The 57,671-nt window shown below is 39.1% G+C and carries 51 protein-coding genes (2 of these 51 running past the window's edge); 31 read left to right on the forward strand and 20 right to left on the reverse strand.

Features of this window, described 5'->3' with window-relative positions:
• A protein-coding gene (locus ACTBZY_RS11240) for a hypothetical protein (RefSeq protein WP_463046437.1) crosses the window boundary here: on the reverse strand, positions 1-545 show its 5' portion. It extends 349 nt beyond the left edge of the window; the window shows 545 of its 894 coding nt (coding positions 1-545); it begins with the start codon at positions 543-545; its stop codon lies beyond the left edge, outside the window.
• A 113-nt stretch (positions 546-658) separates the two neighbouring features.
• Positions 659-1,771 carry a Gfo/Idh/MocA family protein gene (locus ACTBZY_RS11245; protein WP_463046438.1) on the reverse strand — a complete coding sequence of 371 codons (1,113 nt, stop codon included), beginning with the start codon at positions 1,769-1,771 and terminating at the stop codon, positions 659-661.
• Positions 1,772-1,865: 94 nt separating this feature from the next.
• Here ACTBZY_RS11245 and ACTBZY_RS11250 point away from each other — a divergent pair, with 94 nt between their 5' ends.
• Positions 1,866-2,447 (forward strand): LOG family protein, encoded by a 582-nt coding sequence (locus ACTBZY_RS11250; RefSeq protein WP_463046439.1) that lies wholly within the window; start codon positions 1,866-1,868, stop codon positions 2,445-2,447.
• Here ACTBZY_RS11250 and ACTBZY_RS11255 read toward each other — a convergent pair.
• The 3 genes from ACTBZY_RS11255 to nadC form a co-directional block, all read right to left on the reverse strand.
• Positions 2,444-2,719: a hypothetical protein gene (locus tag ACTBZY_RS11255; RefSeq protein ID WP_463046440.1), complete on the reverse strand. Its 276-nt coding sequence runs from the start codon at positions 2,717-2,719 to the stop codon at positions 2,444-2,446. The two genes, ACTBZY_RS11250 and ACTBZY_RS11255, sit on opposite strands and share 4 nt — an antisense overlap.
• 13 nt (positions 2,720-2,732) lie before the next feature.
• Entirely contained in the window at positions 2,733-3,008 is a 276-nt protein-coding gene (locus tag ACTBZY_RS11260) for a hypothetical protein (RefSeq protein ID WP_463046441.1), read from the reverse strand.
• A 70-nt stretch (positions 3,009-3,078) separates the two neighbouring features.
• Positions 3,079-3,930: a carboxylating nicotinate-nucleotide diphosphorylase gene (gene nadC / locus ACTBZY_RS11265; RefSeq protein WP_463046442.1), complete on the reverse strand. Its 852-nt coding sequence runs from the start codon at positions 3,928-3,930 to the stop codon at positions 3,079-3,081.
• Positions 3,931-4,054: 124 nt separating this feature from the next.
• Between nadC and ACTBZY_RS11270 the strand changes: the two genes are divergently transcribed.
• The 9 genes from ACTBZY_RS11270 to trpD all read left to right on the forward strand — a co-directional run bounded on the left by ACTBZY_RS11270 (position 4,055) and on the right by trpD (position 10,632).
• Positions 4,055-4,513, forward strand: a complete 459-nt coding sequence (locus tag ACTBZY_RS11270; protein ID WP_463046443.1) for a nucleoside deaminase — start codon at positions 4,055-4,057, stop codon at positions 4,511-4,513.
• Positions 4,514-4,576: 63 nt separating this feature from the next.
• A complete protein-coding gene (locus ACTBZY_RS11275) occupies positions 4,577-5,191 on the forward strand; it encodes a superoxide dismutase (RefSeq protein WP_463046444.1) in 615 nt (204 codons plus the stop codon).
• A gap of 121 nt (positions 5,192-5,312) precedes the next feature.
• Positions 5,313-5,564, forward strand: coding sequence for a hypothetical protein (locus ACTBZY_RS11280; protein ID WP_463046445.1), 252 nt, complete (start codon positions 5,313-5,315; stop codon positions 5,562-5,564).
• A complete protein-coding gene (locus ACTBZY_RS11285; RefSeq protein WP_463046446.1) occupies positions 5,561-5,827 on the forward strand; it encodes a type II toxin-antitoxin system RelE family toxin in 267 nt (88 codons plus the stop codon). The genes ACTBZY_RS11280 and ACTBZY_RS11285 overlap by 4 nt, the downstream gene beginning before the upstream one ends.
• 222 nt (positions 5,828-6,049) lie before the next feature.
• A complete protein-coding gene (locus ACTBZY_RS11290; RefSeq protein WP_463046447.1) occupies positions 6,050-7,468 on the forward strand; it encodes an anthranilate synthase component I family protein in 1,419 nt (472 codons plus the stop codon).
• A 72-nt stretch (positions 7,469-7,540) separates the two neighbouring features.
• Positions 7,541-7,996, forward strand: a complete 456-nt coding sequence (locus ACTBZY_RS11295; RefSeq protein WP_463046448.1) for a hypothetical protein — start codon at positions 7,541-7,543, stop codon at positions 7,994-7,996.
• The gene (locus ACTBZY_RS11300) at positions 7,993-8,559 is read left to right on the forward strand and encodes an anthranilate synthase component II (RefSeq protein WP_463046449.1); all 567 of its coding nucleotides are present in this window, start codon (positions 7,993-7,995) and stop codon (positions 8,557-8,559) included. The genes ACTBZY_RS11295 and ACTBZY_RS11300 overlap by 4 nt, the downstream gene beginning before the upstream one ends.
• 1 nt (position 8,560) lies before the next feature.
• Positions 8,561-9,640, forward strand: coding sequence for an AbiH family protein (locus ACTBZY_RS11305; RefSeq protein WP_463046450.1), 1,080 nt, complete (start codon positions 8,561-8,563; stop codon positions 9,638-9,640).
• The gene (gene trpD, locus ACTBZY_RS11310) at positions 9,637-10,632 is read left to right on the forward strand and encodes an anthranilate phosphoribosyltransferase (protein WP_463046451.1); all 996 of its coding nucleotides are present in this window, start codon (positions 9,637-9,639) and stop codon (positions 10,630-10,632) included. The genes ACTBZY_RS11305 and trpD overlap by 4 nt, the downstream gene beginning before the upstream one ends.
• Here trpD and ACTBZY_RS11315 read toward each other — a convergent pair.
• Both ACTBZY_RS11315 and murB read right to left on the reverse strand, forming a co-directional pair.
• A complete protein-coding gene (locus tag ACTBZY_RS11315) occupies positions 10,629-11,237 on the reverse strand; it encodes a hypothetical protein (protein WP_463046452.1) in 609 nt (202 codons plus the stop codon). The two genes, trpD and ACTBZY_RS11315, sit on opposite strands and share 4 nt — an antisense overlap.
• Before the next feature lie 33 nt (positions 11,238-11,270).
• The gene (murB, locus tag ACTBZY_RS11320; protein WP_463046453.1) at positions 11,271-12,290 is read right to left on the reverse strand and encodes a UDP-N-acetylmuramate dehydrogenase; all 1,020 of its coding nucleotides are present in this window, start codon (positions 12,288-12,290) and stop codon (positions 11,271-11,273) included.
• Between the two features lie 49 nt (positions 12,291-12,339).
• On the opposite strand from murB, the gene ACTBZY_RS11325 reads away from it, so the two are divergent.
• On the forward strand, positions 12,340-13,278 hold the full coding sequence (locus ACTBZY_RS11325; RefSeq protein ID WP_463046454.1) for a D-2-hydroxyacid dehydrogenase: 939 nt from the start codon (positions 12,340-12,342) through the stop codon (positions 13,276-13,278).
• A gap of 49 nt (positions 13,279-13,327) precedes the next feature.
• Here ACTBZY_RS11325 and corA read toward each other — a convergent pair whose 3' ends face one another.
• The 4 genes from corA to ACTBZY_RS11345 form a co-directional block, all read right to left on the reverse strand.
• On the reverse strand, positions 13,328-14,374 hold the full coding sequence (gene corA / locus ACTBZY_RS11330; RefSeq protein ID WP_463046455.1) for a magnesium/cobalt transporter CorA: 1,047 nt from the start codon (positions 14,372-14,374) through the stop codon (positions 13,328-13,330).
• A 116-nt stretch (positions 14,375-14,490) separates the two neighbouring features.
• On the reverse strand, positions 14,491-14,979 hold the full coding sequence (locus ACTBZY_RS11335; protein ID WP_463046456.1) for a DUF2911 domain-containing protein: 489 nt from the start codon (positions 14,977-14,979) through the stop codon (positions 14,491-14,493).
• Positions 14,980-15,130: 151 nt separating this feature from the next.
• Positions 15,131-15,865, reverse strand: coding sequence for an ABC transporter ATP-binding protein (locus ACTBZY_RS11340; RefSeq protein WP_463046457.1), 735 nt, complete (start codon positions 15,863-15,865; stop codon positions 15,131-15,133).
• Between the two features lie 144 nt (positions 15,866-16,009).
• A complete protein-coding gene (locus tag ACTBZY_RS11345) occupies positions 16,010-18,562 on the reverse strand; it encodes a tetratricopeptide repeat protein (RefSeq protein WP_463046458.1) in 2,553 nt (850 codons plus the stop codon).
• Between the two features lie 107 nt (positions 18,563-18,669).
• Here ACTBZY_RS11345 and ACTBZY_RS11350 point away from each other — a divergent pair, with 107 nt between their 5' ends.
• Positions 18,670-19,329, forward strand: a complete 660-nt coding sequence (locus tag ACTBZY_RS11350; protein WP_463046459.1) for a phosphatidylserine decarboxylase family protein — start codon at positions 18,670-18,672, stop codon at positions 19,327-19,329.
• A 312-nt stretch (positions 19,330-19,641) separates the two neighbouring features.
• Here ACTBZY_RS11350 and ACTBZY_RS11355 read toward each other — a convergent pair whose 3' ends face one another.
• Positions 19,642-20,652, reverse strand: coding sequence for a family 43 glycosylhydrolase (locus tag ACTBZY_RS11355; protein WP_463046460.1), 1,011 nt, complete (start codon positions 20,650-20,652; stop codon positions 19,642-19,644).
• Positions 20,649-21,839 carry a DUF6786 family protein gene (locus ACTBZY_RS11360; protein ID WP_463046461.1) on the reverse strand — a complete coding sequence of 397 codons (1,191 nt, stop codon included), beginning with the start codon at positions 21,837-21,839 and terminating at the stop codon, positions 20,649-20,651. The genes ACTBZY_RS11355 and ACTBZY_RS11360 overlap by 4 nt, the downstream gene beginning before the upstream one ends.
• Positions 21,840-22,237: 398 nt before the next feature.
• Here ACTBZY_RS11360 and ACTBZY_RS11365 point away from each other — a divergent pair, with 398 nt between their 5' ends.
• From ACTBZY_RS11365 to ACTBZY_RS11390, 6 genes are all read left to right on the forward strand, one after another.
• On the forward strand, positions 22,238-22,741 hold the full coding sequence (locus ACTBZY_RS11365; RefSeq protein WP_463046462.1) for a hypothetical protein: 504 nt from the start codon (positions 22,238-22,240) through the stop codon (positions 22,739-22,741).
• A 181-nt stretch (positions 22,742-22,922) separates the two neighbouring features.
• Positions 22,923-25,319 carry a carboxypeptidase-like regulatory domain-containing protein gene (locus ACTBZY_RS11370; protein ID WP_463046463.1) on the forward strand — a complete coding sequence of 799 codons (2,397 nt, stop codon included), beginning with the start codon at positions 22,923-22,925 and terminating at the stop codon, positions 25,317-25,319.
• A 10-nt stretch (positions 25,320-25,329) separates the two neighbouring features.
• Positions 25,330-26,622: a hypothetical protein gene (locus ACTBZY_RS11375; protein ID WP_463046464.1), complete on the forward strand. Its 1,293-nt coding sequence runs from the start codon at positions 25,330-25,332 to the stop codon at positions 26,620-26,622.
• A 69-nt stretch (positions 26,623-26,691) separates the two neighbouring features.
• Positions 26,692-28,185: an ankyrin repeat domain-containing protein gene (locus ACTBZY_RS11380; RefSeq protein ID WP_463046465.1), complete on the forward strand. Its 1,494-nt coding sequence runs from the start codon at positions 26,692-26,694 to the stop codon at positions 28,183-28,185.
• Positions 28,186-28,196: 11 nt separating this feature from the next.
• A complete protein-coding gene (locus tag ACTBZY_RS11385; protein ID WP_463046466.1) occupies positions 28,197-28,685 on the forward strand; it encodes a DUF2271 domain-containing protein in 489 nt (162 codons plus the stop codon).
• Position 28,686: 1 nt separating this feature from the next.
• On the forward strand, positions 28,687-30,852 hold the full coding sequence (locus ACTBZY_RS11390) for a PepSY domain-containing protein (protein ID WP_463046467.1): 2,166 nt from the start codon (positions 28,687-28,689) through the stop codon (positions 30,850-30,852).
• Positions 30,853-31,131: 279 nt separating this feature from the next.
• On the opposite strand, the gene ACTBZY_RS11395 is transcribed toward ACTBZY_RS11390, so the two are convergent.
• From ACTBZY_RS11395 to cobA, 5 genes are all read right to left on the reverse strand, one after another.
• Entirely contained in the window at positions 31,132-32,466 is a 1,335-nt protein-coding gene (locus tag ACTBZY_RS11395; protein ID WP_463046468.1) for an MFS transporter, read from the reverse strand.
• Positions 32,467-32,504: 38 nt separating this feature from the next.
• Positions 32,505-33,785, reverse strand: coding sequence for an alginate export family protein (locus tag ACTBZY_RS11400; RefSeq protein ID WP_463046469.1), 1,281 nt, complete (start codon positions 33,783-33,785; stop codon positions 32,505-32,507).
• Positions 33,786-34,132: 347 nt separating this feature from the next.
• Positions 34,133-35,557 (reverse strand): rubredoxin, encoded by a 1,425-nt coding sequence (locus ACTBZY_RS11405; protein WP_463046470.1) that lies wholly within the window; start codon positions 35,555-35,557, stop codon positions 34,133-34,135.
• Between the two features lie 54 nt (positions 35,558-35,611).
• A complete protein-coding gene (locus ACTBZY_RS11410) occupies positions 35,612-39,130 on the reverse strand; it encodes a molybdopterin-dependent oxidoreductase (protein WP_463046471.1) in 3,519 nt (1,172 codons plus the stop codon).
• Between the two features lie 4 nt (positions 39,131-39,134).
• The gene (cobA, locus tag ACTBZY_RS11415) at positions 39,135-39,890 is read right to left on the reverse strand and encodes a uroporphyrinogen-III C-methyltransferase (RefSeq protein ID WP_463046472.1); all 756 of its coding nucleotides are present in this window, start codon (positions 39,888-39,890) and stop codon (positions 39,135-39,137) included.
• A 239-nt stretch (positions 39,891-40,129) separates the two neighbouring features.
• Here cobA and nirB point away from each other — a divergent pair, with 239 nt between their 5' ends.
• From nirB to ACTBZY_RS11455, 8 genes are all read left to right on the forward strand, one after another.
• The gene (gene nirB, locus ACTBZY_RS11420; RefSeq protein WP_463046473.1) at positions 40,130-42,658 is read left to right on the forward strand and encodes a nitrite reductase large subunit NirB; all 2,529 of its coding nucleotides are present in this window, start codon (positions 40,130-40,132) and stop codon (positions 42,656-42,658) included.
• Between the two features lie 21 nt (positions 42,659-42,679).
• A complete protein-coding gene (nirD, locus tag ACTBZY_RS11425) occupies positions 42,680-43,024 on the forward strand; it encodes a nitrite reductase small subunit NirD (RefSeq protein WP_463046474.1) in 345 nt (114 codons plus the stop codon).
• Between the two features lie 48 nt (positions 43,025-43,072).
• On the forward strand, positions 43,073-44,506 hold the full coding sequence (locus ACTBZY_RS11430) for an ATP-binding protein (protein ID WP_463046475.1): 1,434 nt from the start codon (positions 43,073-43,075) through the stop codon (positions 44,504-44,506).
• Positions 44,507-44,508: 2 nt separating this feature from the next.
• Positions 44,509-45,162 carry a response regulator transcription factor gene (locus ACTBZY_RS11435; protein WP_463046476.1) on the forward strand — a complete coding sequence of 218 codons (654 nt, stop codon included), beginning with the start codon at positions 44,509-44,511 and terminating at the stop codon, positions 45,160-45,162.
• 9 nt (positions 45,163-45,171) lie between these two features.
• Positions 45,172-46,287 (forward strand): cysteine desulfurase family protein, encoded by a 1,116-nt coding sequence (locus tag ACTBZY_RS11440; RefSeq protein WP_463046477.1) that lies wholly within the window; start codon positions 45,172-45,174, stop codon positions 46,285-46,287.
• The gene (moaA, locus tag ACTBZY_RS11445; protein ID WP_463046478.1) at positions 46,274-47,254 is read left to right on the forward strand and encodes a GTP 3',8-cyclase MoaA; all 981 of its coding nucleotides are present in this window, start codon (positions 46,274-46,276) and stop codon (positions 47,252-47,254) included. The genes ACTBZY_RS11440 and moaA overlap by 14 nt, the downstream gene beginning before the upstream one ends.
• Before the next feature lie 11 nt (positions 47,255-47,265).
• A complete protein-coding gene (araA, locus tag ACTBZY_RS11450) occupies positions 47,266-48,696 on the forward strand; it encodes an L-arabinose isomerase (RefSeq protein ID WP_463046479.1) in 1,431 nt (476 codons plus the stop codon).
• Between the two features lie 122 nt (positions 48,697-48,818).
• Positions 48,819-49,556 carry an L-ribulose-5-phosphate 4-epimerase gene (locus ACTBZY_RS11455; RefSeq protein ID WP_463046480.1) on the forward strand — a complete coding sequence of 246 codons (738 nt, stop codon included), beginning with the start codon at positions 48,819-48,821 and terminating at the stop codon, positions 49,554-49,556.
• On the opposite strand, the gene ACTBZY_RS11460 is transcribed toward ACTBZY_RS11455, so the two are convergent.
• Together ACTBZY_RS11460 and ACTBZY_RS11465 are read right to left on the reverse strand one after the other, a co-directional pair.
• A complete protein-coding gene (locus ACTBZY_RS11460) occupies positions 49,553-50,743 on the reverse strand; it encodes an MFS transporter (protein ID WP_463046481.1) in 1,191 nt (396 codons plus the stop codon). The genes ACTBZY_RS11455 and ACTBZY_RS11460 overlap by 4 nt on opposite strands.
• An 83-nt stretch (positions 50,744-50,826) precedes the next feature.
• Positions 50,827-52,047, reverse strand: coding sequence for a peroxiredoxin family protein (locus tag ACTBZY_RS11465; RefSeq protein ID WP_463046482.1), 1,221 nt, complete (start codon positions 52,045-52,047; stop codon positions 50,827-50,829).
• Positions 52,048-52,157: 110 nt separating this feature from the next.
• Between ACTBZY_RS11465 and rsmH the strand changes: the two genes are divergently transcribed.
• The 5 genes from rsmH to ACTBZY_RS11490 form a co-directional block, all read left to right on the forward strand.
• Positions 52,158-53,075, forward strand: a complete 918-nt coding sequence (gene rsmH, locus ACTBZY_RS11470; RefSeq protein WP_463046483.1) for a 16S rRNA (cytosine(1402)-N(4))-methyltransferase RsmH — start codon at positions 52,158-52,160, stop codon at positions 53,073-53,075.
• 128 nt (positions 53,076-53,203) lie between these two features.
• Complete coding sequence (locus ACTBZY_RS11475) at positions 53,204-53,572, forward strand: FtsL-like putative cell division protein (protein WP_463046484.1); 369 nt, start codon at positions 53,204-53,206, stop codon at positions 53,570-53,572.
• Between the two features lie 14 nt (positions 53,573-53,586).
• Positions 53,587-55,680: a penicillin-binding transpeptidase domain-containing protein gene (locus ACTBZY_RS11480; protein WP_463046485.1), complete on the forward strand. Its 2,094-nt coding sequence runs from the start codon at positions 53,587-53,589 to the stop codon at positions 55,678-55,680.
• Between the two features lie 3 nt (positions 55,681-55,683).
• Entirely contained in the window at positions 55,684-56,916 is a 1,233-nt protein-coding gene (locus ACTBZY_RS11485) for a M14 family zinc carboxypeptidase (RefSeq protein WP_463046486.1), read from the forward strand.
• Positions 56,906-57,671, forward strand: partial view of a carboxypeptidase-like regulatory domain-containing protein gene (locus tag ACTBZY_RS11490; protein ID WP_463046487.1) — the 5' portion only. The gene runs 2 nt beyond the window's last position; only the first 766 of its 768 coding nucleotides appear in the window; its start codon is at positions 56,906-56,908; its stop codon straddles the right edge of the window (only 1 of its three bases is visible, at position 57,671). Before ACTBZY_RS11485 ends, ACTBZY_RS11490 begins: the two co-directional genes overlap by 11 nt.

A 57,671-nucleotide genomic window follows, 5' to 3' on the forward strand; every position in this document is an offset into this window, starting at 1 on the left:
CTAGTCGTCTTAATGCCAACTCGGCCTTGACCAGTTGCGGTCATAACATTCCCATATCCACTATGAAAAAAGTTTAATTTATCGTCTTTCACTTCGTCGGCATTTCCAAAACCAGCTATATCCCAGTATCTTCCTTTTGGAGTAAGCGATGTGGTAAGGTCTCCTTTTGGGCCAATTGTCGTGACAATTTTTGACTGCCTAAACCGAAGGCGAGCATAATCATCAGAATCGTTTTCATCTAATAAAAGCTGAGGACCTTGACCCACCCCATCATTACTGGAGTTAGAGTTGGTTCTAATATGTACTTTGGCGTGTGTTGGGAACCGCAAGGTGTTACCTGTATAAAAATTCGTGCTTACTCCAATATTGCCAAAATCTGGGCTAATAGTGATGACTGGTTGTTTATTTACTCCGAGTACCGTTGGTACCTCATTAGTACTTCCAAAGAACGATTGATTTCCGCCGTCTTTAGGTTCAATAACAATTTGAGCGTGAATAGGATTTACTAAAAGTATAAAGGTAAGAATACGGAGACTTGACTTCATATCTAATTTTTTTAGTCAAGTTATGTAGGAGCCTTATTATCAAATCAATCCGAAGGTTTTTATATTACGGTAAAGGCCATATTGACCTCTACCGTAAGTTTTTTGAAAGCGTTTTAAAGCATGATTTTCTTCCCGCCAGCTTTGGCAGACTCGTAGATGGCCATCATGATTTTGATGTCTTTTAAGCCTTCTACACCAGAGCAATGGTCTGGAACAGGGTCGGGGCTTAAAAACATAGCACCCATTCCGTTCATTTGGTAGGTTTGGTGATAGACCACTTCCATGTCCATTTTACCTTTGGATGTGTTTCCTACAATGGGCCCATAACTAAAAGCAGGCCCCATTTCTACCCAGCCTTTGTCTCCGTAAGCCTGAAATTTCTCTACATTGGTATTGTAAGAAGTAAAGCCAGTAAAAACGGTGTTGTCAGGGAATTCCATATGCCAAGAAACGGATTCTTCTACTTCACTAAATCTGGTTTTGTCTGTAACGGGTCCAAAGTTTGCGATAACCGAACGTGGCTCCATTCCTTTGGTGTATCTAGCGGCATTGATGCTATAAATACCCACATCCATTAGAGGGCCTCCGCCTCCTAGTTTTTTATTTAAACGCCACATTTTTGGGTCGCTAGCAGTCCAGCCAAACATGCTTTGAATGTAGTTTATCTTACCAAATGTGTTTTCTCTGCCATAACGCATAAGCTCTAGATTAAAAGGCTCAAAGTGGCATCTGTAGCCCACGGCTAGTTTCACTTTGTTTTTTTCGCAGGCCTTCATCATGTCTTCACATTCTTTCACGGTATTGGCCATTGGCTTTTCAGTGATGACGTGCTTTCCTGCATTGGCAGCCTTAATGGAATATTCGGCATGTAAGCCATTTGGAAGACATACATATACTACGTCAATATCAGGACAATTTGCCAGATTAGCGTAGTTGTCATAATTCAATATGTTCTCATCCTTGAGCTTGTATTTTTCTTTCAGTTTTGGGATTTTTGATGGCGTACCTGTAACGATACCAGTCAGTTCCCAATAAGGAGACTCATCAATGGCGGGTAGTATTTTTTGAACCGCGTAATACCCAAGACCTACGAGTGCGATACCTAGTTTTTTGCCTTCATAGGCTTGTTCTGGTTTTGGAAGTCCTTTTTTTGAGATGAAGGGAAGTGCTATGGCACTACCACCCATTTTTTTAATAAACGAACGTCTGTTTTCTTCAATACTCATTTCGAAAGGGTTTGTTTTGGTTAAATTCTGTCCCAAATTAGTGAAAATAATCCCCTATTTTTGGGCAAGTGATGATTAAATAAAAGAACATTTCATGAAATCGGTCTTGGTGTATTGTGGAGCAAACTCTGGTGTAAATCCAGTTTATAAAGAAACGGCGGTAGCCTTAGGTAAGGAATTGGTAAAAAGAGGCATTCGTTTGATTTATGGCGGAGGTAGCTTAGGCTTAATGGGCACCATAGCAGACACCGTTATGGATAACGGTGGGCAAGTGGTAGGTATCATTCCTTCATTTTTAGATAAAATGGAGGTTGGTCATCCCGCTTTAACAGAAATTCATGTGGTAGAAAGCATGCATGAACGTAAGGCTTTGATGGAAAAAATGTGTGATGCTATTATCACACTTCCTGGTGGTTTTGGGAGTATGGACGAGCTTTTTGAAATCCTTTCTTGGTCTCAATTGGGACTCCACAAAAAGCCGGTTGCTCTTTTGAATGTCAATGGTTTTTATAAGCCATTGATAGCTCAGATGGATCTAATGGTGAGAGAAGGCTTTTTGAAACAATCGAACCGAGAGATTGTTCAGATCTCTGATTCGATTGAAGGGGTTTTTCAGCTAATGGAATCTTACGTGCCACATAACAGCCATAAATGGCTAGAAAGAGCGGATATCTAGAACTGAGAACAATCTAAATCCTTGTAGGCATCGGCGTTTGCGTAAAGGCCAATAGCACAGCTTTTTACAGCTGCCTGTAGCGTTGATTTTACAGAGAGGCAGTTAGCATTGGTCTGTTGGTTAGCAAAAACAGAAATAGCATTACTGTATTTCTCTGCATCGCTTTCACACTTTTGAGAAGACCCTAATGGGTTTAATACTGAGGCTTTTTTGCAGCCTACCGAAAAAAGCAAAAGTGAAAAAATGAGTAGGTGTAAATAGTTGATTTTCATAGCAAGATTGGTCTTAGTTATAATCGTTACAATCAAAGTCATTCTGAAACTCCTCGTAGGCTTCTCTGTCTGCAACAGCCAGGGCGGTACAGCTTTTATATAGCTTATCTATAGACTTCTTCACGGCTTCACAGTTTCCTTTGGTCTGATTGCCAATAAATGCACTAATATCTTCAGAATATCTTACAGAATCTGCCGCACAGGATAATGGACCTCCTTTCTTTTTACATCCAGATATACTGATGGTTAAAGCAGAAAAGATAAGGAGTGAGATTAGTTTCGCTTTCATTTCGTTTGACTTAATTTGAAGTCAAATGTATTGTGAAATGTTGACCTTCTCCAAGAAAATTAAAAGGGTTTTATTTTACGGCTTTTAGGCTTAGGTCCAAGCTTTTAATGCTGTGGGTAAGGTATCCCATGGAGGCAAAATCTATCCCACATTCAGCATAAGAGCGAATGGTTTCGGGCGTAATTCCGCCAGAAGATTCTACAGGGAATCGCCCATCTATAATGGCAATGGCTTTTCTGGTGTCTTCGTAGTTAAAGTTGTCAAGCATGATTCTTACCACACCACCTATTTCTAAAACTTCGTTTAGTTCTTCAAAGTCTCTCACTTCAACTTCTATAGGTAGGTGTCTTCCTGTTTCTTGTAGATATTTTTGAGCAGAAAGCATGGCGTTTTTGATGCCACCGGCATAATCCACATGATTGTCTTTGATCAGAATCATGTCGTAAAGCCCCGTTCTATGATTTACGCCCCCACCTATTTTTACCGCCCATTTTTCGGGCAAACGGAAGTTTGGTGTTGTTTTTCTGGTGTCTAGCACTTTACACTTAGTGCCTTCTAGTTTCTTGACAATGGCTCTGGTTGTGGTGGCAATGCCACTCATACGCTGCATGCAGTTAAGTACCAATCGCTCTGCAGTAAGAATGGATTGGTCTTTTCCAGAGACATAGAATGCAATGTCTCCGTATTTGATTTCATCACCGTCATGAAGTAAAATTTCTATTTCTAATTCAGGGTCTACCTCATTAAAGATAGCTTTAGCCAGTTCTATGCCTGCTAGAATGCCATCGTCTTTTACCAATAATTTGGCTTTGCCCTGTGCACTTGCGGGAACGGTAGAAAGTGACGTGTGGTCGCCATCACCTACGTCTTCTCTTAATGCTGCCTGAATAAATGCTCTTACTTCTTCTGGTTTGATTTCCATTGTGTATTTCTTATTGCTCCGCAAATTGAAAAAAAAATGCTAAAGAACCATTTCTGTCAATTACAGATTTGTGAAAAAGACATAAAGCCTTTGTCTGTTAAAGGACTTAAAATACTTTTGAGCCATGAAACAATCCTATCCTCTTTTTTCGCACGAGTATTTTATGTCAAAAGCTATGGACTTAGCCCATCAGGCTTTTGAAGAGGGTGAGATTCCCGTAGGGGCAATTGTGGTAACCGACCAAAATCAGATTATTGGTAAAGGGTACAATCAAACTGAGCGGCTCAAAGACGTCACTGCTCATGCAGAGGTGATTGCCATTACGGCGGCGGCAAATAATTTGGACGCTAAGTATTTAAGAGAATGTAGGCTTTATGTAACGCTGGAGCCCTGTGTAATGTGTGCAGGTGCTTTGGCTTGGAGTCAAGTCGATCACGTTATTTATGGGGCTCATGATGTGAAAAGGGGCTATACCAAATATTCTAAGGATATTATTCATGCCAGAAAGGAAATCACCTCTGGGGTGCTAGCTACGGAGTCAGAGCAGCTGATAAAGCAATTTTTTGAACAATTGCGAACATAATCAGCATTGAATCCGTTACCATATCAAGACAATAAATTTGAAAACTTATTAAACAATAATATTATGGCTTTTGAACTTCCAGCATTACCATTTGCGAACGACGCATTAGAACCTCATTTTGATGCAATGACTATGGAAATACACCACGACCGTCATCATAACGGATACGTGACTAATCTTAATAACGCCATTGCAGGTACAGATTTAGAAGGGAAGACTATCGAAGAAATCTTGGCTGTAGCTGGTGCTAGTGGAGCTGCGGTTAGAAACAACGGTGGAGGTCATTATAACCACTCTTTATTCTGGTCAATTTTAGCTCCTCAAGGAGTTGGTGGAAACCTTTCTGGTCCATTAAAAGAGGCTATCATTGCTCAGTTTGGTTCTGTGGACGAATTCAAAGCTAAATTTAAAGCAGCTGCTGGAACACGTTTTGGTTCTGGATGGGCTTGGTTAGGTGTTAAAGCGGACGGGTCTCTTTGTGTATGTTCATCTCCAAACCAAGATAATCCTTTAATGGATGTAGCGGAGTGCCCATGTACTCCTGTTTTGGGTCTTGATGTTTGGGAGCATGCATACTACTTAAAGTATCAAAACAAGCGTCCTGATTACATTGACGCTTTCTGGTCAGTAGTAAACTGGAACGCAGTAGAAGCTCGTTACGCAGCTGCAAAAGGATAAGAAATTAACTTATGATATATGAAAAGCTCGGCCTTCGGTCGGGCTTTTTTTGTTTCAAACCCATTCAGTACATTGTGTATATTATATACATTTTGTAAATTAGGGCTTAAGTACAGATGCTATGAGGAAAAATATTGATATAGATAATACTACATTGACTAAGCTCAAAATATTGTCAGCCTTTGAAAACATGAGCGTTAAGGCTCTCATGGAGCATGCTGTTCGTTTTTTTGTGGAATCTAAGGAAAAGGAAAGGCTTGATTCTCTTACAGATGAAGAGAAGGAGGATTTGGGATTACTATTATTAATGCAGCAGGTTGACAGAACAGACGTAGTTTCTGAAGAAGAAGTTATGGCAGCCCTTCGCTCATGAATGTAATCTATTTAAGGCCATTTCTGAAAGATGTAAGAAGCTTAAAGGACAGGGAATTAAAAGAGAATCTTGAAAAGGTGATTTCTTCAATAAAGTCTTGTGAGAGTTTGAACGACATCCTTGGCTTAGTTAAATTGAAAAACTATGACAATGTCTACCGCCTTAGAATTGGTACTTATCGCTTAGGGCTTTTTATTGAAGGGGATTCTGTTGAAATGGCTAGATTTCTTAAAAGAAACGATATCTACAAGTTATTCCCATAGCTTTTTTTTAAAGTAACATTGCATTATAAAAAATCCTTTCTAGTTTTACGGCATGAACAATCAAAGCAGAACAAATTCTTGGTGGTGGCTTTCTTCTCGAACGAGTTGAACAGAGTTTGCTATGCTTAAAAAATATATACGCGGCTTTCTGTTTGACAGGAGGCCGCTTTTTTTGTGTCAAAGCGTAGCCATTGACCAATTTAAAACATTAGAAAAATTACGATGAATAAGATTTTTAACATTACCACCCGTTCTAAAAAACAACTGGCAGATACATTGACCCCAGTTGGTATTTTTATGCGTCTTCGTGACCAGTACAAGTACTCTGTCATGCTAGAAAGTGCAGATTACCATGCCATGCAAAACAGTTTCAGCTACATCGGCTGCGATCCAGTGGCGAGTATCATAATAGATAACGACGAGGTGAAGCAGGTTTTTCCTGATGGAACTAGAGAAGACTTTAAACTAGAAAACAGAAAAGATGCGGTAGGCGTTTTGAAAAATTTCGCAGCAAGATTTGAAGCTCCAGAAGGCAAGAGAGGCTCCATAAGTAATGGTCTTTTTGGGCACATGGCTTATGATGCCGTCCAGTATTTTGAAGACATAGAAATTCAAGAAAAAAACGAAGAGAATAAAGTACCTTCTTTGATTTATAGAGTTTACAGGTACGTGATAGCCATAAATCATTTTAAAAATGAGTTGAACATTTTTGAACATACTTATGGTGGGGAAGCTAATCCTGTAGAAAATGGCTTGGAAACGATTGAGCTTTTTGTGAACAATCCGAAGTCTAGCAGCAAAAAATTTAAAATCACGAGTGAGGAAGAAAGCAATGTGACGGACGAGCAAATGAAAGCTACCATCAACACATGTATCAAACATTGTTTAAGAGGAGATGTATTTCAAATAGTGCCATCGAGAAGGTATTCTAAGCAGTTTGAGGGAGACGATTTCAATGTTTACAGAGCATTGCGTAGCATTAACCCTTCCCCTTATTTGTTTTATTTTGATGGAGGAGATTACAGTATTTTTGGTTCATCGCCTGAGAAGCAAATTCATATTGATGGCGAGCGAGCTGAAATTCATCCCATAGCAGGTACTTTTAAAAGAACTGGTGACGATGTAAAAGATGCTGAATTGGCGAAGCAACTGGACGCCGACCCTAAAGAATCTGCCGAGCATGTGATGTTGGTAGATTTGGCTAGAAATGATTTGAGCCGAAGCTCAGAACAGGTTAAAGTGGAGGTTTTTAAAGAGGTTCAATATTATTCGCATGTGCTTCACTTGGTTTCAAAAGTGACAGGTAAGATGATGAAAGGGACAAACCCGCTTCAGTTAGTGGCAGATACTTTTCCAGCTGGTACACTTTCGGGTTCGCCAAAACACATGGCCATGACCATAATTAACAAACTGGAAAATACCAACCGAGGTATCTACGGTGGAGCCATTGGTTTTATGGATTTCAAAGGTAATTTTAACCACGCTATTGCGATTCGTACATTTTTGAGCAAAGGCAACAGACTTTTTTATCAAGCAGGAATGGGCGTGGTAGCCAAATCTGATGTGGCTCTGGAAATGGCAGAAGTTGGAAATAAGTTAGGAGCATTAAGAGATGCCATGGAAATGGCGGAGGGGATATAGTCCTCGACTACGCTCCTCGCCTTCGGACGGGCATGCGACTGGCCAGCTTTTGATAACAGTGCAAAATTGACAATGAATTTATTACTGAAAAAACTAAATTTTAAGACGCAAGAGTCAATCTTGATTCTGAATGCTCCAGATGAGTTTCAGGAGATGATGAAGGCATTTAGTGAATTTTTAGACGTGAAAACGGATTTAGATTCGTCTGAGATTCCGTTTAGTTTAATATTTTGTACCAAGCTGGCTGAAATTGAGGCTTTAGGGCCAAAAGTGGCTGAGAACTTAACTGAAGATGCCTTATTCTGGTTTGCGTATCCTAAGAAAAGCTCAAAGAAATATAGCTGTGAGTTTAATAGAGATAACGGTTGGCAAGCTTTAGGAGATTTGGGTTTTGAACCCGTAAGAATGGTAGCGATAGACGAAGATTGGTCGTCACTGAGATTTAGGAAGGCCAAACATATAAAGACAATAACAAGAAACCCCAACTGGATTATGTCTGACGAGGGTAAAAAGAAAGCAAAGAAATGAAAATATTAGTACTAGATAATTATGATTCTTTTGTGTACAATTTGGTATACATTTTAAAAGAATTAGGTGGCGATGTAGATGTATTTCGGAACGACAAAATATCGGTAGAAGATGTTAAGAAATACGATAAAATCATGCTTTCTCCTGGCCCAGGAATTCCTGAAGAAGCGGGTATCATGATGGATTTATTGGCAGAGTATAAAACCACAAAAAGTATTTTTGGGGTTTGTTTAGGGCACCAGGCCATTGGTGAAACCTTTGGGAGTAAATTAGAAAACATGGGCGAGGTACTTCACGGTGTCACTACGCCATGTGAGGTTATTGACCAAAACGAGCTGCTTTTCAAAGGCATCCCAAACCGCTTTGACGTTTGTAGATATCACAGCTGGACAGTTTTGCCAGATTCTATGCCTAATGAATTAAAAATTACGGCAAAAGACGACAACGGCTATGTCATGGCAGAAGCACATGAGAAGTATGATGTGCGTGGCGTTCAGTTTCACCCAGAAGCTTATTTAACGCAGCATGGTGTTAAGATGGTGGAGAATTGGATGAAGGGGTGATATGGGAAGCTTTAAGAAAGAGAATACTTTAGTAATTGTTGGGAATGGTTTTGACTTGGCTCATGGCTATAGAACGAAGTATTCGGACTTTGTTGAAGATATCTTTTTTAAAAGTCATTTAAATGGATATTCTTCCCCTGTCGGCAAAAAAACGTTTGCCTTAGATAATGAGCTAATAAATATACCACAAGCAAACTTTGAGATTAAAAGAGAGGCTTCTGTTGCCGAACAATTATTAGATCAAGGAAAAGGTGACATTAAATTCAAGAATAAATTTTTGGAGAAAATAATTTATGATGAATCATATAAATGGGTTGATTTTGAAGGGATATATTTTAATGAATTATTAAAAACGGTAGAGGGAAATGTCTCAATAACAGAACTCAATAGGGAGTTTAAAACTGTTAAAACGTTTATAGTGGATTATTTGGAAAGAGAATTAAGAGGTACTTTTAATGAACTTAGTAAAGTACCTATATCAGATTCCATTAATGATTTTTTTCAAAAACTTAAGGGGAGTTACGATTATAAAAGAATGGAGTCAGGTGTTGACCCAATCCACATTCTAAATTTTAATTATTCTAATACGCCAAAGAGGTATTCAAGTTCTGAAGGTTTTTTTCATAATAATATACATGGAACACTTCTTGATAAAAGCAGGATTATTTTTGGTTATGGTGATGAAACAGTTCCTTCGTACCAGAAAATAGAAGATTTGAATGTTGATGATTATCATCAGTTCTTTAAGTCGGTTGGATATCTAATGGATGATAAATACAGTAAACTGTTAGACTTTATTGACAGAGAAGAAGGTTTTGATGTGGAAGTTTTAGGGCATTCTTGTGGGATTTCTGACAGGGTTCTACTTAAAACTATTTTCGAGCATCCAAATTGTAAAAAAATAAGAATTCATTATCATGAATGGAAGAATATTTCAGGAGAGCTAGAAAACGATTTTGAAAATAAGATGATTAATATTTCTCGTCACTTTAGCGATAAAAAAGTCTTACGTTCAAAAGTTCTTAATTTTAAAGAATCAAAACCATTAATTCCCTTTCGTCTACAAAACAAATTTCGATGAAAACCTACCTAAACCAATTAATCCAACATCAATCACTTGCAAAAGAAGAAGCTTTTCAGGCCCTTTCTAAAATAGCTACGGGCGAGGTGAATATTTCACAAACGGCGGCTTTTTTGATGGGAATTCAGCAGAAGGGCATTACTGCAGAAGAGTTGACAGGCTTTAGAGATGCCATGTTGGCGGTTGCTAATAAAATAGATTTGTCAGATTTTGACGCCATGGATGTTTGCGGAACAGGCGGCGATGGTAAAGATACTTTTAACATTTCTACCACAGCCGCTTTTGTGATTGCGGGAGCAGGACAAAAAGTAGCCAAGCACGGAAACCACGGAGTGAGTAGTGCGGTAGGTAGCAGTACCGTTTTAGAGCATTTAGGTATCAGATTTACCAACGATACAGATTATCTGAAAGAGAAATTAGAAACAGCAGGAATGTGCTATTTGCATGCTCCGCTTTTTCATCCTGCCATGCGTCATGTAGGGCCGATTAGGAAAGAATTAGGTATGAAAACCTTTTTCAATATGCTTGGACCATTGCTTAATCCGGGCGAAGTCAAAAAGCAATTGACAGGCGTTTACGACCTCTGCGTTTTTGAATTATATGAGCAAGTTTTTCGTCAAACCGATAAGCAGTTCGGTATCATTTTCGACTTGGCAGTTTATGACGAAATTTCTTTGACCGGAGACTTTATGTTTTCTTCTCATTATCCATCTGCGGACGAGGGCGAGCTTTTTAGTCCTTCGGCTTTTGGTTTGAAAAACTTCAAGGCAGAGCAGCTTTATGGCGGCGGAGGTTTAGAAGATTCCGCTAAAATGCTGGTTGATATTCTTGAAAACAAAGGCACCGAGGCTCAAACTTCTGTGGTATTGGCAAACGCCGCAATAGGTCTTGGCGTAGCCAAAAACATTACGCTAGAGCAGGGAATGGCAGAAGCCAAAGAGTCTTTGGTGAGCGGTAGGGCCAGAGATGTTTTGAAGAAAATGGTTTCTTAGGCCGGTATTTCTCTCTTTGTATTGCTTTTAGACGCTGCCATTCCAAAGCATAGAAGGCAAAGGGCTAGCAAGTAATGATAGACATCAATGCCGTTTTCTGGACTGTTCACAAAACTATCTCTAAAGGTGGCTAATGCTGCAAAAACTACTCCCGCTATTAACCAAGAACCTAGTTTTTTTCTGCGTTTGCTTATAGCCACTATCCCAGCAACAAAAACAAGGGGTATGGTTACTAAAGGAATATAGCTAGAAACCCACGTCATGTTCAGCATTTGCTCCAGAGTAAAGAGTAAGAAGCCCACTAGGATTATGCCATAGGTAAGAGCGTTAGAAGGTTTTTTGCCTAAGGCAGCAAACCAAGCGGCCACCGCAATGCCTAGAGCTCCTACGGTAGCAGCTAGTACTTGAAAATAACCAGATAGGCCGGAGGCTTCACTTATTCCCGCAAAATTTAAAGTTCCGAAAAACGCGGCTACAGCTACAGATAGAATAAAAGATTCCCAAAGTAGTGTTTCTATAAGATCGAGTTTCATTAAATACCTGAAGAAAACGAAAAGACCAACTAGGCAAAGTATGGCGTCTGATATGACATGCGAAATTTCCATGGTTTTACTTTTAGAGGTTTTGGCTAAACCAAATTATATAATATTTACTTCGGCATGAAGCGTAATGCCAAATTTTTCTAGAATAGAGTTTTGGATTTTGCCTGAAAGTTCCGCTATGTCGGCTCCTTTTCCGTGTCCATAATTTACTAAAACTAAGGCCTGATTTTTATGAACGCCTATTTCGCCAAAGGTTTTTCCTTTCCATCCAGCTTGTTCTATTAGCCATCCAGCCGGTACTTTTACCATGTCTTCATCGGCAGCGTAAGACGGAATGGTTGGATTTTGTTCCTTTAAAACACTAAAAGCCTCTTTTGTTATGATAGGGTTTTTGAAAAAACTTCCAGAATTTCCTATCAGTGCGGGGTCTGGAAGTTTAGACTGCCTTATTTTTATAACTGCCAGACTTACATCACTTATTGTTGGGCTATTAATTCCCTGTTCTTGCAGCGTTTCTTTTATAGCACCGTATTCCAGATTTAAAGCCGAGTTCTTTTGTAGTTTAAAAGTGACATGTGTAATGAAATATTGGTCTTTATAAATGTTCTTAAAAACACTTTCTCTATAGCCAAAAGCACAGGCTTTGTTGTCAAACTTTTTTATTTCCAGTGTTTTACGGTCGATGGCTTCAAGCTCAATAAAAACATCTTTAATTTCTACACCATAGGCCCCGATGTTTTGCATGGGTGCTGCACCTACAGTCCCTGGAATTAAAGATAGATTCTCGATACCTCCAAAATCTTGATCAACACAATAAGAGACAAAGGAATGCCATACCTCACCAGAACCCACCCTTATGATAACCTCGTCTTCCGTTTCCTCTATCTTTTCTACACCCTTGATGTTGTTTTTTATCACCAAGCCATCAAAATCCCTTGTTAAAAGAATATTACTGCCACCTCCTAATATTAGAATTTCATTCGATAGGTAATCATCGGATTGAAGCAAATACAATAATTCATTTGTAGAATTTATTTCCACAAAAAGCTTTGCATTGGCGTCTATTCCAAAGGTATTAAAGGGCTTTAAAGAGGTATTTTTAATTATATTTGGCATTGAGCATTGTAGTATTTCGATGCAATTTACCTAAGACAAATCATAAAGCATGAATATCGTTTTTTTAGATGCATTTACGAGTCATCCAGAAGAGTTAGACTTAAGCGAATTAGAGCAGTTGGGTTCTTTCAAAATGTATGACAGAACATCTTATGCTCAAACAATAGAACGAGCGAAAGACGCGGATGTTTTATTAACAAATAAGGCGATTTTGGATGAAAATATTATCAGTCAACTCCCAAATCTGAGATATATAGGCGTTACCGCAACGGGTTATAATGTGGTGGATTTAGAAGCTGCCGCAAAACGTGGAATACCTGTCACCAATGCTAAAAACTACAGTTCCATGTCTGTGGCTCAGCATGTTTTTGCCATGCTTTTAAGCTTTACCAATAGAATAGCCGAGCACAACAATCCAGACAAATGGATGGCTTCGCCAGATTTCTGTTATTATGATTTTACTTTGACCGAGTTGGCAGGAAAGACCCTGGGACTTGTAGGAATTGGGGATATTGGAGAAAAAGTAGCTAAAGTAGCCGAAGCCTTTGAAATGAATGTTTTGGTTAATCGTAAATCAAATAAAGCTCACGCTAAATACAAAACGGTTGAGTTGGACGAATTGCTGAGTCAATCCGATTTTGTGAGTCTTCACTGCCCATTGACAGAGGAAAATGTAGGTTTTATCAATGAGGAGAATCTAGCCAAAATGAAAAAGACCGCCATTCTGGTCAATACAGGAAGAGGCCCTTTGGTTAATGATGCAGACCTAAGAAAAGCTTTAGATTCAGGTGTAATAGCAGGTGCTGCCATTGATGTAGTCTCTCAAGAACCGCCTACAGACGGTAATCCACTTTTTGGAGCAAAGAATTTAATTGTAAGTCCGCACGTAGCATGGGCTACTTTAGAAGCTAGAAAGAAACTATTCAAAATAGTGACAGACAATATTAAGGCTTGGCAAGCAGGGGAGGCTGTTAATGTGGTTAATTGAAAACCTCTTATGTAAAGAAAATCGAAAATATTTTAAATTAGGCATATATCTATAACCACTTCTTCCTTCTAAAATACATTAACATTCCACCAGAAAGTACGGCCATTACACCTAATAAAATAAAGTAGCCATTCTTGTATTGAAGTTCTGGAATGTGCTGAAAGTTCATACCGTAGATACCCGCCAAAAAGGTGATGGGCACAAAAATGGCCGTGATAATGGTTAAAAACTGCATCACCTTATTCATTTTCATGCTCATCTCAGAAATGTGAATTTCCTGTACACCAGAAAGAATATCTCTTAGCGTGTCTAGGGTGTCAACTACAGAAATGGTGTGGTCGTACACGTCTCTCACATATATTTTGGTTTTCTCTTCTATGTCATCTGAATCAGATTTTGAAAACATATTGAGTGCCTCTCTCAGTGGAGCCACTACCTTCCTAACCCTTAGCAAGTCTTTCTTTAATGGGAAAACTTTTGAGCGTTCAAAGGCTTCAACATCCGTCATTAAGGCCTCTTCAAGCTTTTCGGTTTTAATTTCTATTTCGTCCAAAACACTGAAATAGTTGTCCACTATAAAGTCAATGATGGCGTAAGCCAGATAGTCGGCTTTTTTTGCTCTAATCCTACCCTGAGCTTTCTGAATTCTTTGTCTTAGTGGTTTGAATATATCGTCTTCATGCTCTTGAAAGGTCAATACAAATCCTTGGTCAAAATAGATGGAAATGTTCTGAATGTGAATTTCACCGTCTTGGTACTGCAAGTATTTTAGTGAGATAAAATGACCATTTAAAAACTCAGCGTATTCTGGTCTTTTATAGACATCTGCGATGTCTTCTAATGCCAGGGAATGTATTTCAAAAACATCACCAATCTGCTGAATAAAGGCTTCGTCATGCAGTCCTCTGATGTCGTACCATTGCGTTAAATTATCTTTGGCTTTATGGATAATAGCCTTACGAACTTCTTCAAAAGTCTCTGAATGAAAAGACTCTAAATTATACTCTATATAGTTTAGTGTTAGTGGCGTACCTCCTTTTTTTCCTGTATATTTTATAGTGCCTGGAGGTAGCCCTACTTTCGTTTTATGCTTCATTCTGTAGAATTTCTGATGGTCAAATTTAGCGAACAATACTTTAATGTGGTTTTCACCTACGTAAAAACAGAAAAACCCCACCAAATGGTGAGGTTTTCAAATAAGCTTTAAGAGGTTTATTTAACCGTTACCGTAGCTTTAGTATCATCCCAAGAAATAACCAATTTACCACCTTTTACCGTAATGTTCATTTGCTCTACAGGGCTAGCTGTTTTAGAGGATTTTGCCATGACATGCGGAAGATCGGCGTCTTTAATCTCATTGTATTTAAAAGAACCCCATTGTTTTAATGTTGGATTTAATATCACTGTCCAATCACCTTCTGTAGGTATGGTAAAAAGAGAGTATGTCCCTGCTTTAACTGGTTTTCCACCAATGCTGCCATCTTTTGCGAATGTTATTTCTGTGGCGTTATTTGCTCCGGTACGCCATACTTCGTTATAAGGTACTAGTCCACCAAAAATCTTACGATCATTTTTAGATGGAGCACTGTAGGTTACAGAAACGTTTCCATCAGAAGTGGTTTGCTTCGGGCTTTTTTGTGCAAAAGAATTCGAAGTGCCGACAAATAATAAGGCGGCAGCTAAAAACATTAATTTTTTCATTTTAATAAATTTGAATTGTTTAGAAAACGTTGGTTAAAATAGAGCTCGAATAAAAAACTATTCCTCAAAAGAGCCTTATATGCGTTGTCATGCTGAATAAACGTAGCAAGGCAGTTTTTGGATTTTTCCCTCTAAGATTAATAAGACACAGTTATTCTTTTACCGCTGCAAGTTTAGCGGCCATTTCACGCGGATTTGTAGGGTTTTCGTTGCGAATGTCAGTTTCAACAAGCCCATCTCTAAGGCGTATAATCCGATGTGCGTATTGAGCAATGTCCTCTTCATGCGTCACCATAATAATGGTATTTCCTTGGGTATGAATCTCCTCAAAAAGCTCCATTATTTCGTAGGAAGTCTTGGTGTCGAGGTTACCAGTAGGCTCATCGGCCAGTAATATGGAAGGATTGTTTACCAAAGCTCTTGCCACCGCGACACGCTGTCTTTGCCCTCCAGAGAGTTCGTTTGGTTTGTGGTGTGAGCGGTCTCCTAAGCCCACACTTTCCAAAACCTTTTGGGCTCTTTCTGTTCTGGCAGATTTACCGTACCCCGCATAAATTAAGGGTAAGGCCACGTTTTCTAAAGAAGACTGACGCGGAAGCAGATTGAAGGTTTGGAATACAAAACCGATTTCCTTATTTCTGATTTCAGCGAGTTCATTTTCTGTCATATCAGAAACGTCCTTTCCGTTTAAAGTATAGGTGCCGTTTGTCGGTGAATCTAGGCAACCAATGATATTCATCAGCGTAGACTTCCCAGAGCCGGAAGGCCCCATAAATGCTACGTACTCTCCTTTATTGATAGAAATAGATATCGATTTAAGGGCATCTACGATTTCCGTCCCCATGATATATCTCTTAGAAATATTTTCGGTCTCTATTATTTTCATTGCTTCACAAAAATCATTTTGAATCTATGCAAAGGTAGTTTTAAAGCGGAATCACTATGAAGTTTTTATACCAATGTTACTGCTTCAGGATAGATGGTCAGGATGGTGCCTTAGGCGGTCTTTGAGCCTAAGGCCGTGTGGCGTTTAAAACTCATTTTGTTGCTTTTGAATGCGTTCTTTTTCTTGGTTAAAACTTGTCATGAAGAGCTTGAAATCTTCAGCCGAAAGTAGTTTCTGTAATTTAAGTGTTCCATTTTCAGCATAATCTGGTACGCCATTTTGTAAAGCCAAAATGCTGTACTTTTTCCATAGTTCTGCAGAAGATTCATTAAACTCCAATGCGTTAAAAACCATGTTATAAGCTTCCGTTTCTTTTCCTTTTGAAGATAAGAAATCTGCGATATCGGTAAGGATATAAGGATTGAAAGGAGCTTTTTTATAAATGTCTTTGTAGTTCTCTTCGTTTATTTCTAACTGTAGTATTTCATCTGCCTGTTGTAACTGTTTTAAGGTTAAATGGCTTTTGAAATTATTATCGATCAATACTTGAGTAGATTGATTATCGCCTGCGGCGGTCATGAAAGCTACGGCCCTATCAAAAATGCCTTCATTCAGATACCAAAGCCCAAGTTTTCTACGATACATCAATGCCGCTTCTGAATGGTCTTGGGCTAGGTAAGTTAATTGCTTTAAGGCCAGTATTTTTTCGTCTTTTTGGTAAAGTTGAAGAGCCTTTAAATATCTCAAATCTTCAGAAACACGCTGATTTGCCATATTATTAATGTAGTCATCCCAAACGCTGTCTGGAGCCGTGAGGCTATTTTCGGGTAGGGCTATCTGGTTATAAATTCCTCCGAAGGCGGCGGTGTTAAGAGCGGTGTTTTTTGGAAGCTCTTTTAGTTGGCTTTTAACCTTTCCCGTCATTCTGCTAATAGCGAGTTGATTGGCCAGGTTTGAAGGATATTTCTCGTCGGCAAAAGAAGCGGCTACCGAATCTAACTTAGAAGCTAAGGCGTTTTCTATCCAAAAAGCTTGAAGGTTAACACGTTCTACATCGCATTTTCCACAGTTCTGCATGGCCTTATCTAAATACAAATAGACACTGTCTCGGACATTTGCTTTCTCTAAAAGATGGCTGGAGTTGGTAGCCAAAATCTTACTGTCTGGAAACTTGGCGGACCCCTCTCTCAAAGTAAAAAGAGCGTCAAAAAACAGGTCTTCACTCTCAAGGTTTTGACTTAAGCCCACGTAGGCAAACTCACTTGGGTTTTTCTGTATGGCTTGGCGGTAAAAGTAGGCTGCCGTTATCCGGTCGCCCACGTTTTTGGCCATACCGGCGAGTGCATAATTGGCTTTGTGATTAAAAAAGTCGGATTTAACCGACTCTTTATAATAGGTTTCTGCGGCTGTATTTTCTCCTTCTGCCAGATAGAAGTCTGCAATAGCATTATTTAGTCCCGCCTTTAACTGATTGTAAGCATAGATGTCTTTCTGGATTAAGAAAAAGCCCATGATAAAAACACCTAATATTTTAGCTAAAATGATGCTGTTAAACTTAGGTTTGTAAAGGACTAAATATGCATTCAAGCCATTCTGAAAAACGCCAATGAAGTTTAAAATAACGTGTGCAAAAAAGACCAAACCAAGTGCCAAATGTGCTATGGCGATATAGTCGTTGAGTAGCTCAATGAGTGGGTCGTTTGCGGTGGCATAGACAAACCCCAGTACGCTAATGGAAATAATTAGAAAACCCATATAAAGCCATGCTCCAGTTCTTTGAAAGCTAAAAACGTCAGTATCTTCACACTGTTTTTTAAAGCCCCAGATGCCTAGGATACTGGAAATGGCAAAGAGCAATACAGGACTAATCACCATAAAACTATCCTCTATCAATTTTATGTTTTCCAGATAAATGAGTAGACAGTTTAGTAAGTAAATGATGCCAATTCCTAGATAAGTTTTGAAAGAGTTTTTGCCTTTTTCGGATGAACTAATAACGGTGTAAATAAGGGCTACCACTATTTCGTGGGCTATGAAGAAAACAAAAATGGCAAAGCAAATGATGGAAAATAACAAGCCGTAATTTGTTAAAGCCACAAGAGGGAAGTTGACCTTAGAAAAGTTTAGAGATATAATAGTAAAGCCCAGGAATAGGGCTAGTATCAAAGAAAACCTTAACCAGAAGCTGGCTTTTTTCAAAAAGGAATTGAAAAAGAAGAGTAGCAACCCTAATGCAACAAAAGCCACCATAAATGGAAGATTGTTGGTGCTTTGAAAGATAATTTCTGTTCTTGAAAGCATAAGAAATGCAGCCAAGATAAGGAGTGAGCCTAAAAACCAAAAGTTGTTTTGGAAAGATAAGGCAGTGCTAATTAAACTTATACCAAGAATAAGTGATCCAAAAAGAATCCAAGATGCTTTTATATTGACAACCTCATTGGCGGGGAGATACCATTCTTTTATGTAGTAGATGAGTTCGTTATTAGTAAACCTTAAACCTTTTTCTACGAAGGCTTCTGAGGCAATAAATTTTTTATGAAGCTCAGAGGCAATATCCCAGTGTAGAACATTGTGGAGATCATTGAAAAACCAGAAGGCAGAAATACCAGCTAAAACCAAAGAAATTACAGAAAATATAGCCAGAGCTATTTTTAGAGAATTTGGCCATAAACGCCAAAACTGCACTTTTGAAATCATTAAAAATCGGATTGTGTTTGCTGTGCAAATAACGCCAAAATATTGTTGGAACGTATAAATCGAAATAGCCCTATTATATTTGTCGTATAAAAATTACCAATATAAAGATGACGCTTCATAAAGAAGGCAAGGCCACGATACTTATTTCCCTTTTCGGGACGCTATCTATTTATCTTATAATAAGATTTTTACTTCCAGAAAGTGACTGGCTGCAGCTGCTATGGTTGGCCTTTAGTTTGTTTATAATGGTGACTGTTTTGCAGTTCTTTAGAAAACCGAAAAGAACCACGATTTTGAATCCAAATCATATTATTGCACCAGCAGATGGTAAAGTAGTGGTGATAGAAGAGGTAGTAGAAACAGAATATTTTAAGGGACCTAGAAGGCAAGTTTCTATTTTTATGTCACCTATTAATGTGCATATAAATTTCTTCCCACTTTCAGGTGTGGTGAGTTATTGTAAATACCATGCAGGGAAATATTTGGTAGCATGGCACCCAAAATCAAGTACAGAAAACGAGCGTAGCACAGTAGTGGTAAAACATGAAAACGGCACAGAAGTACTTTTTAGACAAATAGCCGGAGCCATGGCAAGACGTATAGTAACGTATGCTGAAGTAGGTCATGTAGCCACACAAGGCTCTGAATTTGGCTTCATTAAATTTGGTTCAAGAGTAGATATTTTCTTACCGCTTGATGCTAAAATCCTTTGTAAACTAGACGACAAGCCTGTGGGTGGAGAGACGGTTATTGCGGAGCTAAGGTAAGCTGCTTTGACGAAGAGTTGTTAATGAGCTTTATAGTAATTCTGTCCATTAGAGTTGGATTGAAAATTATAAATATTGGCACATTACAATAGACTCGTGAATCATGTATTTTGTTTCTCTAAAGGTTATTGTGTCTTAAACTTTAACGTGGTTTTATTTTGAGACTATATTTGAGTTATAGGACGACATAGAAGGAATATGTCATTCATCTAGTTCACTTCCTTGGCCAAAAAACTACTTTAGGAATTAAAAAAAGGAGTCGATATGGAGGTGCTATTTTCTTTGAACTCAGTTTATTAAAGGTTTGGTAGTTTATTGCCAAATTAGTTTGTCAACACTTACGCCCCTATTAGGCCATTCTACACTAGAAATATACCAATCGCCATCCTCGTCCTGGAAAACTTCTGGAGCATGAGCGTTCAGTGTTGTAATATGTTTCTGAAGGTCAAGTCCAAAGTCAAACATGTCTTTCGAATGTAAAACATAGGTTTTATACTGATAAGCACCTTGTATATCTTTTTGGTCCCAAATTCCATCCCACGAACATAAAAATAGATAGCATGTATTATTGTGAAATATGAGCGAAGGAGATTCTGGATCGAAGGATTCAGAAGTGAAAATTGTTTTGGGCTTACTCCACCTTATTAAGTCTTTGGATTCTCTTAAAAGGACACTTTTTAAAGAGCAGTAGACCATATAATAAGTACCATTATGAAGTAACAAATTTGGGTCACGTGCTCCATCAACTTCAGAAAACAATTCGCCTTTTACATCCCAGTTCATTAAATCTGATGATACTGCCAAACGAATAGGGCTGTGACCATAAACCATCTGATATAAATCATCTTTTTTTACAATGTAAGGGGCATGGTTAGCCAATACTTCTCCAGGACGGTCTTTTGGTGTCAGCACCTTAGGAAGGTCAGAATAATGATTTTCTGCTAGGGTTTCTTTGAAATTAATGGCAGACGATACGGCATGAAAGGAGCCATTTTCGCCTTCATGGATACCTTTATTTAATGGAACCGTTTTAACCTCAGGATGTGTAATGCCGAATATGTGCCACTTGCCATCTTTAACTCTTACAAAAGTATGATCGTTTGGTACCCAGTTGTCATACCATTTTCCCTCTTTTAAATAATCGCTATCAGGACCAAAGAAATAATCGCCATCAGGTTTATAAACCCACTCAAACTGATTGGCTTGTTTAGGAACTAATATTTCAGGAGTGTCGACCTTTGTTTCTGCATTTTCAGACCCTTCAGAATTGCATTGTAAAAAGAGAAAAGATGGGGATAGTAAAAGTATAAATTTCAGTTTCATTTTAGCTCGTTCAAATCTTTGTTCAATAACTTTTTGGAGATTTTATTTAGTTCGTCAAAATTGCCCTCGAAGTGGTAAGTTTTATGTGTGTGTTTAATGGACTCACCAGGTTTCAATTCCTTAGAACTCGAGGAAGATTCCAGTTCATAAAAAGGGCCTAATTGTCCACCATTATCTAAGGGACCATCATTGTATGCGTTTATAACATCGCCTTCATAAGGGTTGTCTTGCTCTCTCCAGACAGAGTTAACATAAGTGGTATCCCCTTTAAACGTATAATTTACGATAGTAAGTGTTTGTTTGTCGGCGTCATAACTACCTGCATAAGGGTGCAAGTTTTGCGGAGGTATTCCTAGTTTGAACCGAGCGGTGCCATCACCATTAAACATTACGTGTTTTTCTGTTATCTGTAGTCTATCGGGAGGAATAGTGCCAAAGTAGGATGTGTTTAAAGCCAACGAGCCTTTATAAGGGAGAATCACCTTTGTGTTCTCAGAAGGCATGTACATGCCCAAAATCCAGATGGATAATAGGCCTGAATTCTTGGACCAAGCTTGTTCACCTAAATTGACTATCTCGTTGTCAGATTGATATGCTACAAAGTTGATGTCAGCAGGTATTGCTAATCCCAATTCCTCTTCAATTTGGCCTTCATCTAAGATAGACACTTTTCTATTTACTTGGATGTCAAATTTGAAATCTTGGTAATTGAGGAAGGACATTTTTTTCTGAAAAAGTACTTCTCTATTGGATTGTGAAATGACTTCATACGCCTCTGTATCTATTTCTTTAGGTGTATACCAGTTGTCGAAAGTAAATTCACTTCCTTTTTTAAAGAATATGGCATATTGACCGCCTTCAGGGCCCATCCAAAATCGCTCTTCACCTCCGAAGGGATTAAAGTGCTCTTCAAATTTCCCAGAGGCAATCAGATCATAGTTCAACCAGCCGTAGCTGTTTCCTGCTAAACCGTTGGCCGTACTGGTAGCCACCCTTCCTTGTAATTCAGGCAATAGAATAAGTTGACTCTTGCCATTATTGTCTTCTAGTGTAATTACGTTTTGGTGTTTTTTTAGAAAATTTAAATCAAAGCCAAAGCTGCCTTTTAGAACCTCCGGTTGTGAAGAGCAACTGGTCATAATCAACACAACACTGCTACATATCAGGGTATTAAGATATATATTCATTATTTATTATTTTAACATTCAATAAGATTGATTCAATTTAGTAGGATATGGAGCATCCGACCAACTGAAATGTGTGAAAGTTTTAGGGGGAGGGTCTTACTTTACCAAGGATAGTTTTTTTGCTTATGACTTCTTTATAAAAATAAAGGCATTTTTCATACGGCCTTGGCCTAAGTCTGTAGAAAATTTTCTCGTCTAGCAGGGTGCCGTTCTTCAGCGGCTTAAAAGAGGGTTGTCTATTAAGTTTCGAGTGTCGGTTTTCTGATGAAATATTAATGGTATTTAAAGTTACGCTGACTGTAAAAATCTAAGAAGTTTGAAACAGGTCGATTCTGGGCTCAATACTTGCTTATGATAGGTTAATTAAAAGAATTATTAATTCCATAAAAACTTAACTTATGTTACGCAAGTTTACTTCAGTTCTATTTTTATTCACGGTTATTTTATCTTCATGCTCTAAGGATGATGTTGTTTCACCATCTGGTATCGAAGGGAAATGGTCGAATACCGGCATTGACTTAATTGTTGACGCTAAAACTTATCCAGTTACGCCTCAAGCTTTAGAGGACAATTATTATAAGAATGCGACTTATGAGTTTAAGTCGGACGGAACTTATATTTTTACAGATTTTGAAGGAGAAACGTTTAGTGGCAACTATACCTTTGACGCCGCTGCAAATAAGGCGATAATGGACGAAGATGGTGAAAAAATCACTTACCTGGTTCAGGTTGACGGTTCTAGTTTAGTGCTAAGCTCTCCAACTATTGATGTTAATAAAGAAGAGACAACGGATGAAGAAGATTTCTGGTTATTTTCTTTCTTCTTCCTTTCGTTTGACCAAGAAAGCACGATAGAAGGCGATGGCGACGCTATTTCAATAGACTTTAAATTCTCAAAGTAATCTTTTTGTAAGATTAAACATTATTTTTTAAGGGCCGACTCTGGAAACTAGAGTCGGTTTTTTTATGTAGATTATTTAGCCAAAAGCCTTATTTAGAATTTTTCTAAACAAGGCTTGCTTCTTAACACTTTGCTTTATTTCTTTGCGGCTCAATTTATAATTAGTCTAAATAAGAAGAGGCTTGAGAAATTTAAGAAATCTTTTGTTTTGTGGTTTTACGGCTTTGTCTTTTCCGGGCTTTGCACAGGTGGTCTTTACGGGACAGGTGATGGATGCAGACAAAGTAGAACCAGTTCCTTTTGCTCATGTAATTTTGGAAAAAACGTCAAAAGGAACGCAAACAGACGAAAACGGTCGCTTCGAAATATTGGGAATTAAAGAAGGCCATTATGACGTCTTGGTAAGTTCATTGGGTTACTCTAAAAAGGCCTTGAAAATGAATTTAAATACATCTGTGGAGAACTATGAAATTGCATTAAAAGAAGATATCGGTGAATTGGACGAAATCTTGGTTACAGCGAAATCAACCAAGACAAAAATAGAGACGAAGGGTTTTGCGGTTAATGCCATAGAAACCAAAGACATTAAGTTTCAATCTGTGCAGGCCATGGATTTATTAGACCAAAGTGCGGGTGTCCGTATAAAACAATCTGGTGGGCAAGGTTCTAGAGTGGTTTATAATATCAATGGTTTGTCTGGTAGTTCTATTAGGATATTCATTGACGGCGTACCTGTTGAGAATTATGGACCCTCTTTTTCATTAAGTAGCATCCCTACAAATTTGATTGAAAGAATAGAGGTTTATAAAGGCGTAGTTCCAGCAGAGTTGGCCACGGATGCATTGGGTGGAGCCATCAATATTATACTGACCGAAGCGGCAAAAAACACGATGAACGTGGCATATTCTATGGGTTCGTTTAATACACATAATGCGAATATAAACACCACCTTAAGGAATAAGAAGACGGGTCTTACCCTGAATGCTTCTGGATTTTATAACTACTCCGACAATAACTACGATGTCTGGGGAAATCAGATTTATATCACGAACAAGTTGGGGAAGATTGACTATGTCACGGCCAAGAGGTTTCACGACGCTTACCAATCGTACGGTGCTAAGATTGACCTGGGTGTGTCTGATAAAAAATGGGCAGATAAGGCTTATGTAGGTATGGTACTTTCTGAGTTAGATAAAGATGTGCAGCACGGTGCTACCATGGAAACCGTTTACGCTTACAGAAGAGCATATCAAAATACTAGAATGTTTAATGCTACTTATAAAGAAGATGGGTTTCTGTTTAAAAACCTAGACCTGTCTCTTTTTGGCTCTCAATCTAACCTAAAGCGAAGCGTTGTGGATACCGTAGCCTATATTACCAACTGGTATGGGGAGTTATCAGACTTTAATGAAGATGGCAAATGGGAAGAGTGGTCTTCTGGGGCAGAGGCTGGAGTACCTACTTTAAATCTAGATGTGGAAAACACATTTACGATAAAGGCCAATGGCATTTACAATTTTAATGAGGGGAATAGGTTAGTCTTTAATTTTCTTAAAACAGGTTTTCAAAGAAAGCCAGATGACCCGCTTAGGCCTTTGGCAGAAAGAGAACTCATAGATACAAGATTTCTTAATAAAGATGTATACGGATTGGCCCTAGAAAACTCTCTTTTCAATGATAAATTAAAATCGTCTCTATTCTTTAAACATTATCAGCAAAATGTACGACTTAAAGATGCCGTAAGGGCATCTAGAGGTGGGGCGGTTAGTTCTTTTGAGTATGATAAAAACACCCAAAGGAATGGAGGGGGTTTAGCCATTTCTTATCAAGTGTTAAAGAAAGTTCAGCTGATGACCTCATTTGAAAACGCCATCAGACTTCCAACGGACCAAGAGGTATTTGGAAATACTGCCGAAAACATCAATCCTTCTTATGGGCTTAATCCTGAGAGCAGTCAAAATTTAAATTTAGGTCTTAATCTCGGACCGTTTAGAGCCAATGGGCATATGGTGAAGTTAACGAGTAATTTCTTCTTTAGAGATACTAAAGGGATGATTCGTCAGGCCATTGCTAATCAGCAAGACGAGACTTTTTCTTTCGAAAATCAAGATGCCGTTATTAGTAAAGGTGTTGATTCAGAATTGAACTATGCTTACTCAGAAAAGCTGTTTTTGAAGCTAGGAGTTTCTGTCTTTAATGCTCGTTTTAATAAGCAGTTTGACGCCAATGGATCGCAGTATATTTATTTCGGCGACCGTTTGAGAAACGAGCCCTACTTTACCTTAAATAATAATACAAGATATAATTTCAGCCTAAAGGGAAACCGCATTTCTGTCTATCATAACCTTGGTTACGTCCATGAGTTTTTTAGAGATTGGGAAAGTCTAGGAAGTGCAGGAAAGGATATTATTCCAATACAATTGGTCAACGATGTGGGCTTAGCATTTACGCTTCCCAATAATAAGATAATACTCAGCATTGACGCAAAGAATATTTTCAATGAACAGGTTTTTGACAACTATGCTTTGCAAAAGGCTGGAAGAGCTTTTTATACTAAACTGAACTATAATATTTTTTAAAAAATAAATAATGAAAATCAACTTTAATAACATTAAAACGATAGCGGCTCTAACAGGTTTATTTTTTGCAACAGCAAGCTGCGATACAGGCACGATAGATCCAGTAATAGGAGAAGAGGGAGGAGAAAGGGCGTTTTCTGTGGCAATGGCTGTAGGCTCGGGAAGTGTGTCTACCACCTATGTTCAAAACCTGATAGACTTAAGTTCTGGAACAATAAGCTTTGACGGATTTGGTTTTGAAGTACCTTCTTCTAGAACAGCCAGAATTTTTACTTCGGCAGACGGGAAGTCGCTTTATGATTTAGATTACGGCGGGGGTAGAATCTACAAATTTGGCGTAAAGGGCGGTCAGAACTATACCCAGCTTTCTGAAACAAACGTAGAATATGCCATTGGTACTACAAATCCAAGGTGGACGAGAATAGACGACGATTATGCCATGCTGCATAATGTGGTTACAGAAAGAGTTTATGATGCCACTTCCGGTGCTTTCATCAGAACGCAGCCTAAGGCTAGAATCATGTCGGTGAACTTAGGAAATCTTGAGATAGGTAAAATTGAAGAGTTTGAGATTCCTGTTAGTGCGGAAGACGAGGCTCTTGGTGATTACGTTTTCAGAATAGATGCACCTATTGTAGCTGGAGGTAAGGCGTATTATGGAATGGGTAAGAGCAGCTATGATGCAGCTACTGATGCCAGAAAAAATGCTACATATAACAGTGTAGAAACATTAGTGGTAGATTATCCTTCGCTGACCAACCCAAAGATTATAAAGTCTGGTGTGGATGGAGCAAAAGGTGCCACTAATGGATACCGAACCCCAGTTTGTCATGTGGATGAAAGTGGTGATGTGTACCAGTTGATTTCTGTTCCAAACAGCTCTTATGATACCTATATTTTGAAAATAAAGGGTGGAGCGTATGACAACTCTTTTAGCTTTAATTTATCAGACCTGTTGGGTGAGAATGTGACTTCAAACGGTTGGTTTTATGCAGGAAATGGCATTGGTTACGTTCCCTATGCCAAAACAGATTTAGGAGGAACAGCAGACGCCGTTTGGTCTGTAGCCAGGATCGACATTAAGAATAATACGGCCATCAAATTAAACTTGCCATCAAAGTTATGGTTACAGCAATATCAAAATAGCGTGGTAAAAGATGGCAAATTTTACATGGCTTTGGCTCCTCTAGGACAGGAGGGCAACATCTACATTTTTGATATAGATTCTACTTCTCCAGATGGTTTTGTGAAAGGGGCTGCTCTCAAAACGGGAGCCGACGCATACTACATTGGTGTATACTAAGCGGAATTAAATTAAACATATCAAATAGCATTTCCTCTTTGGGTTTTGCTGACTTAAACAGCATTTGTAATGATAATAAAAAACGGACTAAAACTTGGCTTAACGCTGCTCACGATCTTGCTATTAACGGGTAGTGTATATGCTCAAAGCAAAAACATTTTTCATGACCGAGGTTTTTGGGCTAAAAAGCCGAGTATTGAAAACATTGAAGCTAAGATTTCTGAAGGGAACGACATCATGGAGATGGGTCCTAATGGATGGGACGGTACACTATTGGCGATTATGGCAGATGCTCCCTATAAAACGGTAAAGCATCTTCTTGACAAAGGCCCAGATGTCAACCAAATGACGCATCATTCTAATAATTATTTGATGTGGACGGCGATGAAGGGAAATTTGCCTGTCATGGAGTTATTGGTAGAAAAAGGCTCTCGAACAGACCTTATCAATAGCCACGGTCAATCTTTACTCATGCATGTAGCCCTCAGCGGAAAGGCAGATAAAGCCCTTTATGAGTTCTGCTTGGCTCATGGAGCCGACATGGTGAACGATAAAGAAGAACATGGCAAGAATGTAGCTCTAGTAGCTATCGGGAAACTGGAAGACTTGTCTTTTCTGGATTATTTTGTTGAGAAAGGCGTGCGTTTAGAAAGCAAAGATGCGGAAGGTAATGGTTTGTTTCATGCTGCTGTTTCAAGCGGTAATTTGGAGACTTTGAAGTTTTTAGTGTCCAAGGGGATTGGATATGAGCCTAATGCTCAAACGGGAGAAAACGCCTTCAATTTTGTGGGTGTGGGCAGAACGCCTGTGGTGAGTGTGGAGCTTTTGGCGTATTTAAAAGATTTGGGTTTAAACCCTGCCAATGTTACCAAAGAAGGTCAATCTGCTTTGCATACCTTAGCAGGAAGAGCTGGAGACGTCCGTGTTTTCGACTATTTCTTAAAGGAGGGCCTAAATTCAAATACGCCTAATAAAGATGGTGACACGCCGCTTTTATTGGCTGCTAGAAATGGTAAAGAAGAAATAGTGAAGTATTGGGTTGAGAAATCTCAAGATATTAATTTGAGGAATAAGAAAGGTCAAACGCCTGTCGCCTTAGCCATTGAAGGGAATAATAGCCTAAAAGTGCTTCAGCTTTTAGCCAATAATGGAGCTGATTTTAAATGGAAAGATGAAAAAGGTAGAAACCTTACTTATGCTTTAACCATTTCTTTCAATGGAAAAATAGGCGATTATCAGGCTAAATTAGACTACCTGAAAAGTAAAGGTATCAATCCCGCGGATGAAGCCCTTTTACATATAGCTGTAGAAAAGGGTGAGTTTGAACTTCTAAAGTTTCTTTTAGAAGAAGGAGTCAATATAAACAAGTCTAATCTTGATGGTTACACACCGCTTCATTATGCTGCCATGAACGCTAAAGACACAGGTATGCTTAAGTTTTTAGTGGACAAAGGTGCTGACACTTTAATGAAAACGGAATTTGAAGAATCAGTTCACGACTTAGCCTTAGAAAATGAAGCCTTAGAGCATGTAGACTTAAGCTTTTTGAAAGGAAGCAGATAAAATTTTAACAGATGAAAAAAAGAAAATATTTTTTGACTTATATAACGATATTTTGTGCCCTGATTTTTTCTTCGGGATATTCCTCAAAGGCAACGCAATATAAATGCTTGGTTCAACTCACCAATTATACGGGAGAGGGTGCTTATGTGGTCGTTTCTCTTTTAGACGAGAAAGGAGCCTATAAAAGAACACTACAGGTTTTTGGAAAAGAAGAACGCTGGTATGATGATATCCCTAGTTGGTGGAAGTTTTACAGTGCCACCAAAGAAAATTTAGATGGTATTTCTGGGGCATCGATAACCGCTGGAAGTAGAAAAGTGGTTTCGTTCACTTTTGATGAATCAGAAATTAATAAGGGCTATAAGCTAAGGTTTGAGTCTTCTGTAGAAAATCAGAAATATGTAGAAAAAGATCTTCAAATGGATTTAAGTACAGCCAATATTGGCGTTAGCAAAAACGGTACGGGTTATATCAGGTACGTAAAACTAATAAAGGTTTAAGTTGATAAAATATCGTCCTATTTTTAACTGGAGAGGTCTCCATTTTGTGCTCGCAGCCATTTCAGGAATCTTTTTATTGATAGCTGCGAGTACAGGTGTCGTCCTTTCTTTTGAGCCCATGCTTCACAGTAAGGCTTTAAATGGAGCTGATGACATTTTGTTGAGCGACCTTTTGGCCACCTTAAATGCTACCTATCTGGAGGTGTTTAGTGTGGCCAGAGATAACTATGGGAACATCAAGATTGAAGCCATAGGTGAGGTCTCGGACGGAACATTTTATATTAATCCTTTTAATGGCTCTGAACTGAAAAACATAGCCGGTGAGCATCCTGTTTTTGACTTTTGTAGGGATTTGCACCGTTCTCTTTTCTTAAAACAAACCGGACGTTTCTTTGTAGGTGTGGCATCGGTTGCGATGCTTTTTCTGTCTGTAAGTGGTATTTTCCTTCTTTTAAAAAGGGTAGGAGACTGGAAACAATTTCTGTCAAAAATAGTCGTCCTAGATTTTAGTAGAGATAACCATGCTCGCCTAGGTCGCTGGTTTCTAGTTCCCGTCTTGGTTATTTCACTTTCTGGCAGTATGCTTTTTTGGAATAGATTTATGCCAGCCAAAGCGTTGAACAGTGAACGTCTGAACTTGGTAGAGGTTTCTGAAGGTAATCATTTTGAAAAAGTGAAGCTTGGTGATATAAAGGAGCTACTCTTTCCTATTTCGGGAGATCCAGCAGAGTTTTACGAACTAAAAACTCATACCCAAACGCTATTATTAAACCAGGAAAGTGGAGTCTTGGTGTCTTTGATGAACCATCCCATTGCCAGTGTCTTGCATGATATTAGCTTTCAGTGGCATACAGGAGAGGGTTTGGGGGTGATTTATGCCATATTATTGTTGTTGAGCTCTTTCGCCACTTTATTTTTCCTGTATTCGGGTGTACAGATGAGTCGTGGTAAACTAAGAAAAAGAGCTAAAAATACTGTTTCACTTGAAAATGCCAGCCATGTCGTCTTGGTGGGTTCAGAAACGGGACACACCTACAGGTTTGCAGAAACCATTCTTCAAGCTTTGCTTCAGTCTGGCGAGATGGCCTTTATGTGTTCCATGAATGACATTAAGGAGGCTCCCCAACTAAAACAGCTGCTGGTTTTTACATCTACTTATGGAGATGGCGATGCACCAGAAAATGCAAATAGGTTTATGGATAAGATAGAGCTGTTAAAGGATCAGAAGTTTGATTATTCTGTTTTAGGATTTGGATCAAAGAGCTATAAGCATTATTGTCAATTTGCTTTTGATGCTGCTGATGTTTTAAAAGGACTTCCTTTTTCATCACCTACCTTGCCCGTTAAAACGGTCAGCGACCTTTCTATTTCGGAGTTTTTGGATTGGCTAAATGCTTGGAGAAAACAGACTGGAAGTGCTCTAGAGCTAAACCTGGAAGAACTGAAGATTTCTAGAAATCCTAAAACCTGTAATTTCAAAATTATTAACCGACAGGAAAGTAAAAACCCATTGGACGACACTTTCCTATTGGAAATAGATGGTTCGGAATCCACCGATAAGATTCATTCAGGAGACCTTTTAGGGGTTTATCTGCCAGAAAGTAACATTGAAAGGTATTATTCGATAGCCTATATTGAAAAGACAGGAAACATATTGCTAAGCATAAAAAGGACAGGTTTGTGTTCTAATTATTTAGGTGCTTTAAACAAAGGACATGAGATAAAAGCATTTGTGAAAAAGAACCCTTCTTTTTATCCAGACACCCATACTGATCAAATTTTACTTATTGGAAATGGTACAGGTATTGCTCCATTTTTAGGTTTTATGGAGAATAATAAGCATGCTGAAATCTCATTGTTTTGGGGAGGACAAACGCAATCATCTTTTGTTTTGTATGAGCCATTACTGAAAGACTTTGGTGTTTTAAAAGCGAATCATTTGGCTTTTTCTAGAGAATCACCTCAAATGTATGTGCAAGACATAGTGGTGAAAAATAAAATACAAGTAGTAAATATTATTAAAGGCGGAGGTCAAATAATGATATGTGGTTCGCTTAAAATGCGAGAAGGTGTTTATGAGAAATTAAACGAAATATTTAGAGCGTTTGAACTACCCTCTGTGCAGCATTTGATAGAGAAAGAAAGAATCCTGACAGATTGTTATTAAACCCGCTTTATGCACTAGAAAATCTCCCTATAGCTATCGGGACCGTAGCTATATTGATTCAAATGAGTTCGTAAACGCACTTAAATCACTTGCCAGAACCCTTCGAGATTAGCTCAGGGTAAACCGCTAGGCTAATCTCGTTTAAATGCCTGATTTATTCCACTTTAAAACTCATTACGATTCTCCAATGCTAACTCTATGATGCTATAAAAAACAATCGCTTTAAACGAAAAAAGCTCCTCGACAAAATCAAGGAGCTTTTCGTTATCTTAAAATAAACTAAATCGGTATCGCTTCTAATCTTAATTGCTCTTCTACGGCTTTTCTTTCATCCACTTCAGAAAATTGGATACTAAAACCAACTAGTCCTATGACGGAAACGATGGCTCCAAAAATCAAGAAACAATCTTCTAAAGGTGTGCCTGTTCTCAGCATATATTGTGCGTAAAAAACGGCTCCTACATTTCCACCAGCACCTACTATTCCAGATACTGCTCCTAAGCTTCTTTTGTTGATAAAAGGTACTACGGAGTAGGTGGCTCCCTCGGCCATTTGGACAAAGAGACTGAAGAATATCATCATTCCTACGGCCATTGGCAATACACTCATTCTAGAGAAGACCATCAATAATAAGCCTTCTATCACCATAACCACGACCAGCCATCTTACACGACCTGTCAGTCCAGATTTTACAGAGAATTTGTCTCCGAGCCATCCACCTGTGGACCTCGCAAAAATGTTCATAAGTCCAAAAAGCGAGGCGATTAAACCAGCGGAGGTTTCATTCAGCTCAAATCTGTTTTGGTAATAAGTAGCAGCCTTACCGTTTACAAATAATTCCATCCCGAAACAGCCTGCATACATCAGGAATAGTACCCAAACTCTATAGTCGCTAGCGGCATCGGCAAATAAGCCTTTTTCTCCTTCTTTTACTTGTGGTCTGTCTTCAGGAAGGTCTTCATAGTTTCCTTTTGGGCAGTCTGTGGTGTATTTCCAGTAAAGGTATGCTACACCCAACATGATAATAGCGGGTACAAACATAGCAGAACGCCACTGTGCCCATTCAGAGTTAGAGAAACCCCATGCTGCCATTCCAGAAGCCAGTAATGGCATAATGGCTTGTGTAACGCCTCCTCCTAAGTTTCCCCAACCTGCAGTAGTGGCGTTTGCCAAACCTACAATTTTAGGAGAAAACATCACAGAAGTATGATACTGTGTAATAACAAAAGATGCTCCTATCACGCCAATGGCTAGTCGAGAAATGAGGTAAGAGGTCCAATCAAATGCAAATGCAGAACCGGCGACAGCGAAAGAACCAAAAATCAAAAGATAAACGTAAGCTTTTCTAGGACCAATTTTGTCGCAAAGAGGGCCAATAAGTAAACGGGCAATAATGGTAATACCAACAGAGGCAATAAACGCGATAGCTTCCTGTGCTTTAGACAATGAAAGGTCTGGCTGAATGGAGGCATTCATTAATGGAGCATGAGCAAACCATCCAAAAAAGCATAAAAAGAAGGCAAACCAAGTTAAATGAAATGTTCTCATCTGGATAGTGCCAAGACTGAAGATGTCTATTTTGATGGCTTTCTCCCCTGTACTAAGTGTATTCATGATAGTAAAGTTTAAAATTTGGAATTCGTTAATAGATTTTATTTGTCGGATGTGAAGAGGGTAGGCTTGAAGGTGATCATGGCCCATGCCCAGTTGTTAGATTTTAGGTTTCCTGACCTAAGAGCTAGCATGGTATCTGTGCCGAATAATTGCGAAAATCCTAAGTTCACGGTAATATCACTGCCTATTTTCTGTGCATAAACCAGATCTATTTCGGTACCCATCGCGGCTGAAAGCGTTTCGCCACTTTCGGAACTTTGCTCTGCACCTGTTAAAAATTCATGAGCTTGGGCTAGAAGGTTGCCTTTGCCCAGCTTAAAGGAGGTTTTAATATAAATATCTTGAACACCCACGGAGCCATTTGATGGGCCTACATAGAAATAGTCCATAAATCCGTTATGAGCATGGTTGGTCCCATAATCTGGGCTGAAGGCAGTTGTCTTACCATTATTGTCTTTACCAGAAACATATTCATAACCAATGGTAATTGGGGTTACTTTGGTCTTTAAAGTGGCGTTAACGCCAGCTAAAAGTGCGTTTACACTAGTAGTGCCTATTTTCCCACTTTGGTAATACACATCTGCAGCTAGTTTGACTTTGCCCACATTCTTAGAGCCAATAAAACCGAATGTTTGTTTATTAGACAGTGTGGAATCTGGATTTTGAGTGCCGGCATTTAGGGCCAATAAGGAAACCGCTGCACCATCTAGCTCTTTATGGTACCAAGCGTATTGCAGCGTTTTGTATTGGCCAGCACCAAGCGAGTAAAAATTGACGTTATTTTGTTGTAATAAGACTGGCTCCGCAATGTCGTTATCGGTATTGAAAGCAAAACCCAAATGAAGTTTTGATTTGGCAACTTCATCTTCAACTTTAAGGAGCAAAGCATCGTGTCTCCTGCCTTGTTGAGCCCATTCTAGCCCCCCTAAGAATCTTTCATTGTCGTAAGAGATAATTTGACGTCCTAGTTTTATAGATACTTTTTCTGTGAACATCAACTCTCCCCAAGCTTCGCTTAAAAATGAGTTGCCAACGTCAGATTTAAATACTTGAGGAATTTCGCCCCAGTATCTGACATCTTGAAGAGCAAGTTTCATTTTGTATTTAGGCTGTTCGTAGTCAAAATATACCCTACTTCTTTGCTCCACAAAAAAAGCGGGTTCAAAACCTGTAGATGAAGGTGTTTTGAATCCATTTCTAAATTCTGCTCGCGGTCTTATTTCTGCAGATAACTTAAACTGCCCATAGCTCTGAAAGGCTATGGTGAGCAAGCTCAAAATAGTAAACAACCTAAACGGTATTTGGAAATATCTTTTCATAAACACTATTGTTTTTATTATTGAAAAACGAAAACAACAACTAAGTATAAATACTTATTGTATACTCAAATGTATTTATGCGTTTGTTAGGTATGAAGTGATAAAGAATAATTATTTATAATTTATTGAAATAATACAATAATATCTCTTACAAGTGAAGATGAGCGGTCTAAAAGATGGTGTATATAACAAAGTGCAGTATTAAATATTGAGTTTCCTCTATTGTTTAGATGAATCTGTGGAGGCTTTGATCTTTGTGTGGGAGCTGGTTTCCTATATTGTTTAGCTTGGGCCAAGGGGTGTGCTAAATACTCATAAGTGGATATGAGTATTTAGTCTTTTAAGGTTTATGCTAAAGTGAGGTCTTCTTGCTCGCTTAGTTGGAAGCTAGATTTGGGTGCTTCGCAAACGGAGCAAAGGTATGTGTTGGGTAATTCTTCAAATTTTACCCCAGGAAGAATTCCATTCATTTCGTCTCCAAAGGTTGGGTCGTAAATGGTGAGGCAAGACGGGCATTGATGAAGGCTTCTAGAGGTCTTTTTTTGAATTTCGGGTGCTTTGGTAGAGTTTTCAAAGCGGATTTCGTATGCGATATGCTCGTTGAATTCTAAAATGGATTTTCTAAGTTTTTCAGGTAGTGAAAATGCAAAGATATTTTTCGCAAAATAGGCTATTTTTCTTCCGTTTGGATCATAGTCGGTGGTGTAGGTGATGTCGTAGAGGTTAATAAAAGGGAGGACTTTTAGTTTTTTTTGTTTCACCAATATCGAAGCGAAAACCTCAGTTTTTGGAAACGTTTTGATGCCTAGGCATATGCCAAAAGTTCGTAGATCGTTCTTGTTAAAATGGCTTACCAGTTTGTTCTTGAGTTTGATGGCATCTGGTGAAGCGTCTTCTATTTGCCAGTTGAGTTCATTGGCGGCATGTCTTACGTTGATGTCGTGTTTGGCGAGTAGTCCACTCCAATCATTTCTGTCATCTTCCTTAATGTTTTTGATTATAATGGACTTCCAAGGCGTTAGGCAAATCTCTCCTATTTTGGTTTTACGGCAAAGTCTGCATAGGTCTTGAAGAAAGTCTATTTGGAATGTTTCACTTCTACGGTAAATGCCTAGCCAGGATTTTTTTCCGTATCTGTTGAAACCTTCATAGTATGGAAGGGTGAATTTTGGTAGTACTAATTTTTCTTCTGCCTGTACCGTAATCATATTTGGTAAATCCTCAAAAGAGATATTTCCAGTTAATATTCTTTCGTCCAGTATTTTGGAGATTTTAGCTATTTCATTGCTGAATATTAATTTGTCATAAGCTATGAGGTCGTTTGATTTGGGCTTGCGAATATATAAGTACCAGAAGTTAGGTTGATCAGATGAGATGAAATTTATATGACCAGAAAAGAAAGGCGTAAAGCTTTGTTGGCTGTCGGAGATGTTAATTTTGGCTCTTGGATTATAGTCAAAAGCGTCAATAATGTCTTTGTAAATTCCTTCTCTTAACCAGTTTCCTCTTTGGAAAACCTCTTCAGAAACGTAGGATGTTACCACATTTGGATGTGGGTTTTCGTCCATATAAAAATCAATGCTCGCAGAGTTCATTTTCGAGACAAAGCTTTTTTCATGGGTATAGGAAAGATACATGATCATTTGTTGGCGAAGTCCAAACCTCACTTGCGTAATTTCGCATTCCGACGCAATGCTAAGAATTTTTTGCAACTCGCCAGGGGAGGCGTTGCCTCCTATAAAGTTTGTTCTGATGGTAAAATATCCTGTCATGTCTAATTTTATTTTAATGAAATTTAGCTCAGTCCTTTATTGTCCTTGCGTCATTTATTCCAAAACCAAGATCTCCTTTTCTCTTAATGTAGCTTCCAGTATGCCCCTTACTTCTGGTCTGCAGGAGCCGCAGCCTGTTCCTGCTCCACTGGTGTCGCATAAGTCCTGAAATTTGGTACATCCTCCGTTTATTCTCTCTTTGAGGTTGCCCTCTCCTACATTATTGCAAGAGCAAATAAGTTTACCTTTTACGGGTTCCGCTTTTTGTCCGGACCTGAGCAGTTGGAGTCTCTTTTCGGAGAGTTCAATGCCTTTGGAGATAAGATCTCTGTATTCTAAAAATTCCGATTTGTCTCCAATTAAAATGGCACCTACTAGTCGGTCGTTTTTTACCAAGCATTTTTTATAGTAGCGTTTTGCTTTATCTATAAAAATGACTTCTTCGTAGTCTTTGGCAGTAGCACCTTGTGGTATTTCTATTTCACCCAAAGAGCAAAGCTCTACGCCTGCCATTTTTAGAATATTCATGGACAATGAGCCTTTGTAGTAGGCTGCCAAGTCGCCAGATAAGTATTTCGCAACCACTTCCGCTTGCTGTTCTGCGGCGGCAGTAATTCCCCACATTTCGCCTTGCCATTGGGCTATTTCGCCACAGGCGAAAATGTCTGGATCCGATGTTTGCATATATTCATTGACTTCTATGCCTCTGTTACATACCAAGCCTGCGTCTCTTGCTATTTCTATTGCAGGGCTGGTTCCCGCGGCTACCACCATAAGGCTGCAGTCGAGTTTTCTTCCAGACTTCAACCTTACCCCTTCTATAGCTTCTGTGCCGTAAAATTGTTCAACTTCATCATTGTAAAATGTTTCAACACCAAGAGCTTCAATTTCTTCATGAAGAATAGCACTTCCTGTTGGGTCTAGTTGCCGGTCCATGAATCTTCCGATACGTTGAACCACAGTCACAGGCACATTTATTTCCCTCAAAGATGCAGCCAGTTCTAGTCCTAAAAGTCCTCCACCCACAATGATGGCCTTGCCGTTTTTGGCTAGAAAGGGCTTAATAGAGTCGGCGTCGATACGGCTTCTCATATTAAAAATACCCGGGATTTTGGGGAAATTTCTTGGCATAAACGCACGGCTACCCATTCCTAGGAAAAGTTTATCGTAGGCGTGCTCTTCTCCCTTGTCGTCTATAACTACTTTGTTTTTTCTGTCAATGCTCTCGATGCCCGTTCCTTTGTTGACCTTGATTCTGTTTTCTAAAAACTGGTCTTCTCGTAGTTTTACGAGCTGATTCCAGTTTTGCGTTCCGCTGATATAGTCTGGCAGCATAACACGATTATAAAAAGGATATATTTCCTTAGAAAACACCTCGATGTCGTCAGTTTGGTTTAGTTGGCGATAAGCGGAAATGAAGCCAAGACCTGCAGAGCCAGCTCCAATCACGATAATTTTTTCTTTAGGTTTTCTATAAGGTTTCACCTCAACGGCCGCATACTTAAAGTCGGGTTCTTTTGATATTGGGTCTACCAAATCACTTGTGAGGTTATTGGCTCTGCCAAAGTTATTGTTTACTATTTTGCCCCAATGCATAGGTAAAAAGCAGGTGCCTTTTCTTACGGAGTCGGTCACTTTGGCTTTTACTTTTACCTGTCCTCTTTTTCCATTGACGGTTACCACCTGATCTTCCTTGATGTTTCTTTCTGAAGCATCTTCGGGGTGTATTTCTAGAAATGGCGTGTCTATATGTTGATTGAGTTTGCTTACTTTTCCAGTTTTCGTTCTGGTGTGCCATTGATCTCTTATGCGACCCGTGAGTAAAACCAACGGGAATTCTTCAGACACTTGTTCGGATGGATTTTTTCCATCCACTGCATGAATTTGTGCTTTTTGGTTTGGGGTGTAAAATATGTTGTCTTCAAATAGGCGGCTGCTGTCTTTTGAGAATGTTTTGTCTGCAGGGTACGGCCATTGGATTGTTTGTTTTTTAAGTAGTTCGTAATTGATTCCCGAGCAGTCTATATTTGTGCCGATGGTGCTTTTGGCGTATTCGTCATAAATGTCTGAACTGGAGTTGTACTTAAAATGACTTCCCCAGCCCATTTGTGAAGCAAATTTGCAGATAATTTCTGCATCTGGTAAGCATTCGCCTGGGGCGTCAATGGCTTTTTCCAAATAGGAAACCCTTCTTTCTGCATTGGTCATGGTGCCTTCTTTTTCTGCCCATCCAGCGGCAGGAAGTATGACGTCCGCAAAGTCTACGGTGTCTGCATTTTTTGAGATATCTTGTACCACTACAAATTTCGCTTTCTTAAGGGCGGCCTCTACCTTATTGGCGTCTGGCATACTGACAAGAGGATTGGTGCAGATGATCCAAATGGCTTTAAGTTTACCGCTATCTAGGGCCGAAAACATTTCTGTGGCCGATAGTCCAGGCTTTTGTGAGATGCCCGCTACACCCCAAAAGTCTTCCATTTCTGAAATATGGGTAGGGTTGTTCAACTCTCTATGAGAGGCGAGCATGTTGGAGAGTCCGCCTACCTCTCTGCCGCCCATGGCATTTGGCTGTCCGGTTAAGGAGAATGGTCCATTTCCTGGTTTGCCTATTTTGCCCGTGATTAGTGATAGGTTTATCAGCGAAAGGTTTTTGTTGACGCCTATTACGCTTTGATTTAAACCCATTGTCCACATAGATAGAAAGCCTTTGGCTTCACCAATCCATTGAGCCGTTTGAGTTATTTTTTTGGAGTCAATCCCGCATATACAAGCGTATTCATCTGTGGTTTTTTCAAAGACTTTTTCTTTGTATTTGTCAAAGCCGTCTGAATGATTTTTAATGAATTTGGAATCTGTAAATCCAAGTTCTATGAGTACCCTTCCTATGGCATTATTAAAATAAACATCCGTGCCAGGTATAAGTGGAACGAAGAGGTCAGAGCTGTTGGCCGTTTGTGTTTTTCTAGGATCCACACAAATGATCTTGACGTTTGGGTTGGCGGCTTTGTGTGCTTCTACTCTTCTCCAGAGTATAGGGTGACACCAAGCAGGATTTGCTCCTTCTACTAAAATAACATCACTTAATTCTATATCATCATAGCAAACCGGTACGCTGTCTTCGCCTAATGTTTTTTTGTAACCTACCACGGCGGAGCTCATGCATAGTCTAGAGTTGGTGTCAATATTGTTGGAGCCAATAAAGCCCTTCATAAGTTTATTCCAAAGGTAGTATTCTTCTGTAAGGCATTGACCAGATACATAAAAGCCAACTGATTCGGGTCCATGTTTTTTGATGATGCTTTTGAAAACGGCAGCAGTCCTTTCAATAGCCGAGTCCCAACTTACCCTTTGCAGGGGCATGCTTCGATGCATTCTCATTTCTGGAAATAGAAGTCTATCGGTGGTGTCGTTCACGGTATGGTGAAGATTCATGCCTTTGGAGCACAGCATTCCACGGTTTACAGGGTGATCTTTGTCTCCTTCTACCATTATTTTGCCATCGGGAGACTTTGAGATCTCTATTCCGCATCCTACGCCACAGTAACTGCAAGTAGATTTATATTTTTGAGCCATATTCCTAGATATTTATGAGGCTGTTTGTTTCCAAATAGCTCTTTACGTATTGTGGGCAGCTTCTTACGGTTTCTCCTATGATGATAACTGCCGGATTGCCAATGTTCTCTTTTTTTGCTTTTTCAACAATGTTCTGCACTTCCCCTAGCACCATTTTCTCTTCGGGTTTTGTGCCGTTTTGTATGATGGCCACTGGTGTTGCATCTTTTCCTTCATTGGAAAAAATATGCATTATCTCTTCAAGCTTGCTGGTGCCCATCAATATGATGATTGTTGCGGAAGACTGAGCTGCCAGGGTCATGTCTTTCGGTAGTGTGTTTTCTTTGGTGTGACCCGTGAGAACCCAAAAGCTGTCTGCCACACCTCTTTTGGTGACGGGTATATGATTAAGGGTGGGTACGGCTACGGAGCTAGAGATGCCTGGGATGATTTCTGTCTCAATTCCAAAGGAGGCAGCGTATTCTAATTCTTCAAATCCTCTTCCGAAAATCACAGGGTCTCCACCTTTTAATCGAGCTACCTTTTTTCCGCTTAGAGCATTCTGAATAATGATTCTATTGATCTCATCTTGTGAAACACTATGTTTTCCAAATCGCTTGCCTACAAAAATTATTTCTGCTTTAGGAGAAGCGTGTTCTAATAATGAAGGGTTGGCTAGGGCATCATATAGGATAACGTCAGCCACTGCAAGTGCCTTGACGGCTTTTAAAGTGATTAGCTCTTTGTCTCCTGGTCCCGCTCCTATTAGTGATAATTTCATATCGATGAGTATTAATACTTATTTTGAATTACTTCATATTATCATACAAAAGAATGCATATCTAGTGTGTAATGCAAATTAAACGTCTTAAATATTGAATATGTACAAAATTAAAGAATAAAAGTTTTTAAAATTGAAAAAATGCCATACATTTGAACTAACGATAAATACTTAGGTATAACTAAATATTTATATAGTACAATTTAGTTAGTTATTGCACAGAATAATTTCAAAGTATAATGGGAAAGTCCAAAATTGTAGTCATAGGTAATGGAATGGTGGGGTATAAATTTTGTGAAAAGGCTATAGGGTCTTCACTAAATACTCATTTAGAGATTGTAGTTTTTGGTGAGGAGCCAAGACCAGCCTATGATAGGGTTCATCTTAGTTCGTATTTTGGTGAAAAGACGCTTGATGAGTTAACCATGGCTCCTCTGTCATGGTACGAGAGAAATAATATTAAAATTCATTTAGGAGATCCAGTTTTAGAATTGGATAAAGTGAATAAGCAAGTGACTTCTCATAGAGGTGTGGTTGAATCGTATGATTACCTGGTTTTTGCCACGGGGTCAGGGGCATTTGTACCGCCTATAAAAGGTGTTGAGTTGGATGGGGTTTTTGTTTATAGAACCATAGAGGACTTGGATATGATGAAATCTCACGCTAAAAAGGCTAAAACGGGTGTAGTGATAGGAGGAGGCTTGTTGGGTTTAGAAGCTGCCAAAGCATTACTTGACTTAGGCGTTTCTGATGCTCATGTGGTGGAATTCGCTCCTAGATTAATGCCAAGGCAGATTGATGCTGCTGGTTCAGGTGTGTTAGAAAGCAAATTGGCAGAGCTAGGTATTAAAGTACATGCGAATAAGAATACAGAAAATTTCATTGGAGAGAATACCGTAACGGGTTTAAAGTTTTATGATGGCGAAATCTTGAATGCCGAAATGGTCGTTATTTCTGCTGGAATTAAACCAAGAGATGAGCTGGCGAAAGCGGCAGGTTTAGAAACAGGGCTGAGAGGCGGAATTGCAGTCAATGAAGTCATGGAGACTTCTGAGGAAGACATTTATGCCATTGGCGAATGTGCCCTTTATAATCATATGATATATGGTTTGGTGGCTCCTGGCTATGAAATGGCCGAGGTGGCATTAAATAGTATAGCCAAGAAAATAACGAATGATGTCGTTTCCAAGCGATCAGCCTTTACCGGTTTTGACATGTCAACCAAGCTGAAGCTTATAGGGGTTGATGTGGCCAGCTTTGGGAATGCTTTTGTGGAAGCCCCAGACTGTAAAACCATCACTTTCGAAGATAGAGCAAAAGGGATTTATAAACGCGTCAATGTTTCCAATGACGGGAAACAGCTTTTGGGAGGGATACTGATAGGTGATGCCGAGCAATATAATATGCTATTGCAAACTGTGAATAGTAAAATGCCTATTCCCGAAAACGCCGAGGAACTAATTTTGGGCTCTAGAGGTGGAGAAGAAGCCGGTTCTGGCATCATGGCTATTTCAGATTATGCTTTGATTTGTTCTTGCGAAGCGGTTACCAAAGGTGATATTCTGGAGCAAGTAGAAAAAGGGTGCTCGACTTTAGGAGGTCTTAAGAAATCCACAAAGGCTTGTACGGGCTGTGGAGGTTGCACGCCAATGGTGAAAGATCTACTAAATGCGGCATTGGCAGCTCAGGGTGTTTTGGTAAGAAATGTGATTTGCGAGCATTTTGACCATACCCGTCAAGAGATATTGAGCTTAACCAAGCTTAAAGGTCTAAAAACTTATGACGAAGTGCTAGATGCAATAGGTACTGGAGATGGTTGCGAAACCTGCAAACCCGCTGTGGCCTCGATTTTAGCTAGTCTTTGGGGAGAAAACGTACTAGAAAAAGGAAGGGTTACCGCTCAGGATTCCAACGATAGATTTTTGGCTAACATACAGCGAGGAGGAACATACTCTGTGGTACCAAGAATCCCTGCAGGAGAAATTACACCTGAAAAATTGATAGTGATAGGAGAGGTGGCTAAGAAATACGGATTGTATACCAAAATTACCGGTGGGCAGCGAATAGATATGTTTGGAGCTCATGTGGGCGATTTGCCAAACATCTGGGAAGAGTTGATTGCCGCAGGTTTTGAAACGGGTCAAGCCTATGGTAAATCTTTAAGAACGGTAAAAAGTTGTGTAGGGACTACTTGGTGTAGATTCGGTGTTCAAGATGCGGTGAGTTTCGCCATAGAAGTAGAAAACAGATACAAGGGTTTACGTTCGCCACATAAATTGAAAGGTGGCGTGTCTGGATGTGTAAGAGAGTGTGCTGAAGCCAGAGGGAAAGATTTTGGGATTATAGCCACTGAAATAGGTTGGAACCTTTATGTGGGCGGTAATGGTGGAGCTACTCCGCGTCATGCAGAGCTTTTAGCCACAGATCTAAGCGACGAAAGATGTATACAGCTTATTGATAGATTCCTGATGTTTTACATTCAAACGGCCGAGCCATTACAAAGAACATCCGCATGGATGGACAAAATGGAAGGAGGCTTGGCCTACTTGAAAACCGTGATTATGGATGACGTTTTGGGCATTTGTAAAGAGTTGGATGCAGACATGCAAAAATTGGTCGACGGGTATAAATGCGAATGGACAGAGGCCGTTACCAATCCTGAAATACGTAAGCAGTTTACGCACTTTGTAAATGCTCCAGAAGAAAAAGACCCAACCGTAGAGCTGGTTCCTTTTAGAGAGCAAGTAAAAGCAAAAGACTGGAATTGAAAAAAATAAAAGAGATTGAAAATGGAAGCATTATTTGAAACAATAACGTGGGTAAAAGCCTGCAAAACAGAAGATATTCCAGCTAACGGCGGTGGCTGTGTGCTTATTAACGGACAACAGATTGCTATTTATAATTTTGAGCGAAGGGGAGAGTGGTATGCCACTCAAAACCTTTGTCCCCATAAGCAACAAATGGTGCTTTCAAGAGGCATGATAGGAGCTTTAGAAGGGGAGCCCAAAGTAGCCTGTCCTTTTCATAAAAAGAATTTTTCATTAAAAACGGGAGCATGTATGGGCGAGGAGGATTACCAGCTAAAAACATATGAGGTTAAAGTGGAAGGTGGAGAGGTATTTATAGGGCTTTAAATCTTTATATGCTTAGTTTTGCTTATGAAGAATATCTCTGATTTATAGATGATTCCAATAGACAAAACCGTAGCAAAAAGGTTAACCGGTCAATATATTGTGGCATTGTCCATTGTGGCCATATTGACCATTTGTGGGCATACTTTAATACAATTTACCCTTTTAAATGTTTCTGACAACAGCCATGTGGTGAATTTGGCGGGTCGGCAAAGAATGCTTTCTCAGCGACTCACAAAATCATTTCTTCTTAAAACACATGCTAATCAAGCATGGGATGAGGAGTCTCAAGGGTCTTTTGAGCAAAGCTTTTCAGACTGGAAGAAAACACATATCGGGCTTAGAGATAATAAACTCACTGATGAGAAAAGGTATGAGGTAAATAACTCAAAGAAAATAAATATCATGTTTAAGGAGATTGAACCCTTCTATAAAAACATGGAGAGGCTATTTGATGAGGTTATGGGGGGCCGCTCACTTCAGCCATCAGAGGTTTTGGACTTACTGCAGAGCGAGAAAGACTTTTTGAAAACAATGGATAACATCGTTTACCAATACGATCATGAAGCTACGCAAAGGGTTGCCATTTTAAGGGCTTTCGAATTCCTGATTCTGTTTCTTACTTTACTTACCTTGTTTGTAGAGTTTATTTTCATATTTAATCCTCTGGCAACTTATGTGGAGGGGGTTATTGGGGAGCTCACCAGCTCAGAGCAAAATCTTTTGGCTGCCAATAATCAGCTTTCGGTGTCCAATAAAATGCTCTTAAAAACGCAAGAAGACCTCAACAAAGCCACGCAAGAGAAATATGAGAATAAGCGAAAACAAGATCAGATAAGATCGGCCTACTTGCTGGAAGGTCAGGAAGAAGAGCGGAAACGGATGTCTCGCGAAATACATGATGGTTTGGGTCAAATGCTTACAGGGATTAAATTGAGTCTTGGCAGGTTAAACTCCCCTGACATGGATCCTAAGCTTAGAAAGGCTTATGATCATATGAAGCAGCTTACCAATGAAACCATAGAAGCCACAAGGGGCATTTCTTTTAATCTTATGCCCACCGCTCTGAATGATTTTGGGATAGCATCTGCATTAAAGATTTTTGCTCACCAAGCACAGAACGGACAAGAATTGGAGTTTTCTATTGAGGTTGCCCAGCCAGAAAAACGATACGCTCAAAACATTGAAATAAATATTTATAGAATTGTACAAGAAGCCATCAATAATATCATTAAGCACTCCAAAGCCAAAATGGCAAAAGTGAAATTAGAGGAGAATAATGGTCTTTTGGAATTAAGTATTACAGATAATGGCAAGGGTTTTAATCCAGAAAAATTGAAGGCCGAGCGTCAGTCGCTTATTCATAATGGACTAGAAAATATAAAAATGAGAGTAACGCTTTTGAGTGGCACCTTTAGACTAACCACATTAGAGGGAGAGGGAACTGATATTTTCATTAAATTGCCGTTTGAATCTATTGAATAATAATGGCTGATATTAAGGTTTTATTAGTAGACGACCACGAGGTGGTGCGTAAAGGCATGAGTTTTCTTCTTGAAGATGAGCCAAGTTTAGAAATAGTGGGAGAAGCCAGTGGAGGAAGAGAAGCCTTAGAGAAAATCCCAGTTTTACAGCCAAATTTGATTTTGCTAGATATAAATATGCCTGAAATGAACGGTATAGAGGCTGCTAAACTGATTAATAAGAAATTTCCGAAGGTTAAAATTCTTATTTTTTCCATGCATAACGACCCCGATTATATTCTGAAAAGTATTGAGAGTAAAGTGGATGGCTATATTCTGAAGGATGCAGATAAAGAGGAGATTGTGAAAGCGATGAATGTGGTTCATAATGGCGAAAAATATTTCCCTGCGGAGGTTTCTGCCATTTTGGTTTCTGCCATGCAGAGCCATGCTGGAATAAAACCTATGAATTCTAATCAGAAGGTTTTAGGTGTTTTGTCTAAAAAGGAAATAGAAGTATTGAAGTTTATTGCCGACGGAAAAAGCAGTAAGGACATCGCAGAGAAATTAGGACTAAGCATAAGAACGGTGAGTAACCACAGGGCCAATATGCTAAAAAAAACCAACCTCAATAATACAGCGGAGTTGGTAAGAATAGCCAGTACAGAGGGACTTTAATTTGGGCTTATGAACTACCCCATTTACCTAGACTATGCAGCCACCACACCGGTAGATAAAAAGGTTTTAGAAACTATGCTGCCTTATTTTACCGAGCATTTTGGCAATGCCGCCAGTAGGTTTCATGCCTATGGTTGGGAGGCGGAGGAGGCTGTTGATTTAGCTAAAGCAAAAATAGCAAAGAAGCTTAATTGGCGTTCAGATGAAATAGTTTTTACCAGTGGAGCCACGGAATCAATTAATTTAGCTTTAAAAGGAGTTTTTGAGGATTTTAAAGGGCATTTGATAACTTTTGAGACCGAACATAAAGCGACCTTAGATACTGCTGATTATTTAGAAAGTAGAGGAGTTAAGGTTTCTAGAATTGGCGTTTCGAGAAATGGAGAAATTGATTTAGCCGAATTAGAAAAAGCTATTCAGCCAGAGACCAAATTGATTTCTATCATGCATGTCAATAATGAAACAGGTGTGATAATTCCGGTTTCGGAGGTCATAGCTTTGGCTCATAAAAAAGGAGTCTTGGTGCATATGGATGCTTCGCAATCTTTGGGTAAGATAGCATTGCCAAAAGACGTAGATTTGATAAGTTTCTCTGGGCATAAAATATATGGACCAAAAGGCGTAGGTGTACTTTTGGTAAAAAAAGAAATAAAGCTTTCCGCTCAAATTCATGGCGGTCGTCATCAAAGAAACCGTAGAAGCGGAACGTTAAATGTTCCAGGTATTGTTGGTGTAGCAGAGGCGGTATCAAAGTGTAATATTGAAGAAAACCATGCTATAGCTTTGCTTAAAAGCAAGTTTGAAAATGACCTTACCAAAGCTCTTCCATTTATAAGTGTCAATGGAAGTCAAAATGGTAGAGTAGGGAATATTTCAAACCTGTGTTTTAAAGGTTTAGACGGAGAAGCGTTAATGATGAAACTGAATAAAATAGCAGTTTCAAACGGCTCGGCATGTAATTCGGCATCCACGGAGCCATCTTTTGTCTTAAAAGCAATGGGGCTTTCAGAACAAGATGCATTTAGTTCACTTCGTTTTAGTTTGGGTAGATTTACCACAAAAGAAGACATGGAAAACACGAAGAACCATGTGATAGAAATAGTTAAAAATTATGCTAATAGATAATCACGGAAGACCCATCACATATTTAAGATTGGCAGTTACAGACCGCTGTAATCTTCGGTGTTTCTATTGTATGCCAGAGGAGGGGATTACCTTTTTACCAAAACCACATTTACTCACTTTTGAGGAAATGTTGAGAATGGTCAGAATGATGGCCGAGCTAGGTATTAAAAAAGTGAGGATAACAGGTGGGGAGCCTTTTGTAAGAAAAGAGCTGATGAGTTTTTTGAGAGCTTTGGTAGCGATTCCGGGCATTGAAAAAGTTAACATTACCACCAATGGCGTTTTGACAGAACACTTAGTTCCTGAGTTAAAAGCTTTAGGAATAAGTTCTATCAATCTAAGCTTAGATACCCTGGACAGAGAAAGGTTTAAAGAAATGACTCGCAGAGATGAGCTGCCAAATGTTTTAAGAACACTAGACGCTTTGCTCGATCATGAAATAGATACTAAAATTAATGCCGTGGTGATGGCTGGTAAAAATGACCAAGACATTTTACCATTGGTTGGTTTGAGTGAAGAAATGCCCGTTTCGGTAAGGTTTATAGAAGAAATGCCTTTCAATGGTAGTGGGTTAAACGAAGCTGCCTTTATGAGCTATCATAAAATCCTTGACATCATAAAAGAGGCACATCCTTCATTAGCCAAATTAAAAGATGAAGCCAGCTCTACTTCGTATAATTACAGCATCGCAAATCATCTTGGAAACGTGGGCGTAATTGCCGCTTATAGCAGAACATTTTGCGGAACCTGTAATAGAATTAGAGTAACGCCAACGGGTACGCTAAAAACCTGTCTTTATGACGACGGCGTTTTGAATATTAGAGATTTATTAAGGAGTAATACCGACGATGTGGAAATAAAAGAAATACTCACAAAGGTATTTACCAACAGGCATAAAGATGGATTTGAAGCGGAAGCCAACAGAAAGTCTATTGTAACAGAAAGTATGACCACCATTGGTGGATAAATAATCAACCCATGATTAAAATAGAAGACTTTGAAGTTTGGTTTATTACGGGAAGCCAGCATTTATATGGAGAAGAAACACTTCGCCAAGTAGATGAGCATTCTCAGGAGATAGTCGCCTTTTTTCAAACTTCTGAAAAAATAACGGTCAACGTGATTTTTAAGCCCGTCGTAAAGTCACCAGAAGAAATCCTTGCAATGCTTAGTGCCGCTAATGCTCAAGAAAACTGCGTAGGCATTGTCGCATGGATGCATACTTTCTCGCCAGCCAAAATGTGGATAAATGGCTTAAATGCTTTACAGAAGCCTTTATTGCATCTTCATACGCAGTTCAATAGAGATATTCCTTTTGCTAACATTGATATGGATTTCATGAATCTTAATCAGTCCGCACATGGCGATAGGGAGTTTGGTCATATACTGACCAAAATGAAAATCAACAGAAAAACAGTGGTTGGTCACTGGCAAGACCCTGAGGTTTTAGAAAGCATCAATGTTTGGACTAGAGTGGCGGTAGCCGCTCATGAAATGAAGACGTTGAAAGTGGCTAGGTTTGGCGACAATATGAGAGAGGTGGCAGTGACGGATGGCGACAAGGTAGCTGCTCAAATGAAATTTGGTTTTTCTGTCAATACGCACCCAGTCGGAGATTTAGTGGCGTACATTAATAAAGTAACGGATGCCGAAATCAAGACGCTTATTGAGGAATATAAATCTGTTTATAAAATGATGCCTTCTTTAGCAGAAGGTGAAGAGAAATATGAATCTTTGGTAGAAGCTGCCAGAATAGAATTAGGAATGAAAACCTTTTTGGATGAAGGTTGTTTTGGAGCATACACCAATACTTTTGAAGACTTACACGGCATGCGTCAGCTGCCTGGCATTGGTTCACAAAGAATGATGGCGGCAGGTTACGGTTATGGCGGTGAAGGAGATTGGAAAACCTCTGCCATGGTGAGAATTTTAAAAACGATGGCCGTTGGTATGAAAGGGGGAAACTCTTTCATGGAAGATTATACTTATCATTTCAATCCTGAAAACCCGATGGTTTTGGGTTCTCATATGTTAGAAATTTGCCCAAGTATTAGCACTGGCGAAGTAGCATGCGAAATCCATCCATTAGGTATTGGCGGAAAAGAAGATCCCGTAAGATTGGTGTTTAACGGAGATGCAGGGCCTGCTATGAATGTGTCTTTAGTAGATATGGGAGATGGCTTCCGTTTAATTGTAAACTTAGTTCAGGGTTTAGAGGTAACCGAGAAGTTCCCAAAACTACCGACTGCTAGAGTAATGTGGCGACCAGAGCCAAGCATGAAAGAAGGCTTGAAACAATGGCTAGAAGCTGGTGGTGCTCATCATACGGTTTATAGTCAAAACTTGTCTTTAGAATACATGGAAGACTTTGCTAAAATGTTTGATTTGGAATTGGTCGTGATTAGGTAGTTTTGTGGTTTCTTTCTATAAAGTCTCCTGCTTAGTCGAGTGTCTTTGGTATTGTAGATTAATAATGTCATTATGGTTTTTGTTAATGTATTTCACTAATTCGCAGAAAGATTTTAATGACTATGAAAGCACTACATAACCCAAAAACTAAAAATTTGAAAAAATATAAAACCCTAAAAGAGGAATGTTACGAAGCTAACCTTGAGCTTCCTAAACTAGGATTAGTCCTTTTTACTTTTGGAAATGTGAGTGCTGTAGACAGAAAAGAAGGTGTTTTTGCTATAAAACCCAGCGGTGTGCCTTATGAAAAATTGAAGGTAGAGGATATGGTGATTATGGATTATAATGCACAAATAGTTGAAGGGAAAATGAGGCCATCGTCAGACACAAAAACACATGCTTTACTCTATAAAACTTGGGGCGATATAGGAGGAATAACCCACACCCATAGCACCTATGCGGTGGCATGGGCTCAGGCAGGAAAAGACATTCCAATTTTTGGAACCACACATGCTGACCATACGCATCAAGATATTCCTTGTGCACCTGTACTTTCTGATGAAATGATTCAGGGTGATTATGAGTTTGAAACTGGAAATCAGATAATAAATATTTTCAAGGAAAAAAACTTGTCGCACTTAGAAATGGAAATGGTCTTACTTCAAAACCACGGACCTTTTACCTGGGGGAAAAATGCTGCAAAGTCTGTTTATAACGCGGCGGTCTTAGAAGAAATAGCCAGAATGGCTCAATTGACGGTGTCCATTAATCCAAACACCCCAAGATTAAAAGAGACACTGAGGCAAAAGCACTATCAACGTAAGCACGGGAAAGATGCTTATTATGGGCAGGGTTGTTAATTAATGTTTTTGACTTTCTTAGCCACAAAAATGCTTAGAAGAATCATGGTAATGGCAAAATAACCCACCCAGTCGTAATGGTCTAAATAGCCATCTTCTCTTTGTACAAGTATCAGTCCGCCTATGCTACTAGCTATGGCCTGAGCCATAAGCTGAACACTCGAGTTTATGGCCATAAAGCCGCCCCTTTGTTTTGGACTTACCACGCCAGAAACCATGGCTTGAGTTGGTATTAGTCTGCCATTTGAAAATATAAAGAACAGCCCAGAGATAGCTAGAACTATATAAAGTGGCACTGGTATCAAGTTGGTAATTAAGAATATAGGAATGCAAGAAAGTATCGCAAAGGTTACAAAAATTGGAAACTTACCTTTTCGGTCTGCCAATTTCCCTACCAAAGGAGCTGAGAAAATAGTGAGCAAACCACCTACCAAGTAAATCAAGAATATCTGGTCTTCTTTATAACCAATATTTGAAACCAAAGAAGGAGCTATGTAAGGAATGATACTGAAATGCCCCAACATAATGATGGTAGATAAAGCTAAGGCCCTTAGCTGATTTGGTGTTTTTAGAATATTGGTGAGCACTTCTAATTTTTTCTGTTTGGCACCCTTTTCTTCTAAGTGGGCAGTAACATTTGGTACAAAAAGCCAAATTAAAACCATGACTATAATTCCCAAACCGCCAACTGTAAAAAATGGAGCGTGCCAGCCGAATTTAGTGGCTAGATAGAGCCCTCCAGGAACCCCAATAACCGAAGCCAAAGAAAATGCCATCATGATAATTCCCATGGCTGAGGCTCTTCGCTCATAAGGGAAAGCATCCGCCACTATAGATAAAACCTGCGAACCTATCATGCCACCAAACAGCCCTGTGATGGTTCTGGCAGAAATTAGAATGGTAAAAGTAGGAGAAATAGCACAAGCAAATGTTCCTACCACAAAGCCAATATATGCGAAAAGTAGCACCTTTTTTCGGTCAAATCTATCTGCAAAAAACGCTAAAGTAAAACCCGAAATAGCCGCTGCTACTCCGTAAGTAGCTACTAAAAAACCAAACTGCTGCGTATTGATGTCAAAAATGTCAATCAACTGAGGGCCAAGCGGCATCAGTATCATAAAATCCATTATATGGGTAAAGTTGACACAGGCTAAAATTATGAGAAGAAGTCTTTCTTTCGAGCTCATTAAAAAAGGTTATAAGCTATAAGTACAACAAAACAAGGCCTTTGGTTTCTTTTTTATTGAATAAATACAATTTTAAGAATTATTTATTCCGCCGTAAGAAGTTCCATAAAACGTTCAAAATTTTCCTTGAATTGTGCATAGTACTCACCTGTTCCTGGTCCAGAAAAGCCAGTGTGTATTTTTCTTACATGATGTTTTTTGTCAAGATACACCGTAGTAGGGTAACTCATGATATGGTTAAGCATCGGAAGCGATTTGTTGGCCTCTTCTTTATCAATTGTTCCTGCCAAGAGTACTTCATATTCCATACGGAAACGCTTTTTCATTTTGTCTATTTTCGGGTAGGCTATGTCGGGTTTAGTACTTTTTTCAAATGCTAAACCAATTATTTCCACGTCCTTTTCTGGATTTTCTTTCAGCCATTTAACATAGAATTTACTTTCATCCATGCAGTTCGGGCACCAGCTTCCCAGTATTTGCACCAGCACCACCTTGTCTTTATATTTTTCGTCTGAAAGAGAAATGGTTTCGCCTTTTGTGTTTTTGAAAGAAAAGTCAAATTTGTCATAGCCTTCTTTGATAAAGGTCAGGCTGTCTGGGTCGGGAAGTTTAGCATTATCGTCTTTTACACCTTCCCAGGTTTCTTTATAAAGTAGGCTAGATGAAAATCGCCCGCCTTCTAGTTTGTTTTCGTTGATTTTGGCTTTGAATAAAAAGATATGAGTTCCGTCAAAACAAGATAGTTTGAGGCTGTCGCCATCCACATTTCCATCCAGAAAGCGATAATCACCTGTGCTGGTCAAAAAAGTGCCTTTAACCTTATTTCCTTTTTGAGAAAATATGCCAACCGACGGATAAATTTTTCCTTCAGGTTCTGTAAACGAAACTTGCCATTTTCCAGAAACATCATGTTCGGCTGTTTCTGAATCAGGTGCAAATCTATAGGAATCGCCTAGTCGAGCAGAAAAGGCTCCTATTCTCCTGCTGTTGTCGTCTAACCTTTTGGCGTAAGAACCATTCATGGTTTTCCCTGAAACATGAGCTACTATTTCGGCATCAAAAACCTCCATCGTAATATGAAGCGAATCATTCTTGAAATAGGCATTATCTAAAGCCAATCTTTCATTACCATTAATAGCGTAAACCTTTATAGTGTCATTCTTAGTTTCCAATTCGAGATTGAAAGGAATGGCACCAATAACCGTAGGAACCTCAGCTCGCCAAACACCATCTATATTTGGTTTATTTTCACTTTGGCATTGCCATAAAATAATGGCTAAGGGTAGAAAAAGGATTATTCTCATTTAGGTGGTATGATATCTTTTTTGGTATTGTCTTAAAGAGTGGAGCCAAAATCGCTTCTCAAAGGACAATTAACTACTTTTGTAAATCAAAAACTAAGCTTTAAAGTTCAATGTCAAATACTGATTATCACGTTCCGGTGATGCTAAATGAATGCCTAGAGGGCCTTAATATAAAACCAGATGGTATTTATGTTGACATTACTTTTGGTGGCGGCGGACACTCAAGAGCCATTGTCGATAAGTTAGAAACGGGTAAGTTGTATAGTTTTGACCAAGACGAAGACGCCAAGAAAAACGCAGAAGACTTTGATAAAAGTAAGTTTACATTTATCCAAGCCAACTTTCGTCATATTGCCAAATTTCTAAGGGTTCATGGTGTCAAAAAAGTAGATGGTATTTTGGCGGATTTAGGGGTGTCTTCTTATCAAATAGATACTCCAGAAAGAGGGTTTTCTACCCGTTTTGATGGAGACTTAGACATGAGGATGAACAGGCGATCAGGCCCTACAGCCAAAGACGTTATCAACAACTATGAAGTAAGAGAACTGCATAAAATTCTAGGAATGTATGGCGAAATTAAAAACGCCAAAACTGCGGCTCAGGCTATTGACATGGCTAGATCTGGAAAGTCAATAGATACCATTGAGGAGTTTAAGCAGGTATTAGATGGCGTAGCTCCCAAGTTTAAGGAGTTCAAGTATTACGCTCAGGTTTTTCAGGCCTTAAGAATAGAGGTTAATGAAGAAATGAAGGCCTTAGAAGAGTTCTTGTTTCAAGTTCCCGATTTACTGAATCCGGAAGGCAGATTAGTGGTGATGTCATACCACTCTTTGGAGGATAGAATGGTGAAGAATTATATTAAAAGTGGTTTCCTAGATGGGCACCTTGAAAAGGACTTTTTTGGCAATGTTTTAAAGCCATTAGATAGCATTACACGTAAACCCGTAATGGCCTCAAGCGAAGAACTTCAAATAAATCCTAGATCACGAAGTGCAAAATTGCGTATAGCTGAAAAACCAGAGGAATAGGCAACTAAACACCTATTCTCTTTTTGATTTTTAAAACGGTGGATTTTATCTTAAAAATGCTTTTGGTTTTTTGAGAAAGGAATACTTAACTTTGATTAAGTGCTTTTAAATAAAAATTCCTAATAATCATGTCTACCAATGTCCCAAAAGGCCAGCGGAAGGTGCCATTTATGACCAGATTGGCATCACAATTCAATCTTATTGATTGGGTTACCGAGAAGCTTCATATCACTGAAGAGCTGCCTACTTCCATGTTAAAAAAGGTTGGTTTTGCTTTTGTTCTTGTGCTAGGCTACATCTATTTTCAGCATAATTTTGAGTCTTTAATTAGGGGGCTGGATAAGGCTGAAGGAATAATTAAGGAAAAAAGGGCGGAGTATATCTCGCATAAATCATCATATATGTATGAAAGCAAACACTCCCAGGTTTCAAAGGCCCTGGAGAACAGAGGACTGCTTAAAAACATACAGCCACCCGTTAAGATAGTTGCGGAATAATTAACCTACAGAAAATGAGCAGTATAAAAGGTCAGATACAAAGTAGGTCGCTATGGACGTTTGGGTTCATGGGTTTAATTGCCATAATTATTGTTTATGGTATCTTAAGCGTTCAGAATAATGAGAAATATGATAATTCTCAGGTGGAAAGAAACCTTATTTACGAAAAGGAGATTCCCGCTATGCGTGGCAATATTTATGGCTCAGACGGAACGAGTCTCCTTGCCACATCTGTACCTTATTACTATGTGGGTTTGGACGTGAAGCAAGCCAGAGAATCCATGTTTAATGAAAACGTGGACGAACTGTGCAAAAAACTTTCAAACCATTTCAAGGATAAATCGTGGCGAGAGTATAAATCCCTTATAGTTCAAAAGCGTAAGTCCAAGAATAGCCGATATCTAAGACTATCAAAAAGAAGAATCTCGCATCAGGAGAAAATGGATATTTCTCAGTTTCCTCTTTTTAAGGAAGGTCCCTATAAAGGAGGTGGCGTTTTTGAGAAAATTTCTACCCGATCTTTACCATTTAACGACATGGCCAAAAGAACCATTGGTAGCCTAGATAGAAGTACTAAAACCAAAGGTCTTTTTGGAATTGAGTTTAGCTATAATAATTATTTGGCGGGTAAAAACGGAAAGTCACTTTTTAAGAGATTGGCAGGAGGGGTGAATCAGCCATTGGATTCCGAAATAAACGAGGAGGCCATTCCAGGCCAAGATGTCATTACCACCATAGATGTAAATTTTCAAGACATCGTGGAGAGTGCGTTAAGGCAGAAAGTAGTACATACCAATGCCAATTATGGCACAGCTATAGTAATGGAAATAGCTACTGGGGAGATAAAAGCACTGGCTAACTTAAGCAGGAGAACTAGAAATGGGGAAACCAATTACATAGAGGACATGAATTATGCAGTATTGGCCTCTACAGACCCAGGATCCACTTTTAAGCTAGCATCTATGATGGCTATTTTAGAAAAAGGGGGCTTAAAACTATCGGATTGGGCAGCCAACTGTACTGGTACAATCATACACAGAGGAAAGCGGTTTACCTGTGACCATCAACATGGTGACATTACGGTAGGAGAGGTTTTTGAGATGTCTTGTAATATTGGTGTTTATAAACTGATTGAAAGAGTTTTTGGTGCAAACGGCATTGACAATTATCTAACTTATATATCGAAGTACAGGCTAGATCAACCCATAGGCTTCCAGCTTAAAGGTGAGAAAGCACCATATTTCAAAAATGCAAAGGACAAGACATATAGTAAGTTTACACTTCCTTGGATGAGCATAGGATATGAAAGTCAGATTTCGCCGATTCAGATGTTGGCTTTTTATAATGCTGTGGCCAATGATGGATATTGGGTGGAGCCCTTTATTGTGAGAGAAATAAGAGAGGGAAATACACAAATAGAGCGATATGAAAATGTCAAACTATCCAAACGTATAGCCTCTGGAGATGTGATAGAAATGGCTCAAAAAATGATGAGGGGCGTCGTGGAGTCTGGTACAGCCAAGGGCATAAGCCAGGGGTTTTGCAAAGTAGCTGGTAAAACAGGAACGGCACAGAAACTAAATGCCCAAGGGTATAATAAAGGCAGGTATTTTACTTCTTTTATTGGGTTTTTTCCAGCAGATAATCCAAAGTATGCAGCTGCCGTGGTGATAGATGAGCCAAGAGGAGATCAGGTTTATGCTTCGCAAGTATGTGCTCCGGTATTTAGAGATATTGCAGATAAGATTTTCGCTTATGATGTCCAAATACACCCTGCGTCTGTTAATTCTAAACAGCTAAAACTCATAGCCAAACAGCAGAAAACGGGTATGGCGGACGACTTTCAAGAAATAGCGGATGAGCTTTCCATAAAGATTGAACCGAGTCGAGCAGACGGTTTGGTAAAGTTGGCTGTGTCACAAAATGATTCTTTATACTGGCGAGCTATAAAAGATACAAATGGAGTGCCTGACGTTTCTGGCATGACCCTAAAAGATGCTTTACCATTATTAGAAAATAAAGGTTTTGTGGTTAAACATAGTGGTTTTGGGAAAGTTGCGGATTACTCGCTGATAAGCAATAGTGTGGTGAGTTTGATTTTGAATTGATAAATGACGGATAAAGAGCTCTTAGCGGTATTTGAAAGTAGTAAAGAACCCTTTTTTACAAAAAGGAGGTTTAAACATGCCGATGTTCTGAAGCTTTTAGAGAAAACTGATTTTGAAAAAGAAGTGGTGGGGCAGTCTTTTGAAGGCAGAGATATCTTCAAGGTTAAGATAGGCAAAGGAGATGTCCATATTTTATTATGGTCTCAAATGCATGGTAATGAGGCTACGGCGACAATGGCTCTTTTCGATATTTTCAGGTTTTTTGAACAAACCTCTAACCAGTTTACGGAAGATATTTTAAGTCGGTTAACCTTGCACTTTGTGCCTTTGTTAAATCCAGATGGAGGGGAGCGATTTATTAGAAGAACGGCTCAGCAGATAGATATGAACAGAGACGCTTTGGCTTTAGTATGTCCAGAAAGCAGGCTTTTGAAAGAGCTTCAAATGGACTTAAAGCCTGCTTTTTCTTTCAATTTACACGACCAAAACGTCAGATATTCTGCTGGAGCTACGCAAAACCAAGCGGCTATTTCTTTCTTGGCAACGGCCTATAATGAAGAAACCGACTGGAACGAAAACAGAACCAAGGCCATGCAGCTAATCTGTGAAATGAATGAAATGCTGCAGGATATAATACCGCATAAAGTAGGTCGGTTTTCTGACGAGTTTGAGCCAAGAGCCTTTGGCGATAACATCCAGAAATGGGGAAGCAGCCTTATTTTAATCGAATCTGGAGGTTATGGAAATGACCATGAGAAGATGTATCTGCGAAAGTTAAATTTTGTGATTATTCTCAAAGCGTTATTTGCAATTACGAAAGAGTCCTATAAAGTAAGAAAGCTAGAGGAGTATAATGCTATCCCTACTAATGAAAAATATCTATTTGACCTCCTGATAAGGAACGTGAATGTAGAGGGCGTTCAAATGGATATTGGTATCAATAAAGACGAGGTCAATACTAATAATGCGACAGACTTTGAATTTCAGAGTGTGGTGGAAGATATGGGCGACCTTTCTACCTTTTGGGGCATTGAAGAATTGGATGGGAGTGGGCTTTCTGTGGAGCCATTAGATGCTTTTTCAGAAATATTAACATTTGATAAACTGAATAAAGAGGATTTAGGGCGTTTAGAGTTTGATAAAAAAGCTAATTTCGCATTAACGCAGGAAGGGAAACTGTGTTATATCATCTTAAACGGAGCCTTATCAGCCGTACCAAATAATATTGGCGAATAAATTTAGAATCCTGTTTGTTCTTTTATTCTTTGCTTTAAATAGCCAAGGGCAGAAGCTTTGGTCTGTATATGGTAAAGTTTTAAATAGCCAGACTAAAAGACCTTTGTCTTCACTGACCATTACCAATCAAAGGACCGAGCACGTGGTAGTAACCAATGACTCAGGAGACTTTTTTATCCGAGCCGCAGAAGGAGATTCTTTGATAATTAAAGGCATAGGTTTTGGAGAAACGGCCTTTTATTGGGATAAGTCTGTGGGTAATCCTACCATAGGCTTAGATCAAAAAGCCATAGCTTTAGATGAGGTGGTGGTGAGAGACAAACGCTCAGAAACCATAGAAAGAGAAATTAAAGCCTTTTTAGAAAACCCAAGAAATGCTCAAAGCATGAAACGAGATATTGTGGGCAACCTGGTGAGAACTTCGGCTGCAGGCGGTCTTGGAGGCGGGGCAGGGCTTTCCATTGATGCCCTCTATGACTTATGGAGTAAAGAAGGCAAAGCGAACAGAAGAGCCGCTGAGTTAGAATACCAAGATTTGAGGAGATTCTATATAGAGTTAAGATATAACAAAGGAAAAGTAGGGGCTATTACCAACTTAAAAGATCCAGACCTTGAACAGTTTATGGGATATTGTAAGCTCGGTGATGAGTTCATTTTAAATGCCAGTGATTATGATTTAACCTATCAAATCATGCTTTGTCTCAGAGAATTTAACAATACAGCAAGTTTCCCAGTGCTCAAGTCTACTAAAAATT

This window comes from Arcticibacterium sp., assembly GCF_055134445.1.

Coding starts and splice junctions, on each gene's coding strand:
- ACTBZY_RS11360 (WP_463046461.1), bottom strand. CDS start 21,839: ATGAATATATATCTTAATACCCTGATATGTAGCAGTGTTGTGTTGATT.
- corA (WP_463046455.1), bottom strand. CDS start 14,374: ATGAAGCATAAAACGAAAGTAGGGCTACCTCCAGGCACTATAAAATAT.
- ACTBZY_RS11250 (WP_463046439.1), top strand. CDS start 1,866: ATGAAATCGGTCTTGGTGTATTGTGGAGCAAACTCTGGTGTAAATCCA.
- ACTBZY_RS11385 (WP_463046466.1), top strand. CDS start 28,197: ATGAAAAAAAGAAAATATTTTTTGACTTATATAACGATATTTTGTGCC.
- ACTBZY_RS11295 (WP_463046448.1), top strand. CDS start 7,541: ATGAATTTATTACTGAAAAAACTAAATTTTAAGACGCAAGAGTCAATC.
- ACTBZY_RS11395 (WP_463046468.1), bottom strand. CDS start 32,466: ATGAATACACTTAGTACAGGGGAGAAAGCCATCAAAATAGACATCTTC.
- ACTBZY_RS11255 (WP_463046440.1), bottom strand. CDS start 2,719: ATGAAAATCAACTATTTACACCTACTCATTTTTTCACTTTTGCTTTTT.
- nirD (WP_463046474.1), top strand. CDS start 42,680: ATGGAAGCATTATTTGAAACAATAACGTGGGTAAAAGCCTGCAAAACA.
- ACTBZY_RS11400 (WP_463046469.1), bottom strand. CDS start 33,785: ATGAAAAGATATTTCCAAATACCGTTTAGGTTGTTTACTATTTTGAGC.
- moaA (WP_463046478.1), top strand. CDS start 46,274: ATGCTAATAGATAATCACGGAAGACCCATCACATATTTAAGATTGGCA.
- ACTBZY_RS11325 (WP_463046454.1), top strand. CDS start 12,340: ATGAATATCGTTTTTTTAGATGCATTTACGAGTCATCCAGAAGAGTTA.
- ACTBZY_RS11475 (WP_463046484.1), top strand. CDS start 53,204: ATGTCTACCAATGTCCCAAAAGGCCAGCGGAAGGTGCCATTTATGACC.
- ACTBZY_RS11380 (WP_463046465.1), top strand. CDS start 26,692: ATGATAATAAAAAACGGACTAAAACTTGGCTTAACGCTGCTCACGATC.
- ACTBZY_RS11275 (WP_463046444.1), top strand. CDS start 4,577: ATGGCTTTTGAACTTCCAGCATTACCATTTGCGAACGACGCATTAGAA.
- ACTBZY_RS11410 (WP_463046471.1), bottom strand. CDS start 39,130: ATGGCTCAAAAATATAAATCTACTTGCAGTTACTGTGGCGTAGGATGC.
- cobA (WP_463046472.1), bottom strand. CDS start 39,890: ATGAAATTATCACTAATAGGAGCGGGACCAGGAGACAAAGAGCTAATC.
- ACTBZY_RS11345 (WP_463046458.1), bottom strand. CDS start 18,562: ATGATTTCAAAAGTGCAGTTTTGGCGTTTATGGCCAAATTCTCTAAAA.
- ACTBZY_RS11290 (WP_463046447.1), top strand. CDS start 6,050: ATGAATAAGATTTTTAACATTACCACCCGTTCTAAAAAACAACTGGCA.
- nadC (WP_463046442.1), bottom strand. CDS start 3,930: ATGGAAATCAAACCAGAAGAAGTAAGAGCATTTATTCAGGCAGCATTA.
- ACTBZY_RS11405 (WP_463046470.1), bottom strand. CDS start 35,557: ATGACAGGATATTTTACCATCAGAACAAACTTTATAGGAGGCAACGCC.
- ACTBZY_RS11435 (WP_463046476.1), top strand. CDS start 44,509: ATGGCTGATATTAAGGTTTTATTAGTAGACGACCACGAGGTGGTGCGT.
- ACTBZY_RS11340 (WP_463046457.1), bottom strand. CDS start 15,865: ATGAAAATAATAGAGACCGAAAATATTTCTAAGAGATATATCATGGGG.
- ACTBZY_RS11285 (WP_463046446.1), top strand. CDS start 5,561: ATGAATGTAATCTATTTAAGGCCATTTCTGAAAGATGTAAGAAGCTTA.
- trpD (WP_463046451.1), top strand. CDS start 9,637: ATGAAAACCTACCTAAACCAATTAATCCAACATCAATCACTTGCAAAA.
- ACTBZY_RS11350 (WP_463046459.1), top strand. CDS start 18,670: ATGACGCTTCATAAAGAAGGCAAGGCCACGATACTTATTTCCCTTTTC.
- ACTBZY_RS11455 (WP_463046480.1), top strand. CDS start 48,819: ATGAAAGCACTACATAACCCAAAAACTAAAAATTTGAAAAAATATAAA.
- ACTBZY_RS11315 (WP_463046452.1), bottom strand. CDS start 11,237: ATGGAAATTTCGCATGTCATATCAGACGCCATACTTTGCCTAGTTGGT.
- ACTBZY_RS11270 (WP_463046443.1), top strand. CDS start 4,055: ATGAAACAATCCTATCCTCTTTTTTCGCACGAGTATTTTATGTCAAAA.
- rsmH (WP_463046483.1), top strand. CDS start 52,158: ATGTCAAATACTGATTATCACGTTCCGGTGATGCTAAATGAATGCCTA.
- ACTBZY_RS11300 (WP_463046449.1), top strand. CDS start 7,993: ATGAAAATATTAGTACTAGATAATTATGATTCTTTTGTGTACAATTTG.
- murB (WP_463046453.1), bottom strand. CDS start 12,290: ATGCCAAATATAATTAAAAATACCTCTTTAAAGCCCTTTAATACCTTT.
- ACTBZY_RS11440 (WP_463046477.1), top strand. CDS start 45,172: ATGAACTACCCCATTTACCTAGACTATGCAGCCACCACACCGGTAGAT.
- ACTBZY_RS11465 (WP_463046482.1), bottom strand. CDS start 52,047: ATGAGAATAATCCTTTTTCTACCCTTAGCCATTATTTTATGGCAATGC.
- ACTBZY_RS11480 (WP_463046485.1), top strand. CDS start 53,587: ATGAGCAGTATAAAAGGTCAGATACAAAGTAGGTCGCTATGGACGTTT.
- ACTBZY_RS11375 (WP_463046464.1), top strand. CDS start 25,330: ATGAAAATCAACTTTAATAACATTAAAACGATAGCGGCTCTAACAGGT.
- ACTBZY_RS11305 (WP_463046450.1), top strand. CDS start 8,561: ATGGGAAGCTTTAAGAAAGAGAATACTTTAGTAATTGTTGGGAATGGT.
- ACTBZY_RS11430 (WP_463046475.1), top strand. CDS start 43,073: ATGATTCCAATAGACAAAACCGTAGCAAAAAGGTTAACCGGTCAATAT.
- ACTBZY_RS11245 (WP_463046438.1), bottom strand. CDS start 1,771: ATGAGTATTGAAGAAAACAGACGTTCGTTTATTAAAAAAATGGGTGGT.
- ACTBZY_RS11280 (WP_463046445.1), top strand. CDS start 5,313: ATGAGGAAAAATATTGATATAGATAATACTACATTGACTAAGCTCAAA.
- ACTBZY_RS11355 (WP_463046460.1), bottom strand. CDS start 20,652: ATGAAACTGAAATTTATACTTTTACTATCCCCATCTTTTCTCTTTTTA.
- ACTBZY_RS11335 (WP_463046456.1), bottom strand. CDS start 14,979: ATGAAAAAATTAATGTTTTTAGCTGCCGCCTTATTATTTGTCGGCACT.
- ACTBZY_RS11260 (WP_463046441.1), bottom strand. CDS start 3,008: ATGAAAGCGAAACTAATCTCACTCCTTATCTTTTCTGCTTTAACCATC.
- ACTBZY_RS11485 (WP_463046486.1), top strand. CDS start 55,684: ATGACGGATAAAGAGCTCTTAGCGGTATTTGAAAGTAGTAAAGAACCC.
- ACTBZY_RS11365 (WP_463046462.1), top strand. CDS start 22,238: ATGTTACGCAAGTTTACTTCAGTTCTATTTTTATTCACGGTTATTTTA.
- araA (WP_463046479.1), top strand. CDS start 47,266: ATGATTAAAATAGAAGACTTTGAAGTTTGGTTTATTACGGGAAGCCAG.
- nirB (WP_463046473.1), top strand. CDS start 40,130: ATGGGAAAGTCCAAAATTGTAGTCATAGGTAATGGAATGGTGGGGTAT.
- ACTBZY_RS11460 (WP_463046481.1), bottom strand. CDS start 50,743: ATGAGCTCGAAAGAAAGACTTCTTCTCATAATTTTAGCCTGTGTCAAC.